Origin of the sequence: Parvibium lacunae (assembly GCF_003335215.1) — a bacterium.
Lineage (GTDB): Bacteria > Pseudomonadota > Gammaproteobacteria > Burkholderiales > Burkholderiaceae_D > Parvibium > Parvibium lacunae.
This window is the reverse complement of sequence record NZ_QPGB01000001.1, coordinates 804,707-862,377: the sequence shown is the minus strand read 5'-3', so window position 1 is coordinate 862,377 and position 57,671 is coordinate 804,707. Positions and strand designations below refer to the sequence as shown.

General features: G+C 51.7%; 48 protein-coding genes and 1 tRNA gene (2 of these 49 running past the window's edge). 34 read left to right on the top strand and 15 right to left on the bottom strand.

Annotated elements, in window-relative coordinates:
• The 3 genes in view from DU000_RS04015 to DU000_RS04005 are tightly spaced (at most 33 nt apart) and all read left to right on the top strand, a layout consistent with a single transcriptional unit that may run on beyond the window.
• Positions 1–1,203, top strand: the 3' portion of a protein-coding gene (locus DU000_RS04015; protein WP_114402015.1) for a PP2C family protein-serine/threonine phosphatase. 657 nt of this gene lie to the left of the window's left edge; 1,203 of the gene's 1,860 nt are visible here — the last part of the coding sequence; the start codon falls outside the window, past its left edge; it ends in the stop codon at positions 1,201–1,203.
• 33 nt (positions 1,204–1,236) lie between these two features.
• Entirely contained in the window at positions 1,237–2,490 is a 1,254-nt protein-coding gene (locus DU000_RS04010) for an EAL and HDOD domain-containing protein (protein WP_114402014.1), read from the top strand.
• 10 nt (positions 2,491–2,500) lie between these two features.
• Entirely contained in the window at positions 2,501–4,462 is a 1,962-nt protein-coding gene (locus DU000_RS04005; protein WP_158529623.1) for a diguanylate cyclase, read from the top strand.
• Between the two features lie 43 nt (positions 4,463–4,505).
• Here the strand turns inward: DU000_RS04005 and DU000_RS04000 are convergent, their stop codons facing one another.
• Positions 4,506–4,781, bottom strand: coding sequence for an oxidative damage protection protein (locus DU000_RS04000; protein WP_114402012.1), 276 nt, complete (start codon positions 4,779–4,781; stop codon positions 4,506–4,508).
• A 246-nt stretch (positions 4,782–5,027) separates the two neighbouring features.
• Between DU000_RS04000 and DU000_RS03995 the strand changes: the two genes are divergently transcribed.
• A complete protein-coding gene (locus DU000_RS03995) occupies positions 5,028–8,483 on the top strand; it encodes a pyruvate carboxylase (RefSeq protein ID WP_114402109.1) in 3,456 nt (1,151 codons plus the stop codon).
• Positions 8,484–8,583: 100 nt separating this feature from the next.
• Here DU000_RS03995 and DU000_RS03990 read toward each other — a convergent pair whose 3' ends face one another.
• Together DU000_RS03990 and DU000_RS03985 are read right to left on the bottom strand one after the other, a co-directional pair.
• Positions 8,584–9,177: a class I SAM-dependent methyltransferase gene (locus DU000_RS03990; protein WP_114402011.1), complete on the bottom strand. Its 594-nt coding sequence runs from the start codon at positions 9,175–9,177 to the stop codon at positions 8,584–8,586.
• Between the two features lie 90 nt (positions 9,178–9,267).
• Positions 9,268–10,194: a class I SAM-dependent methyltransferase gene (locus DU000_RS03985; RefSeq protein WP_114402108.1), complete on the bottom strand. Its 927-nt coding sequence runs from the start codon at positions 10,192–10,194 to the stop codon at positions 9,268–9,270.
• Between the two features lie 176 nt (positions 10,195–10,370).
• Between DU000_RS03985 and DU000_RS03980 the strand changes: the two genes are divergently transcribed.
• Positions 10,371–10,550: a hypothetical protein gene (locus tag DU000_RS03980; RefSeq protein WP_114402010.1), complete on the top strand. Its 180-nt coding sequence runs from the start codon at positions 10,371–10,373 to the stop codon at positions 10,548–10,550.
• Between the two features lie 39 nt (positions 10,551–10,589).
• On the opposite strand, the gene argA is transcribed toward DU000_RS03980, so the two are convergent.
• Positions 10,590–11,930: an amino-acid N-acetyltransferase gene (gene argA / locus DU000_RS03975; RefSeq protein WP_114402009.1), complete on the bottom strand. Its 1,341-nt coding sequence runs from the start codon at positions 11,928–11,930 to the stop codon at positions 10,590–10,592.
• 209 nt (positions 11,931–12,139) lie between these two features.
• On the opposite strand from argA, the gene hrpA reads away from it, so the two are divergent.
• Positions 12,140–15,994: an ATP-dependent RNA helicase HrpA gene (gene hrpA / locus DU000_RS03970; protein ID WP_240001794.1), complete on the top strand. Its 3,855-nt coding sequence runs from the start codon at positions 12,140–12,142 to the stop codon at positions 15,992–15,994.
• Positions 15,995–16,003: 9 nt separating this feature from the next.
• On the opposite strand, the gene DU000_RS03965 is transcribed toward hrpA, so the two are convergent.
• Entirely contained in the window at positions 16,004–17,086 is a 1,083-nt protein-coding gene (locus tag DU000_RS03965) for a GGDEF domain-containing protein (RefSeq protein WP_114402007.1), read from the bottom strand.
• Between the two features lie 237 nt (positions 17,087–17,323).
• On the opposite strand from DU000_RS03965, the gene DU000_RS03960 reads away from it, so the two are divergent.
• Positions 17,324–18,097, top strand: a complete 774-nt coding sequence (locus tag DU000_RS03960) for a competence/damage-inducible protein A (protein ID WP_114402006.1) — start codon at positions 17,324–17,326, stop codon at positions 18,095–18,097.
• 58 nt (positions 18,098–18,155) lie between these two features.
• Here DU000_RS03960 and phaP read toward each other — a convergent pair whose 3' ends face one another.
• Positions 18,156–18,725 (bottom strand): TIGR01841 family phasin, encoded by a 570-nt coding sequence (gene phaP / locus DU000_RS03955; protein ID WP_114402005.1) that lies wholly within the window; start codon positions 18,723–18,725, stop codon positions 18,156–18,158.
• Positions 18,726–19,079: 354 nt separating this feature from the next.
• Between phaP and DU000_RS03950 the strand changes: the two genes are divergently transcribed.
• Both DU000_RS03950 and pbpG read left to right on the top strand, forming a co-directional pair.
• Positions 19,080–20,036, top strand: coding sequence for a histone deacetylase family protein (locus DU000_RS03950; RefSeq protein WP_114402004.1), 957 nt, complete (start codon positions 19,080–19,082; stop codon positions 20,034–20,036).
• 94 nt (positions 20,037–20,130) lie between these two features.
• Positions 20,131–21,282, top strand: a complete 1,152-nt coding sequence (gene pbpG, locus DU000_RS03945; protein WP_240001781.1) for a D-alanyl-D-alanine endopeptidase — start codon at positions 20,131–20,133, stop codon at positions 21,280–21,282.
• Positions 21,283–21,309: 27 nt separating this feature from the next.
• Here the strand turns inward: pbpG and DU000_RS03940 are convergent, their stop codons facing one another.
• Positions 21,310–22,092: an IclR family transcriptional regulator gene (locus DU000_RS03940; protein ID WP_114402003.1), complete on the bottom strand. Its 783-nt coding sequence runs from the start codon at positions 22,090–22,092 to the stop codon at positions 21,310–21,312.
• A gap of 238 nt (positions 22,093–22,330) precedes the next feature.
• Here DU000_RS03940 and ndk point away from each other — a divergent pair, with 238 nt between their 5' ends.
• From ndk to DU000_RS03865, 15 genes are all read left to right on the top strand, one after another.
• On the top strand, positions 22,331–22,756 hold the full coding sequence (ndk, locus tag DU000_RS03935) for a nucleoside-diphosphate kinase (protein WP_114402002.1): 426 nt from the start codon (positions 22,331–22,333) through the stop codon (positions 22,754–22,756).
• Positions 22,757–22,902: 146 nt separating this feature from the next.
• Positions 22,903–24,090 (top strand): dual-specificity RNA methyltransferase RlmN, encoded by a 1,188-nt coding sequence (rlmN, locus tag DU000_RS03930; RefSeq protein WP_114402001.1) that lies wholly within the window; start codon positions 22,903–22,905, stop codon positions 24,088–24,090.
• Between the two features lie 36 nt (positions 24,091–24,126).
• The gene (pilW, locus tag DU000_RS03925) at positions 24,127–24,948 is read left to right on the top strand and encodes a type IV pilus biogenesis/stability protein PilW (protein ID WP_158529622.1); all 822 of its coding nucleotides are present in this window, start codon (positions 24,127–24,129) and stop codon (positions 24,946–24,948) included.
• Entirely contained in the window at positions 24,941–26,107 is a 1,167-nt protein-coding gene (locus DU000_RS03920) for a helix-turn-helix domain-containing protein (protein ID WP_205074005.1), read from the top strand. The genes pilW and DU000_RS03920 overlap by 8 nt, the downstream gene beginning before the upstream one ends.
• 22 nt (positions 26,108–26,129) lie before the next feature.
• Positions 26,130–27,401 carry a flavodoxin-dependent (E)-4-hydroxy-3-methylbut-2-enyl-diphosphate synthase gene (ispG, locus tag DU000_RS03915; RefSeq protein ID WP_114401998.1) on the top strand — a complete coding sequence of 424 codons (1,272 nt, stop codon included), beginning with the start codon at positions 26,130–26,132 and terminating at the stop codon, positions 27,399–27,401.
• 274 nt (positions 27,402–27,675) lie between these two features.
• Entirely contained in the window at positions 27,676–28,998 is a 1,323-nt protein-coding gene (gene hisS, locus DU000_RS03910) for a histidine--tRNA ligase (protein WP_114402106.1), read from the top strand.
• A 68-nt stretch (positions 28,999–29,066) separates the two neighbouring features.
• Positions 29,067–29,699, top strand: coding sequence for a YfgM family protein (locus DU000_RS03905; RefSeq protein WP_114401997.1), 633 nt, complete (start codon positions 29,067–29,069; stop codon positions 29,697–29,699).
• Positions 29,689–30,870, top strand: coding sequence for an outer membrane protein assembly factor BamB (bamB, locus tag DU000_RS03900; RefSeq protein ID WP_240001780.1), 1,182 nt, complete (start codon positions 29,689–29,691; stop codon positions 30,868–30,870). The genes DU000_RS03905 and bamB overlap by 11 nt, the downstream gene beginning before the upstream one ends.
• Positions 30,871–30,915: 45 nt before the next feature.
• A complete protein-coding gene (gene der, locus DU000_RS03895) occupies positions 30,916–32,325 on the top strand; it encodes a ribosome biogenesis GTPase Der (RefSeq protein ID WP_114401996.1) in 1,410 nt (469 codons plus the stop codon).
• Between the two features lie 204 nt (positions 32,326–32,529).
• Complete coding sequence (gene hfq / locus DU000_RS03890) at positions 32,530–32,775, top strand: RNA chaperone Hfq (RefSeq protein ID WP_114401995.1); 246 nt, start codon at positions 32,530–32,532, stop codon at positions 32,773–32,775.
• A gap of 111 nt (positions 32,776–32,886) precedes the next feature.
• Entirely contained in the window at positions 32,887–34,131 is a 1,245-nt protein-coding gene (gene hflX, locus DU000_RS03885; protein ID WP_114401994.1) for a GTPase HflX, read from the top strand.
• A gap of 103 nt (positions 34,132–34,234) precedes the next feature.
• Positions 34,235–35,578, top strand: a complete 1,344-nt coding sequence (gene hflK, locus DU000_RS03880) for an FtsH protease activity modulator HflK (RefSeq protein ID WP_240001779.1) — start codon at positions 34,235–34,237, stop codon at positions 35,576–35,578.
• 6 nt (positions 35,579–35,584) lie between these two features.
• Positions 35,585–36,463 carry a protease modulator HflC gene (hflC, locus tag DU000_RS03875; protein ID WP_114402104.1) on the top strand — a complete coding sequence of 293 codons (879 nt, stop codon included), beginning with the start codon at positions 35,585–35,587 and terminating at the stop codon, positions 36,461–36,463.
• Positions 36,464–36,500: 37 nt separating this feature from the next.
• Entirely contained in the window at positions 36,501–36,854 is a 354-nt protein-coding gene (locus DU000_RS03870; RefSeq protein WP_114401992.1) for a cupin domain-containing protein, read from the top strand.
• Positions 36,851–37,039: a DUF2065 domain-containing protein gene (locus DU000_RS03865; RefSeq protein ID WP_114401991.1), complete on the top strand. Its 189-nt coding sequence runs from the start codon at positions 36,851–36,853 to the stop codon at positions 37,037–37,039. Before DU000_RS03870 ends, DU000_RS03865 begins: the two co-directional genes overlap by 4 nt.
• Here the strand turns inward: DU000_RS03865 and xth are convergent.
• Entirely contained in the window at positions 37,032–37,808 is a 777-nt protein-coding gene (xth, locus tag DU000_RS03860; RefSeq protein ID WP_114401990.1) for an exodeoxyribonuclease III, read from the bottom strand. The genes DU000_RS03865 and xth overlap by 8 nt on opposite strands.
• A gap of 98 nt (positions 37,809–37,906) precedes the next feature.
• Here xth and DU000_RS03855 point away from each other — a divergent pair, with 98 nt between their 5' ends.
• The 3 genes from DU000_RS03855 (at position 37,907) to DU000_RS03845 (ending at position 41,830) form a co-directional block, all read left to right on the top strand.
• Entirely contained in the window at positions 37,907–39,838 is a 1,932-nt protein-coding gene (locus tag DU000_RS03855; RefSeq protein ID WP_114401989.1) for an ATP-binding cassette domain-containing protein, read from the top strand.
• A 92-nt stretch (positions 39,839–39,930) separates the two neighbouring features.
• On the top strand, positions 39,931–41,280 hold the full coding sequence (gene rimO, locus DU000_RS03850) for a 30S ribosomal protein S12 methylthiotransferase RimO (protein ID WP_338049453.1): 1,350 nt from the start codon (positions 39,931–39,933) through the stop codon (positions 41,278–41,280).
• A gap of 85 nt (positions 41,281–41,365) precedes the next feature.
• Positions 41,366–41,830: a hypothetical protein gene (locus DU000_RS03845; protein WP_114401987.1), complete on the top strand. Its 465-nt coding sequence runs from the start codon at positions 41,366–41,368 to the stop codon at positions 41,828–41,830.
• Positions 41,831–41,925: 95 nt separating this feature from the next.
• On the opposite strand, the gene DU000_RS03840 is transcribed toward DU000_RS03845, so the two are convergent.
• From DU000_RS03840 to DU000_RS03825, 4 genes are all read right to left on the bottom strand, one after another.
• Positions 41,926–43,239, bottom strand: coding sequence for a TRAP transporter large permease (locus DU000_RS03840; protein WP_192878424.1), 1,314 nt, complete (start codon positions 43,237–43,239; stop codon positions 41,926–41,928).
• A gap of 2 nt (positions 43,240–43,241) precedes the next feature.
• Positions 43,242–43,862 carry a TRAP transporter small permease gene (locus tag DU000_RS03835; protein ID WP_114401986.1) on the bottom strand — a complete coding sequence of 207 codons (621 nt, stop codon included), beginning with the start codon at positions 43,860–43,862 and terminating at the stop codon, positions 43,242–43,244.
• A gap of 115 nt (positions 43,863–43,977) precedes the next feature.
• Complete coding sequence (locus DU000_RS03830) at positions 43,978–44,967, bottom strand: TRAP transporter substrate-binding protein (RefSeq protein WP_114401985.1); 990 nt, start codon at positions 44,965–44,967, stop codon at positions 43,978–43,980.
• 52 nt (positions 44,968–45,019) lie between these two features.
• A complete protein-coding gene (locus DU000_RS03825) occupies positions 45,020–46,063 on the bottom strand; it encodes a TRAP transporter substrate-binding protein (protein ID WP_114401984.1) in 1,044 nt (347 codons plus the stop codon).
• Between the two features lie 197 nt (positions 46,064–46,260).
• Here DU000_RS03825 and DU000_RS03820 point away from each other — a divergent pair, with 197 nt between their 5' ends.
• From DU000_RS03820 to DU000_RS03810, 3 genes are read left to right on the top strand one after another with little or no spacing between them, the layout of a single operon-like run.
• Complete coding sequence (locus tag DU000_RS03820) at positions 46,261–46,809, top strand: winged helix DNA-binding protein (RefSeq protein WP_114402102.1); 549 nt, start codon at positions 46,261–46,263, stop codon at positions 46,807–46,809.
• A 16-nt stretch (positions 46,810–46,825) separates the two neighbouring features.
• Positions 46,826–50,440 (top strand): hydantoinase B/oxoprolinase family protein, encoded by a 3,615-nt coding sequence (locus DU000_RS03815; protein ID WP_114401983.1) that lies wholly within the window; start codon positions 46,826–46,828, stop codon positions 50,438–50,440.
• A 60-nt stretch (positions 50,441–50,500) separates the two neighbouring features.
• A complete protein-coding gene (locus DU000_RS03810; protein WP_114401982.1) occupies positions 50,501–52,198 on the top strand; it encodes a methyl-accepting chemotaxis protein in 1,698 nt (565 codons plus the stop codon).
• A gap of 49 nt (positions 52,199–52,247) precedes the next feature.
• Here the strand turns inward: DU000_RS03810 and DU000_RS03805 are convergent.
• The 3 genes from DU000_RS03805 to DU000_RS03795 all read right to left on the bottom strand — a co-directional run bounded on the left by DU000_RS03805 (position 52,248) and on the right by DU000_RS03795 (position 54,330).
• Positions 52,248–52,338 (bottom strand) — tRNA-Ser (locus DU000_RS03805).
• A 136-nt stretch (positions 52,339–52,474) separates the two neighbouring features.
• On the bottom strand, positions 52,475–53,386 hold the full coding sequence (locus tag DU000_RS03800; RefSeq protein ID WP_114401981.1) for a dienelactone hydrolase family protein: 912 nt from the start codon (positions 53,384–53,386) through the stop codon (positions 52,475–52,477).
• A gap of 122 nt (positions 53,387–53,508) precedes the next feature.
• Positions 53,509–54,330 (bottom strand): ferritin-like domain-containing protein, encoded by an 822-nt coding sequence (locus tag DU000_RS03795; protein ID WP_114401980.1) that lies wholly within the window; start codon positions 54,328–54,330, stop codon positions 53,509–53,511.
• Between the two features lie 110 nt (positions 54,331–54,440).
• Here DU000_RS03795 and aroC point away from each other — a divergent pair, with 110 nt between their 5' ends.
• The 4 genes from aroC to DU000_RS03775 all read left to right on the top strand — a co-directional run.
• On the top strand, positions 54,441–55,556 hold the full coding sequence (gene aroC, locus DU000_RS03790) for a chorismate synthase (RefSeq protein ID WP_114402101.1): 1,116 nt from the start codon (positions 54,441–54,443) through the stop codon (positions 55,554–55,556).
• A gap of 10 nt (positions 55,557–55,566) precedes the next feature.
• Positions 55,567–56,733 (top strand): MFS transporter, encoded by a 1,167-nt coding sequence (locus tag DU000_RS03785; RefSeq protein ID WP_114401979.1) that lies wholly within the window; start codon positions 55,567–55,569, stop codon positions 56,731–56,733.
• Positions 56,730–57,560 (top strand): M48 family metallopeptidase, encoded by an 831-nt coding sequence (locus DU000_RS03780; protein ID WP_114401978.1) that lies wholly within the window; start codon positions 56,730–56,732, stop codon positions 57,558–57,560. The genes DU000_RS03785 and DU000_RS03780 overlap by 4 nt, the downstream gene beginning before the upstream one ends.
• 96 nt (positions 57,561–57,656) lie before the next feature.
• A protein-coding gene (locus DU000_RS03775) for a LysR family transcriptional regulator (protein WP_114401977.1) crosses the window boundary here: on the top strand, positions 57,657–57,671 show its 5' end (the start). 906 nt of this gene lie beyond the right edge of the window; 15 of the gene's 921 nt are visible here — the first part of the coding sequence; it begins with the start codon at positions 57,657–57,659; the stop codon falls past the right edge of the window.

Below are 57,671 nucleotides of genomic sequence, written 5' to 3'. Positions count from 1 at the left end.
GCCGCGTTAACGGTGTTGCCACTGGTTCGCACCTTCAGAACAATGGCTCGCGCTGGTTATGGGGTACGTAGCATTGTGTATGAGTTGAATCGGGTGATCCGTGAAACCTTGCCTCATCATCGTTTTGTCGCGGTCAGCCTGTTACACATCGATCCACAACAACGAACCCTAGAATGCTGGAATGGGGGTAACCCCCCGGTCTTGGTCTATGACGAGTATGGTGAGGAAGTCTGGCGTTGCCGCAGCAGTCACTTACCGTTAGGTATCTTAGAGACCGAGCAAGTGGATTTGAGTACCGATGCCTACCTCTACCATAGTGAATTATATGCCTTCCTATGTTCAGATGGTTTGCCAGAGCTAACGGGCCAGAATAAACAGGCTTTGGGGATGAACGAGATAGAAATGCTTCTCAAACGTAGCGATCCTGAGGAGTGGATCTCGGCAATTCAATCATTAAGCACGGATCATCTCCAAGGCATGGCGGCGCATGATGATATTTCTGTGGCTGCAGTGCGCTGCCGCACAGTCGTTAATCAATCTGTACCTGAGGCCATCTCATCGCCTGTGCCAGTACAACACCTGAGAACGACAACAACCACCTTACCGGTTGCCACAGAAATCACGGCTGATGCCTTGGTCAGCCCCTTGCCCCGCGCTGATCTAGCGGGGTTGGATCGTGCTCAGGCCATTGAGCACATGGCTTTTGCGATTCGCATGCCGGTCGCGGATATTCTCGCGCGTGATTTACTACCCCTGGCGCGCCGAATTTTACGGCAGATTGGCCCTGTTTATGAGCACGACCCACTGCTGTTACAAGGGCTTCAAGTTTTATTTGGACAGGTTGCTGCAACCCTACAGACACTACAAATCGGAACCGATAATATAGCGACAGGACCAGCAGCAGATAAAAAGCTGGCATTACCGATTGCGGTCAACGTGAAACAGCACTTAATGGCTGGCCAGCAGTATGTGGGTATGGCAGCACAACAAGTTGGTCTAGGCGTCCGGATATTAAGTTGGGAAACGGCTAGTGCGGTTGAGATTGAGGTAACCCACACGGGTGCGGCATTTGCTGACAGTGTCGCGCTACGGGAAACGCTCTTGATGAGTGGCCTTGATCCTGAGCATTTGCTCCTAGATACAGCAGGAACACAAGCCGTTTTACTGATTCCCTTGCCGCAACAAGAAGCAACAGAGGAATGATCGTTAGTAACTGTATGGGGCAGCAAGCTATTTATGAGTAATGAGCAGCAGGACCTTTCTGTCATGCTGGCACGCCAACCGATTCTGGATGGGCAGGGCGCGTTAGCGGCATTTGAACTCTTATTCCGTCATCCTGATGGGCGTCCTTTTATTCCCAGCACTGAGCTTACTAATTTCGATGCCACTGCACGGGTGCTGGTAAATTTATTTGCAGAGTTAGGTTTGCAGGAAGTGTTAGGACAGTATCAAGGGTTTTTGAATGCCGATGCGCGCTTTTTGCTGAGCGATATCCCAGAGTTATTGCCAGCTGACAAAATCACCTTAGAAATATTAGAGACGGTCGAGATCACCCCTGATATTCTGGATCGTATCAAAGCCCTAAAAGAGCGCGGTATCCGTTTTGCGCTCGACGATTACACCGGCGCCGCCGAGCGCTACAAAGAGTTGATTCCTTTGATTGATATCGTCAAAGTCGAAGTACTCAATATGCCGCAAAAGCAGCTATTTGCAACGACGCGGGAGTTTGCGGGTAAAAAACTGTTGGCGGAAAAAGTCGAAGACAAAGCCATGGCGGAGAATTGTAAGTTACTGGGTTATCAGTTCTTTCAAGGATATTTCTTTGCCAAGCCAGAAATCGTGCCCGGTAAACGAACCAGCCCAGCCAAGCTGGCGTTGTTGAATATCTTGCGTTTAGCCATGGCCGATAGTGATACAAAATCAATGGAAGCCGAGTTCAAGCGGCATGGTGACTTAACCTACAACTTACTACGGTTGGTAAACTCGGCTGCCTACTCGTCTATCCAAAAAATCAGTTCAATTCAGCATGCCGTCACTATATTGGGCCGCCGCCAGCTCATCAGTTGGCTACAACTCTTGATTTATGCCGACGAGCGGACCGGCGTGAATGCCAACCCGCTATTACAAACCGCTGCAATGCGTGGTAAGACCATGGAGCTATTGGCACAGCGTCGCTATCCTGCTGACAAAGCACTACAAGAAATCGCGCTGATGACAGGGCTTTTCTCGCTGATTGACACCTTATTAGGAATGCCAAAAGCCGAGCTGCTCAAGCAGTTACGGCTTGATGAGCGGATTGAAAATGCCTTGCTCCATTATCAAGGCGACTTAGGGTTACTCCTGCGTCTCGTTGAGCACCTTGAAACAGGCGGAGATAACTTAACACTCTTACAACCAGACCTGGAAGCCTTGCAATTGAGCATTACTGACGTCACCACAGCTCAGTTAGATGCGTTGCGCTGGGCCAATCATCTGGGCGGTAAGAACTGATTTTATAGTTATGACTTATTCCCATACTTCTACCCCCAGTCGGGGCTCTTCAGAACGCTTGCAGACCTTGCGCGCCACCGGCCGTTTGCCGTCACCCAAAGGGGTTGCGCTTGAATTAGTGCGGATCTCGCAAAATGAAGAGACAACACCCAATCAAATAGCGCAGTTGGTCAAGTGTGATCCGGCCCTGGCGGGCCGTATTCTGAAAGCAGCCAATTCCCCGGTATTAGGCTCACGGCGTCCTGTCGTGTCGATTTCGGAAGCGGTGATGCTATTGGGCATGGCCGTCGTCCGTCAACTTGCGCTCAGTTTTTCGCTGGTAGAAGACTACAAAGTCGGTAAGTGTCCTGCGTTCCACTATGAGGAGTTTTGGCAAACGTCTCTCCTGACCGGCATTGCTGGGCAAATGATTGCCCAACGGATGCGTATCGTGATTCCTGAGGAGGCCTTTGTCTGTGGTCTGCTGGGCGAGGTGGGGCGATTAGCGCTGGCGACAATTTATCCTGACGAATATACCGATATTCTGGAACGATGCGAGCCGAATCAATGGGGCGCGCTCAAGCAACAAGAGCAAGCTGCCTTTGCGACAGATTTTATTGAACTAACGGCCATGATGCTGCAAGACTGGGGCTTGCCTTCACCCCTGATCATGGCGGTAAAAGCACACTTTGATCCTGTCGAGTCTAACCTCGACGAGGGGGGGCGCACTCGACAAATGGCCAATGCCTTGAGCCTGGCCCGGCAGCTCGCTACCATTGCCTTGCTAGAGCCAGTACAACGCCGCCCTTATCTGAATACGCTGTTGTTTCAGGCGGCCAAAGTTGGCATTGATGCCGAAAGCTTGGCGTTTCTGGCAGATGAAATCGTCAAGGGCTGGAAAGAGTGGGGTGCTGTGCTTGATATACCTACTACCGAGCCAGGGAAATTAATCGACCTAAGTCTGCCTGCCTATCCCGCCCCTGGTGCGACCAATACCCCTAACTCTGCCCCTTCAATACCCATAGGGGATGGCGGGAACGAGCAACCACGAGATGTATTGCGCGTCCTGATCGTAGATGATGATCCTTCTATCCTGCTGCTGCTTAAAAAAATGATGCAAAACGCAGGGCATGAAGTGATCACTGCGCAAGATGGCGAAGAGGCTCTCATGCGGGCGTTGGAATTTCGTCCGGAACTGGTGATCGCCGATTGGGTGATGCCGAAAATGGATGGTCTTCAATTGGTTCGGGCACTGCGGGAAACAGAGATGGGGCAGGGGATCTATATCCTGCTGTTAACCAGCTTTGGGCAAGATGAAAAACTGGTTGAAGCCTTCGATGCGGGTGTCGATGACTATGTAACCAAACCATTTGTGCCGCGAATTTTGGCTGCCCGTCTCCATGCGGGTGAGCGCTTTATTCACCAACAACGTGCGTTGTCCCACGATGTTGAAGAAATCCGTAAATTTGCGACTGAGCTTGCAGTGAATAACCGGAAATTACAGCAGGCAGTCATGACCGACCCGCTCACCGGTCTGCCGAATCGACGCTATGCGATGGACCGACTGGAACAAGAAGTGGCTGCTGCCCGCCGGCGTCAAGGGGGCGTGGCAATTATGATTGTCGATATCGACCATTTCAAAAAGGTGAATGACCAGTTTGGGCATGATGCCGGTGATGCCGTTTTACGCCATGTTTCTGGCTTGCTGCGGGCGAAAGCGCGTTTGCAAGATGCGATTTGTCGGCTTGGTGGTGAAGAGTTCTTGGTCGTGTGCCCAGATTCAGCGCTGCAAGATGTCCACCGCGCGGGCGAACGACTACGCGCCGTAGTTGAATCCAGTCCCTTCATGCTGGGTGATCGCAAGCTGTGGCTGACTATCAGCGTGGGGATCGCTTGCTTGGGTGATCAAATGCAGTCAGCCGAGCTGATTAAAGCAGCTGACATCGCCGTTTACCGCGCGAAAGAGCAAGGGCGTAATCGCGTTTGTGGCTAGCCAGGATGACGGTACTGGCTAGCTCATTAAGTCTAGCGCGTGTTTATGCCGCTGGGGGCGGCACATAGCCTTGGGCTTGGTCAGCGCCATCACCAAAAAAGTGCTTTTCTGCTTGTTTCATCAAATACTGACGGGCTCGCGCATCGGCTAAATTTAGGCGGTTTTCGTTCACCAACATGGTTTGGTGTTTCAACCATGCGGCCCAGGCTTCCTGCGACACATTTTCAAAAATCTTTTTACCCAATTCGTTGGGGTAGGGCGGGAAAACCATGCCCGGCGCTTCTTTACCTAATTTAATGCAATTCACAATACGGCTCATTGTCATTCTCCAAATGAATACCACCACATTGTAATCTTTCTTCTTAGGGTGTTTCCAGGAAGCAACCCCAGTGCGGCCGATAACCCTATTTGAAATCTGAGATATCAGGTAATTCCCTATTGCAGGCCCGATTGTTGCAGTGCATGATTTGCTGTAAGGCTCATTAAAGGCTATCGATTTAGGCTTTGAATGCGCTTATACCCCAGCTTAATGATTATTTCATTGTCACTTACAGAAAGCCTCGTCATGAAACATATCCGCAGCCTGCTCGTCGCTAACCGCAGTGAAATTGCCATCCGCGTCATGCGTGCCGCGAATGAAATGGGGATTCGCACCGTGGCGATTTACGCCAACGAAGACCGTTTCGCCCTGCATCGTTTCAAGGCCGATGAAAGTTATTTAGTAGGCGAGGGCAAAAAGCCCATTCAAGCCTATTTGGACATTGACGACATTATCCGCATTGCCAAACAAGCCAAGGTCGATGCGATTCACCCCGGCTATGGCTTTCTGTCTGAAAACCCCGAATTTGCAGAAGCTTGTGCCGCCAACGGCATTCTCTTTATTGGTCCTAAACCAGAAGTGATGCGTACGCTGGGTAACAAAGTTGCTGCTCGCAACGCCGCGATTGCCGCCGGTGTACCCGTGGTGCCCGCCACCAGCGCACTGCCACGTGAGTTGGAAGAAGCCAAAAAAATGGCAGCCCAGGTGGGCTACCCGCTCATGCTCAAAGCCAGTTGGGGTGGCGGTGGCCGTGGCATGCGCGTGATTGAAACCGAAGCCGATTTGCCGAGCCAGCTCGAAGTGGCGCGGCGCGAAGCCCTCGCCGCTTTTGGCAACGACGAAGTTTATTTAGAAAAACTCGTGCGCCGCGCTCGCCACGTAGAAGTGCAGATTTTGGGGGATACCCACGGCCAGGTAGTGCATTTATTCGAGCGCGATTGCTCGGTGCAACGCCGTAACCAAAAAGTGGTGGAGCGCGCCCCTGCACCTTACCTGAATGAAACTCAACGCCAAGCCCTCTGTGCCGCCGCCCTCAAGCTCGCGAATGCAGTGAACTACACCCACGCCGGCACGGTGGAATTTTTGATGGATGCGGATAGCGGTGAGTTTTACTTTATTGAAGTCAACCCGCGCATTCAGGTGGAGCATACCGTCACCGAACAGGTAACGGGCATTGATTTGATCAAAGCGCAAATTCGTGTCAGCGAAGGTGCTGCTATTGGCAAAGATGCCGGTGTGCCCCTGCAAACCGACATCAAGCTCAATGGCCATGCGCTGCAATGCCGCGTGACCACCGAAGACCCTGAAAACAACTTTACGCCCGACTATGGTCGTCTCATGACCTACCGCAGTGCCGCCGGTTTTGGTATTCGCCTGGATGCCGGGACTGCTTACGCCGGTGCCGTGATTACCCCTTACTACGATTCGCTGTTGGTGAAGGTAACGGCCTGGGCGCCGACCTCGGATGAAGCGATTCACCGTATGGATCGGGCGCTGCGCGAATTCCGCGTGCGCGGTGTTTCCACCAACCTCGCGTTCTTGGAAAACGTGATTAACCATGCCCAATTTAAATCGGGCGAATGTATTACCCGCTTTATTGACAGCACTCCAGAGCTATTCCATTTCTCTAAGCGCCGTGACCGCGCCTCCAAGCTGCTCAAATTCATGGGCGAAGTGGTGGTAAATGGCAACCCCGAAATGAAAGGCCGCAAAGTCCCTGAGGCTTGGAAAGAAGGCCATCTCGGCCCGGCGATTAAACCCAAGATTGATCTCAGTCAAGCGATTCCCGATGGCACCCGCCAGCGTTTCCAAGCGCTGGGCGCACAAAAGTTTGCTGAGTGGGTGAAAGCACAGCCACAAGTATTGCTCACCGATACCACGATGCGCGATGCGCACCAATCCCTCTTCGCCACGCGCATGCGTACCTACGATATGCGCGAGATTGCGCCGTACTACGCCCACATGCTACCCAACCTGTTTTCAATGGAATGCTGGGGCGGGGCGACGTTTGATGTGGCGATGCGCTTCTTGAAAGAAGACCCGTGGGAGCGCTTGGCGCAATTGCGTGAGCGTATCCCCAATGTGTTGTTCCAGATGTTGCTGCGGGGTTCCAATGCCGTGGGTTATACCAACTACGCCGATAACGTCGTGAAATTCTTCGTGCAGCAATCGGTGCAAGCGGGCATGGATGTGTTCCGCGTATTTGACTCGCTCAACTGGGTGGAAAACATGCGCGTTGCGATTGATGCGGTCAATGAAGCCGGTGGCCTGTGTGAAGGCACGATCTGCTACACCGCCGATTTGTTCGACCCCCAGCGCAGCAAATACAACCTGAAATATTACGTCGATATGGCCAAGCAGCTTGAAAAAGCCGGGGCGCATATCCTCGCCATTAAAGACATGGCCGGTGTTTGCAAGCCGCGCGCGGCGCGGGAGCTGGTGCAAGCGCTCAAGCAGGAAATCAGCCTACCCATCCACTTCCATACCCACGATACCAGTGGCATCAGTGCTGCCTCCGTACTGGCTGCCGCCGAAGCCGGGTGCGATATTGTCGATGGGGCGCTGGATGCCATGAGCGGCCTCACCTCGCAGCCCAATCTCGGCTCCATCGCCGCTGCATTGGCGGGTAGCGAGCGTGATCCACAAGTTAGTGTGGAAAACATGCAAAGCCTCAGCCACTACTGGGAAGGCGTGCGCAAGTTCTACGCCCCATTCGAGGCCGATATTCGCTCTGGCACGGCTGATGTTTATCAGCACGAAATGCCCGGCGGGCAATACACCAACCTGCGCGAGCAAGCCCGTGCGGTGGGCTTGGAGCATCGCTGGCCAGAGGTGTCTAAAGCCTATGCGCAAGTCAATTTACTGTTTGGCGATATCGTCAAAGTCACCCCGTCTTCCAAAGTGGTGGGCGACATGGCGCTCTTCATGGTGGCGAACGACCTCACCCCTGACGATGTGGTGAATCCCGAGAAAGAAATTGCGTTCCCTGAATCGGTTATTTCGCTCTTCAAAGGCGAGCTTGGCTTCCCGCCTGATGGCTGGCCCGTCGCGCTCTCGCGCAAAATTCTCAAGTCCGAGCCACCCAAACCCTATCGCCCTGGCGATAGCCTGCCCCCCGTCGATCTCGCTGCCACTCGAGCCGAGCTTGAAAAAGCCATTGGCCGCAAAGCCAGCGATACCGACTTGGCCGCCTACTTGATGTACCCCAAAGTATTCAAAGACTTTGCCGATCATCAAAAACACTATGGCGACACCAGTGTGCTGCCCACCACCGTGTTCTTCTATGGCCTGCAAGACCGCGAAGAAGTCACGCTGCATATCGACCAAGGTAAGTCGCTCATCGTCCGCCTGCAAGGCAAGGCCGAGCTGGATGAAGATGGCCAGTACAAACTCTTTTACGAGCTGAATGGTCAGCCGCGCCTTACTCGCATTGCCAAGGCTGGCATGGCCGCCAACGCCAATGCCCATCCGAAAGCCGTGGACGGTAATGCCGCCCATGTGGGCGCGCCGATGCCTGGTATGGTCGTGACGGTAGCGGTTAAGCCCGGCCAGAAAGTCGCGAAGGGCGATCCTTTAGTCTCCATTGAAGCCATGAAAATGGAAACCATGATCCGTGCTGAACAAGACGGCGAAATTAAAGCTGTGCATGTGAAGCCGGGTAAGAACGTTGCCGCTAAGGATTTGTTGGTGGAGTTGGTCTAGCTAAAGATAAAAAAGTGCTTGATTGGTAATTAGACCTTACTAATCAGGCACTTATTGATTATCAGTGGCTGTAAATCAAGTACGCAGATTGAAACTTAACTCAAGCTTTAGTGATTTCGCTGATGAGTTCGGCGTCGTAGTAATTGTTTTCGCCTTTATCCATATACGTAGCAATCACCCTAAACCCTGCCTTGTGAAGTAATTCACCGTACCCTTCTTGACCAAGAGAAATACATTCAAGTCCCGTATTTAAATCCTTCCATGTGCCAGTTTGAATGGGGGCCATGAATAGGAATCTACCTTTGGGTAGGAGCGTTTCTGCAATACGGGTAATTAAGTCTGCTTGTTCAGTTGCGGGGAGTAAAAAAAGCAGGCCTACTGCTATCGCTGCATCAAACTTGCGTCCAAAGAAGGTGCTATTTTGTACTTTTTCACATTGAATTGGAATATTTGGAAAACGGGACTTGAACTTAGCGACTAGGGTTGGTGAGCTATCGATAGCCCAAAGTTGCATGGCGGTCTCTGCGAGGGTACGTGTGATTGGATATCCACCACCACAGGCTAACTCGATAACCGAAGCTTTTTTTTCGAGGCTGTGGGCCCATTTTTCCACAATTTTTGAACCGATTTCTGATTGATCCCGCCCTTCCAAAAACGTCAGTGCGTTAAGTTCGTATGCTTCTGCTGAGTCCATGGTCGATTCTTTCTGGTTTGTTTGCCTAGAGCCTTTTAACTGATCTGATGATTATGTAAATGACATATCCATGCAAGATCTGATTCAGAGCTAGTTTAGTGTTGGGAGATAAAACCGCGCTGATAAACTGTCTTGCAAGCCCAAGGTGCTGAGCATCGCTTGTAGGCGCTCGGCCTGCTTGCGGTTAGGCTTGCCTTTCTTTTCTGCCGATTTTGTGGCGATAATCAGTTCATTCTTCATCGAGTGTTCCCAACCCACCAGTTCAGTCACCGTCACTTGGTAGCCATGCGCTTCGAGTTGTAAGCAACGTAGAACGTTGGTGAGGTGGCTGCCAAATTCACGGGTGTGTAGTGGCCGCCGCCAAATTTCTCCCAATGGGTTGTCGTCATCCACGCCGCCGACTTTTTCCGCTTTAAGCTGGCGCAGCAGGCTCGCCACTTCCGCTTGGCAGCAGGGGACGAGCACGATGCTTTGCGCTTGTTTTTCCAGCGCAAAACGAATCGCATCATCTGTGGCGGTGTTGCAGGCGTGCAGGGCGGTGACGATATCCACCGTGGCGGGCAGTTCATCTGAGGTGATCGAATCGGCCACCGAGAGCGGCAAAAAGCGCATGCCTTGCTGGGTACCTTTCGCAAAGCCTAGTTCGGTGGCGAGAGCACGTGATTTTTCCACGAGTTCGGTGCGGGTTTCAATCCCAATCACTTGGGCGTTGGGGGCGGCTTGTTTGAAAAACAGGTCGTACAAAATAAAGCCGAGGTAAGACTTACCCGCCCCGTGATCCACCAAACACATGTTATCGCCGTTGGGTTTTTTGTCGAGCAGGGCCTTAAGCAGTGGCTCGATGAATTGGTACAGGTGGTAAATCTGTTTGAGTTTGCGGCGGCTATCTTGGTTGAGTTGCCCATCGCGGGTGAGGATATGCAGCGCTTTGAGCAGGGCGATGGATTGCTCGGGCCGGATGTCGTTTTTCTCTGTTTTAGTGGTTTTTGACCGGGTTTTTTCTTTATTTTTTTGCATTTTCAAGTCTTTTCTGCGCTGCAATAGATTTGTTTCAATAAATGTAACTGTTTGAATCATTACGTTGAAAGTGTCGGGTTTACGCTTATATTGCAATGCAATAAAAGATATTTTTTGGTTAAAAATGACCAGTGAATATCAAGCTATTCCTTATCGTTAATGCAATGGAGTAAATCATGACACAGTTACTAGAAAATATTGCTCGGGTTATTTTGAGTGAACAAAATCGCGTCGATCATGCTTTGTGCGGTAGTGCCGCCGATATGCACGGACAGACTGATCGTTTGGCATTGGCCCAGTCAGCTCAAGTAAGGCAAGCTAAAGTCGCTTTAGCTACCATTCCCCAAACTGCTTAAGCGTTAACTTAGCCTAAGCCAGTATTGGCAGCCAACGCATCACAAGGTTTTAACCAGCACCAACGATTTTCGTTGGGGGTTGTAGGTACGCTGCCGCTCAGCGGGTAGGGCGCTTACATCCGCCTGCACAAAGCCACGTTTGAGAAACCAATGCATGGTGCGGGTGGTAAGCACAAAAATTTTCTCCAGCCCTTGGGCGCGGGCGCGTTGTTCGATGCGTTTCAGCAGCCGTTCGCCATCGCCCATGCCTTGTGAGCTGCCGTGTACCGTGAGACAGGCCATTTCACCAATTTTTTGCTGCGGGTAGGGATAGAGCGCAGCGCAGCCAAACAGCACGCCATCGTGCTCAATCACCGAGAAGTGTTCAATGTCCCGTTCAATGGCGCTGCGGCCACGCGGCACTAAGGTGCCATCGGCTTCTAGCGGTTCAATCAAACTCACAATCCCGCCCACATCATCTGCCGTGGCTTCCCGCAGCGATTCCAGCAGGGTGTGCGTGACCATGGTGCCCACGCCATCGTGGGTAAAGGTTTCGAGCAGAATACTGCCATCCAAGGTGTAAGGCAGGATGTGGCTGCGGTTAACCCCGGCCTTACAGGCTTCAATCGCGTGTTGTAGGGTGTAGGCGGTGTCAGCGGCTAGGGTGCCTTGGCGCAGAGCGGCTTGCGCTTGTTCTAGCGAGAGTTCGAGATGCAGCTTGCCCTGGGCATCACGCACGCCATCGGCATCCGTCACAAACAACAGCTTGTCGGCTTTGAGGGCGCTGGCCACGGCGGTGGCGACATCTTCCATGGATAAATTGAACGCTTCGCCGGTAGGGGAGAAACCCAAGGGCGAGAGCAGCACAATCGCATTGGTATCGAGTGCATGGGTGATGGAGTTCGCAGCAATTTTGCGCACAATGCCAGTGTGCTGGTAGTCCACGCCATCCACAATCCCGACCGGGCGGGCGGTGATGAAGTTGCCCGACAGCACGCGAATTTCAGCATGGGCCATCGGGGTATTCGGCAAGCCTTGAGAGAAGGCGGCTTCAATGTCCAAGCGTACTTCACCGGCGGCTTCTTTTACGCATTCCAGCGCAACGGTATCGGTAATGCGGATGCCATTGTGAAAACGGCTTGCGCTTTTGCGCAGTTGAATTTGTTCTTCTACCTGTGGCCGCGAGCCATGCACTACCACCACGCGCACGCCCATGGCGTGTAGCAGCGCCACATCTTGCACCAGCGCATTGAGCTTACCGGCTTGTACGGCTTCGCCACAAAACCCAATCACAAACGTTTTTTCATAATAGGCATGCACATAAGGCGCCACTCGGCGTAGAACCGCAACAAACTGGTTGGGTTCGACCGGGAGTACAGGAAATAAGTGGCTGGAGGGCATGGTGTGGCCTTTTATGCGGATAAAGCACGGCAAAGAGATGCTGCCGATTATAATCCCCGCTTATTCTTGTGGGCGCGGTCGTGGACTTTTTGTGGCCTTTGTTGCCCTGTTTTTGTCGCGTAACCCGCATTATCGTGTAACGCTTGTTGTGGATTGGTTGCAGTGTGACCTCAGCTGAGTCTTCTTTATCTTCTTCGCTTCCCGCTATTGTGGTGGATGAAAGCATTCAAACCGTCAGTGGCATTGCCGTGAGTTTTCCCCCTGACTTGCCTGTGTCTCAACATTGGCAGGAAATTGCCGAGGCGATTCGTACTAATCCGGTGGTGATTGTGTGTGGGGAAACCGGCTCGGGTAAAACGACCCAATTGCCCAAAATTTGTTTGGCCGCTGGGCGTGGTGTAAAAACGCCGCAATCGCAGGGCTTGATTGGTCATACCCAGCCGCGCCGCTTGGCTGCCAGCAGTACCGCTAAGCGCATTGCGCAGGAACTGGGGTCGGAGATTGGGCGTAAGGTCGGGTACAAGGTGCGCTTTACCGATAAGGTGGCGACAGAGACGCGCATCAAACTGATGACCGATGGCATTTTGCTGGCAGAAACGCAGGGCGATCCGCTGCTCAAGGCTTACGATACCTTGATTATTGACGAAGCCCATGAACGTAGCCTCAACATTGATTTCTTGTTGGGCTTCCTCAAACAGCTGTTACTGAAGCGGCCTGATTTGCGGGTGGTGATTACCTCGGCGACGATTGATGCTGACCGTTTTGCCCGCCATTTTGCGCAAGGCGATCGTCCGGCGCCGGTGTTTAATGTGTCGGGCCGTCTGTATCCGGTAGAAGTGCGCTATCAGGCGATACAGGCGGAAGCCAAGGATAAAGAGCGCGATTGGACCGATGCGCTGGTCGATGCGGTAGATGAACTTGCGCGTATCAGCACTGGTAGCGGCCCCCGCGATGTGTTGGTGTTTTTACCGGGTGAGCGGGAGATTCGCGAGGCGGCAGAGGTGCTTCGGAAGCACCATCCTGCACATACCGAAATTTTGCCTTTATATGCACGGCTCTCAGCGCAAGAGCAGGAGCGCGTGTTTGCGCCGCATAACGGCCGCCGCATTGTGCTAGCGACGAATGTGGCGGAAACCTCACTGACCGTGCCCGGTATTCGTTATGTGGTGGATACCGGCTTGGCGCGGGTGAAGCGCTACAACTATCGTAACAAGGTCGAGCAGTTACAGGTGGAAGCCATCTCGCAAGCGGCGGCGAACCAGCGCGCCGGGCGTTGCGGTCGGGTCGCATCAGGCGTATGTATTCGTTTGTACGACGAAGCGGATTACAAAGCGCGGACCGCGTTTACTGATCCGGAAATTCTGCGCTCCTCGTTGGCAGCGGTGATCTTGCGCATGAAAGCTTTACAGCTGGGCGCCATTGAGGATTTTCCGTTTATTGAGCCGCCGAATGGGCGGGCGATTGCCGATGGTTATCAACTGCTGCAAGAGTTAGGCGCGCTGGACGAACGTAATGTGCTGACACCCCTTGGGACTCAGCTGGTTAAGTTGCCACTCGATCCGCGTATAGGCCGCATGATTTTGGCCGCGCGCGAGCAGCATTGCTTGCGCGAAATGTTGATTATCGCCAGTGCGCTTTCGGCGCAAGACCCGCGTGAGCGCCCAACCGAGGCGCAGGAACAGGCCGATCAAGCTCATGCCAAGTTCGCCGATGAAAAATCAGAATTTATCAGCTACCTGAAATTGTGGGCGTGGTTTCACGAAAATGTGGCGCATAAGAAATCGAATCGCCAGTGGCAACAAACGTGTCGCCAACATTTCTTATCACCACTGCGGCTGCGCGAATGGCACGACGTGCATAGCCAGCTGCATACCTTGGTCGCTGAGCAGGGCTGGCGCCTGAATGAAGCGGATGCCACGTATGAACAATTGCACAGCGCACTTTTAACCGGACTGCTCGGCAATATCGGTTGCAAGGCCGATGACGAGGCGCATTACAACGGGGCACGCGGCATTCGTTTTTATATTTGGCCGGGTTCGCGCTTAGCGAAAAAGGCGGGGCGCTGGACGGTGGCGGCAGAATTGGTCGATACCAGTCGTCTCTTTGCGCGCTGTGTGGCGCGGGTAGAGCCGCAGTGGATTGAGCGAGTGGCCAGCCATCTCATTGCCAAGCAATATCTCAACCCGCATTGGGAAAAGCAGCGTGGCCAAGTGGTCGCCAGTGAGCGTGGGACGCTACACGGCTTGGTGCTGTATAACAACCGCCCGGTGAATTTTGGGCGGATTCAGCCCCAGGAAGCGCGTGAGATTTTTATTAAAGATGGCTTAGTACCGGGTGAGCTGGCCCCCATGCCGGCTTTTTTGCAGCACAACCGCCAGTTGATTCGCGAGATTGAGCAACTCGAACACAAAGCCCGTCGCCCGGATGTGTTGGTGGATGAGGCCTTGATTGCCGCTTTCTACGATCAGCATTTACCGGCTGAAGTGGTGAGCGTAAAAACGCTGGAAAAATGGCTGAAAGCGCAGCCGGATGCCGCCGAAAAGCTGCGCCTGAGTAAAGCCGAACTGATGCGCCACGAAGCAGCGGGGGTGACACTGGATGTCTTCCCCAAGACGCTCACGCTGCGTGGCCATGCGTACCCGCTCACCTATCACTTCGAGCCAGGTTCCCCCCGCGATGGCGTGACCTTGACCGTGCCTTTACATGCGCTGAATCAAATCGATGCGCTGCGTGCGGAGTGGTTAGTTCCCGGCATGTTGAAAGAAAAAGTGTTGCTGTTGCTGAAATCGCTGCCGCAAAAGCAGCGCCGCCACTGTGTGCCTTTGCCCGACTATGCGGCGGGGTTTGTTGAGCGGCAAGCGATTCCAGAACAAGGCGTGGGTTTGATTGAGGCTTTAATTGCCGATGTACGGGCGCAGAAACAGTTGCAATTGGTGGCGAGTGATTTCAAGCTGGAAACCTTGCCTACACACATGTTCATGAACTTTAAAGTGTTGGATGAACATGGGCGACAACTCGATATGGGCCGCAATTTGGCGCAGTTGCGTGCGGAGTTGGGCGGGCAAGCGCAGCGGCGTTTTCAAGAGATAGTCAAAGCGGAGGGCGCGGTCGCGCTTACCCCCTCCGACGCAGAGACGAGCATCCAAGCTAACGGGCAACTGGGTGTGAAAGCATCTGCCACGCAGCCAGCGCGTGAGCTGGATGAAAGCCTGCAAACCGAATGGCAAGTCGGGGAGCTGCCAGAGCTGCTAGAGATTAAGCGCGGCGGCAAAACCCTGATTGGCTTTCCCGCCTTGGTGGATAAAGGCGCGGGCGTGGTGCTGGAAGTATTTGATGAACCGGAACAGGCCCAGGCCGAGCATCAGCGCGGCATTCGTCGTTTGTTGTTGGGGGCGTTGAAGGAGCAAGTACGCTATCTGGAAAAAAACCTACCGAATTTGACCCAACTGGCGATGATCACCATGCAGTGGGGACAACAGTCGTTGAGTTTGGAAGAATTACGGGCGCAGATTATTGACTCGGCTTTGCTACGTGAAGGCTTGCAAACGCCGTTGCCGATGAACGAGGTGGATTTTCAGGCGCGGGTTGCGAGTTGCAAAGCCAAACTGAATTTGTTGGCGCAGGAAATGGTGCGGCAGGTGGGGGCGGTGCTCACCGAATATCAAGCGGTGCAGAAAAAGTTGCCGCAAGCGAAACCGCATGCCGACGCCTACGCCGATATGCAGCAGCAGTTAGGCGCGTTGGTCCACAAACAGTTTTTACTGCACACGCCGTATGCGCAACTTAGCCATTTACCGCGTTATTTAAAAGCGATACAGCTTCGGATTGATAAGCTGCGCAATGATCCCGCACGGGATGCGCGCTTACAGGCAGAACTTAAACCGTTACTGGTGAACTATCAACGCTTGGTGCAACAACGCAAGGGTCTGTTGGATGACGCGGCCGTGCAGTTTCGCTGGTTGCTGGAGGAGTTGCGCGTGGCGCTCTTTGCGCAGGAGTTGCGCACGCCGATGCCGGTGTCGGTGAAGCGGGCGCAGAAGGCTTGGGAAGCCTTGCTGCGTTAGGCATGTTGGCTAGACTGTCGCCCAGTTTTGTTTACTTTGCAGCAGACTGTCGACTGAAGCACCATCTTCTGGATAGAGTGAGATTTGTAAACCCGCTTCTACATTCAGGGCAAAAGCCCCAACTTCGTAACGCGTTTCAATCGATTCCTTGAGGCGGATGCACAATTCGGTTGCCAGGGTTTTGTCAATCACACGGTGAAAAACAACCGCTAGCTGGTCATGATTCAAGCGTGCGGCATAGTCGCCAGCACGAATCACCCCGCGGATTCGCTGCGCAACTTCAATCAACAAAGCATCTGTCATCCCTTGACCATGTTCATGGGCGATCTTTCTCAAATTCAGTAAATCGATACGGGCCACAGCAAGACTCTGCGCACCACCACCCTGTAGTTTTCGTTCCTCCGCACGTTGCAGCTGCAAATCCAACCGATTGGTCATGGCCTCTCGATTGAGTAGGCCGGTGAGTACATCGTAGTCAGAGCGTTTAGGGGCTTCTTTGATTTGCTCACATTGACTGCTGGTGACGTCACTTTCCAAGCTAATGTACCCCGCTAACCCTTGTGCATCCATGATTGGGGTTACACGTCGCTCGATAAGAATCGCTTTGCCATTGCTCCGTTTGGTGCTGTCTGTACCCCAATAAAGATGGCCTAGATTTAACTCACGCCACGCGTCTACCGGAAGATGGGCGGTTTCTGTTCCACGTTCGAGGAAAGGATTTTCGGTGCTTTCACAGACGTTTGCTGGGTAACCATACAAGCGAATGCACGCTAAATTCGCCATCGTCTGTTGCTGCCGTAAGTTGACCGCAACCATGGGCTGGTCAACGCTCTCTAGCGCTTGAGCCAAGAAGTTAGATTGTGAGAGCGCGTCATCTAGAGAGTGTTTAAGCTGCGCACTTTCTAGTTTGCTACGGTCGAGCGCTTGTCTGAAGCCGCTGCGCTCTTTTCGGTGCTGCTCAATCTTGGTTTTGAGCGCACGCACTTGTTCTTTAGCTTCCGTATATTGCTGCTTTTGTTGTCGCAGTCGCCACATGAGCCAACCGCACAGCGCACTTGCTATCAGCAAGCCTAAACCGAGTAACCACACCATAAATACTCCAACCCTTTATGCCCAATGTATTCTTGGATAACATGCGAAACTGCCTTACGAATGACATGTAGTCGTTTTATTATGAATTTGTTACACCCAATAGCTCCCAAAGATGCTACAAAATGCTGGCGCTGGCAAGGGTCATTAGGCCTGTATAGGTGATTCAGTCGTTGCGGTAGGGCCTTTGCTGGACGAAATGGTGTTTTTCTGCACTAAAAATGGGCAATGCGGGGCGATATGGAAATTGGTTTGATCATTATTGGGGACGAAATCTTGTCTGGTCGTCGTACCGACAAGCATTTCGCCAAGGTCCTGGAATTACTGCAAATACGCGGACTAGGCCTTAGCTGGGTGCGCTATTTGGGTGATGATCGAACCCAGATCGCAGCGGCATTACGGGATAGTATGAGCACGAATGCGGTGGTTTTTTGTTGCGGTGGAATTGGCGGCACACCGGATGACCATACGCGCCAAGCCGCAGCCTTGGCGCTTTCTCTGCCCTTGGTGTTACACCCGGAGGCAGCTGCGTTGATTGAGCAGCGCTGTCAAACCACCGGAGCACCTCTGACGCCAGCGCGTTTACGCATGGCTGAGTTCCCTGCTGGGGCAGCGCTGATTCCTAATCCCTATAACAATATTGCGGGCTTTGCCTGTGGACGGCACTATTTCGTACCCGGGTTTCCCGTGATGGCTTGGCCAATGATTGAGTGGGTCTTGGATCAATATTATGCCGATCACTTTCATGTCGCGACCGAGGCAAGCCAAAGTTTACGAATTTACGAGGTCATGGAAGCGACCTTAACGCCGCTGATGGAGCAAATTGAGCGAGAGTTTCCCGCAGTGAAGGTATTTAGTTTGCCGTCGATCGGGGAGGATGGTCAACGTCGCCATATCGAACTAGGGGTGAAAGGTGACCCTTCGGTTGTAGAGGCGGCTTTCCCGGTTTTACTGGCAGGCCTCGCCCCTTACAGCCAAAATATCGAGATATTGTCGCAACAAAAAACCGGCTGAAAAGCCGGTTTTTTGTTTGAACTACAGCGCTTTGTCGTCAGCGCTGTGTAGCTTACCGTTAGGCTGCTTTTTTACGTGTGGCACCGGTTGCTGCTGTCGCGGCAGAGGCTGCTTTAACGGCTGTATTGGTGGCAGCAGACACATTCGCTTCAGTCAACTCAACAACTTGTTTCGCGGCTTTGGTAACGGTTTCGTAAGCGCTGCTAGCTGCAGTAATCGCAGATTTAACCAGTGCTACGGCTGTTTCAGAGCCTGCTGGGGCATTTTTAGTTGCGCTATCAACCAAGGCGACTAATTGCTTGTTGCCTTCAGCCACTTTACCTTCAGCAAACTTGGCAAATTCGCTGCTTGTGCTGTTAGCGATGTCATACACTTGACGTGAGTAGGACAAGACTTTTTCGGTTGTGGGTTGTGCTAGCGCTGTGTTGAAAGCAACCAGTTCTTGTAGATCTTTAACTGAGAGCAGTTCTTTGACTTTGTCGGCGGATTCTTCAAGAATCGCTTTGCTGGCGGTCAAGTTCAGTTCCACCAGTTTTTCAACACCTGAAAACGCTTTTTCGCCCAGGGAGAAAAACGTTTCAAAAGTATTTTTTTGTGCTGCGAGAAGTTGTTCTGGGGTTGCGTACATGGTTTTCTCCTTAGAAAATTGAAACACAAATATCAAACACGAAATACAAACTACCGTACGGCTATCTCACTGGCATTGTGTAGGGTGACACTTTGTGTTTCTGGGTTCCCTAATTCCCGCCTGAGTTTTCCTCATTTGGGCCCTATGATGCGCCGCAACAATTCAATTTTATCTGAACTATATTCCCTGTCAAGCATTTTTTATTGCGATGCACAAATTAATTTTGTGCATATAAAATCAGCGGCTTTATTCAACCTAACGATGAAGAGCGCATATGCTCAGTGGCGCAAGGCTTTCTCAGGAATGTTAGCATCCAGAGAACATCATTAATCGGGTCGAACTAGCGGAAGCTGCATGCAAGCATACTACTGTGACCATTTTGTCTTGCCGTTGCCCGATGGCCATCGCTTTCCGATGGATAAATACCGTCTGTTGAGGCTCGCAGTGGGCAATCAACTGCCAGAGGTTAAGTTACTCGACCCCCCGGCTGCCTCCTTAGGGCAGCTCGCTCTAGCGCATGATCCCGCTTACATTGACCAGATTGTCACCGGCACAGTGAGCGCGGCGCAAATGCAGGCGATAGGATTTCCGTGGTCAACGGCCATGGTGACGCGCTCACGCCACTCCGTTGGCGCGACGATTGCCGCGATGCGGGCTGTGCTAGAACCCGCTTCAGTCAGCGCCCAACCTTGGATTGCCGCAAATTTAGCGGGAGGCACACATCATGCGAAGCGTAATCAGGGCGAGGGTTTTTGTGTATTCAATGATGTAGCGGTAGCGGCCAGGCTAGCCCAGGCTGAACGCCTCGCCCAAGAGGTCATCATTCTCGATCTGGATGTGCATCAAGGTAATGGTACTGCCGCTATCCTCGCAGCGGATGAGCGCATTTTGACGGTTTCTCTGCATGGGGCAAACAATTACCCGTTTGCCAAGGCGGCGAGTGATATTGATATTGCGCTGCCAGATGGCAGTGGTGACGATGTCTATCTTGCCGCGCTTGATGATGCCCTGCTACAAGTAACCGCTTGGTTGAATGGCATACGCCCCCGGGGCAGTGTTCTGCCTCCTCTGGTTTTATTCCTTGCTGGGGTAGATCCACATGAGCTGGATAGATTGGGAAAGCTACGTGTAACGACGGCGGGTCTGGCGACTCGCGAGCAGCGTGTCTTTGCGTGGGCTTGGGAGCAGGGCTGTCGCGTCGCATTGAGTATGGCGGGCGGCTACAGCCGGGAATTGAATCAAACAGTGGCCCTGCACTTGCAAACGATTAAACTCGCTGCGAGTTGGGCCGCCAAACCAGCAAAAAAGTAAAATAGATTCGAGTTTTGCATGAGAAATGCTAGCTAACTAATTGATCGTCCTGGCTTTTCTGCACTACAATCGAGGCATTGGCGAAGGAGAAGGAATGCATAAGCTTGCCTTTAAGGTTCAGGTTGTCGTGTTGATTGGCGGAGTAGCAAAAAGATTGACATGGCGCTATGCAACGTTAGTCGTTCTGTTGGCCGGCATGCTAGGGGGCTTTGTTGACAGCGCCGTTGCTGCTACTAGCGCGGGCGCAACGTCTAAGGTCACTAAGCAGCGCGCATCCTCCACGAAAAATGCTGGCGCAAACGTTTCCTCACGCAGTCAAGTGGGAATGCCGACACGCTATTCAAAAGTCGCCAGTTCTAACCGCGCTCGGCCAGCAGCCCTCGCTCGAACAAAAAGCCAGAAATCGCGATTGGGTTTGAAAAACGCCGGCCGGGCCCCCATGCAAATGGCGCGTCCTTCCCAAGGTATGAAGGCGGGGCTGCACCTTACTGAAGACCCGCTCGCGCTCAAAGCCAGCGTCGCCCTTGTTCAAGATTTGGCAACCTCCGATGTGGTCTTTGCCAAAAACTCTGACGCGGTATTGCCAATCGCCTCGATTACAAAGCTGATGACCGCCCTAGTCATTACCGATGCCATGTTACCCATGGATGAATGGCTTGAAATCAGTGATGAAGATGTTGATTATCAAAAGGGTTCGCATTCGCGCTTACCGGTTGGTACCCGTTTAACCCGCGCAGATACCTTGCATATTGCCCTCATGGCCTCTGAAAATCGGGCGGCCCACGCCTTAGGGCGTACTTATCCAGGGGGGCTGCAGCGTTTTGTTGCCGCGATGAACGCTAAGGCAGAGCTGCTTGGAATGCGCAATACCCGTTTTGTGGATCCGACTGGGTTGAACAGTGCAAATGTGTCGAGCGCAGGTGATTTGGCGCGGCTGGTGACCGCGGCGTACACTCAGCCACTTATTCGTCAGTACTCTACTGATACGGAGTATTGGATCGATACGGGAACAAAGTCGCTCCGTTATCGCAATACTAATGCGCTGGTTATGAACCCAGATTGGCAAATTTCCCTTTCAAAAACGGGCTACATTGCGGAAGCAGGGCGTTGTTTGGTGATGCATGCCAATATCCATGATCGTTCGTTTGTGATTGTATTGCTGGATTCACTGGGCAAATATACGCGCCTGGGTGATGCGGGTCGGATAAAACAGTGGCTAGAGGCAAGCCTCGCGCGCCTGCGCTGACTGGAGAGGCAAGGTCAAGCGTTGCGATCAAAGTGGGCTACTTTTTTTCCAGCCCAGTCCACTGGAAATAAGATCTGCCGTCTCGGCTAACGCGGCTAGCCATTCTTCTTGCATTCTTTCTGCCGGGGCAGAAATTGACAAGCCGGCGACGAGTTTGTTGTTGTCATCCCGAATAGGAGCGGCAATGCAGCATACGCCGAGTTCTAATTCTTCATTATCTTTGGCAAAGCCGTCGTGTAGTGCATTGCTTAATTCACGCTCTAATTGTGCGAATTGCGTAATGCTGTTTCGGGTATGGCCGGCGAGCCCCGTTCTGGTCGCGTAGGCGCGTACCTGTTTCGGATCATCGGCGGCTAAAAATAATTTTCCGGTCGACGTCAGGTGTAATGGTGCCCTCCCGCCGATTGCCCGAACGACCTGCATACCAGAACGTTCACTGTAAGCGCGCTCGATATAGACGATCTCGTCACCCTGGCGTACCGATAGGTTAATCGTTTGCCCGGTGGCACGATGCAAATTGCGCATCGGTTCTAGCGCTATATCGCGCACATTCATTCTGGCTTTGACTAAATTACCCAACTCCAGCAAACGCATGCCTAAGCGATAAGTGCCGGTATCTGCGCGATCGACAAAGCGACCAATCACCAAATCATTAAGGATGCGGTGGGCTGTGGACGGATGTAGTTGAGTTGCTTGGGAAAGGGTTTTCAAGCTCACCGCTTCACTGTGCTGGGCGAGTATATCCAGTAGGGCAAACGTGCGTTCCAGCACTTGAATAGCCGTGTTATTACTTGCGGGAGGCATTTCCATTTTTAAGGCACCAATTGGGGCAAGAAATCATTTTCTCATAGTATGAAAAAATGATGCGCTGCGCAAGGGCCTATTTCGATAGGGGCAAGGTTTTACACTGTGCAATACGGAATTGTCCCTATGTTACAATGTAGGGCTAATAAAGGTACGGATATCCACAGGATAACGGTCGCTCATTGAGGCTGTTTGAAAGTAAGAGTTGGCTACCGGGAACGAATTTATAACACGGAGTAAAAAAATGGCGATTGAACGCACCCTTTCTATTATTAAACCCGATGCTGTTGCAAAGAATGTCATTGGTCAAATTTATAGCCGCTTCGAGGGCGCTGGGCTGAAAATTGTGGCTGCCAAGTTAGCTCAGCTCTCACGTGCGGAAGCTGAAGGCTTTTATGCCGTTCACCGTGAGCGTCCTTTCTTCAAGGACTTGGTTGATTTTATGGTGTCAGGTCCCGTCATGATTCAGGTGCTGGAAGGCGAAAATGCGATTCAGCAAAATCGTGATTTGATGGGCGCAACCGACCCCAAAAAAGCCGCTCCGGGCACGATTCGGGCAGATTTCGCTGAAAGTATTGATGCCAATGCAGTTCATGGTTCTGACAGTGCTGAGAATGCAAAAATTGAAATTGCTTATTTCTTTGCTGAGTCAACAGTTCACTCGCGTTAATCAATGATGTTTGACGCCGCGCTCTGCGATAAGCTGGCGCTGCGTAACCTGTTGGAAGGCTAGCTGTTGTTTAACAGCCGGTCGCAGTAGGTTAGTTTCCGCCGCAGTTACGCTGCGGCGGTGCTATTTGTGGAGTAGGGTCTGAGATGGCTGATCTGGCTTGCCAAGATGTTAATTTGCTTGATTTTGATCCAGCGATGATGTTGGGTTATGTGACGCAATTAGGTGAAAAGCCTTTTCGCGGACGTCAACTCTTGCGCTGGATACATCAACATGGCGTGGCAGATTTTGCTGACATGACAGACCTCGCCAAAGCGTTTCGCCATAAGCTCGAGGCCCAAGCCAAAATTATTGCGCCTGCTGTGATTCAAGACCATACGTCAGCGGATGGAACGCGCAAGTGGTTGCTGGATGTTGGTAATGGCAATGCGATTGAGAGTGTGTTTATTCCAGAAGCCCGTCGCGGAACGCTCTGCATTTCTACGCAAGCGGGTTGTGCGGTCAATTGCCGTTTTTGCTCAACGGGCCACCAGGGCTTTAACCGTAATTTGTCTATCGCTGAAATTATTGGGCAGCTTTGGTGGGCAAATCGTGCTTTACGTACAAGTGCTGCGGCCAGCCAACCTCACGCAGGAGCCGACAGCACATCTGAAGATGAGTTTGAGCACGATGGGCGTTTGATCAGTAATGTCGTCTTGATGGGAATGGGCGAGCCCTTGCTCAACTATGAAAATAGCGTTGCAGCCATGCGCTTGATGCTAGATGACCATGCGTATGGTTTATCTAAACGCCGGGTGACACTTTCTACCTCAGGCGTGGTGCCGATGATGGATCGGCTAGGTCAAGATTGTCCGGTTGCCTTGGCAGTTTCTTTGCATGCCCCAAATGATGCTTTACGCGATGTCTTGGTGCCATTGAATAAAAAATATCCATTGCGTGAGTTGATGCAAGCATGCCAGCGTTATCTGGATTATGCCCCGCGCGATTTCATTACGTTTGAATATGTGATGCTAGATGGGGTTAATGATAGCGATCAGCATGCACGTGAACTGATTGCACTGACGCGAGAGGTCTCATGTAAATTTAATCTGATTCCTTTCAATCCTTTTCCTCAGTCTGGTCTGCGGCGGTCACCTAAAGAGCGAATCCGTCGGTTCAGTGAGATGCTGCAACAAGCTGGCTTGGTTACCACGACTCGTAAAACTCGAGGCGATGATATCGATGCGGCTTGTGGCCAGCTTGCAGGAGAGGTACAGGATCGTACTCGGCGGCAACAGCGTATGGCCGGTAGTTCTGGTGGTCAAGTCATTATTCCAATTCAAACCAAAACATAACGGGTGGAGCAAATGGCAGTGCAAAAAAGAAGAGGTATGGCAAGCAGCAGGCAACCCCTGAGCGCAGTTGCGATTGGTATGTTATTCCTGAGTCTGCTGGGGTGTGGCACTAACGTCCCCAAAGGCAATACAGATCCATCCAAAGGCGTGGTGGTGCCAACAGCGGAAACCCTGCAAGAAACAGACGCGCGCCGCCGGGCAAGGCTGCGGCTTGAACTGGGTACCAGTTACTACCAACAACGTCAATTTGCCGTTGCGCTGGAAGAAACAAAGCAAGCGCTACTGATGGATCCTTCCTATGCCGATTCTTATTCGGTGATGGGCTTGATCCTGATGGACTTAGGTGATCGACGCCAAGCAGAAGACTATTTCCAGCGTGGCTTGGCGCGTGATGCGCAGCACTCTGATTTGAATTTGAATTATGGTTGGTTTTTATGCCAAAACGGCCGTGAAAAAGAAGCCATTGAGCGTTTCTTGGTCGTGGCTCGGAATCCGTTGTATGCCGCACCGGTCAAGCCTTTACAAAATGCCGGTATTTGCGCCTTACGCATGGGTGACAGGCTGAATGCAGAGCGCTATTTTCTGGCCGGCTATGAAACTGATCCCAATAGTGCGGTAGTCCTCTACCAGTTGGCCAACTTAAATTACCTCCGGCAGGATCTAACCAAAGCCCGTTTCTATGTTAATCGCTTACATTCAATCTATGATCCCAATGCACAGACGTTGTGGCTGAATCTGAAAATTGAACGCTTGGCGGGAAACCGCGATGCCGAGAAAAGTATGGCTGACCAATTGCGTCAGCGTTTTCCAGTGAGTCGTGAAACGGAGTCTTTGAATAAAGGGGCATATGATGAATAAATCTCTGAATCAGGAGCATCAGCCCGCTTTTACCTCAAGTCCGTTACCTTCGATTTACGAAGGCTATCAGTTTGAAGTCGCCGCATCTGCTGCGTCTAATGTTGAAGCAGTCGCAGCGCCAATGGCAAGCGCCCTAACGCCTTGGCAGCGCTTGGCTCAAGCACGGCAAGCGGGTGGCTGGACGGTGAATACGCTGGCAGACCGACTTAAGCTGTCTCCCAAGCAAATTGCGGCACTCGAATCAGGCGCATGGGCCACGCTGCCCAAGGGCAGTCTATTAAAAGCAATGTTACGTAGCTATTGCCGTGCCATCAACATTGATCCTAATCCTTATTTGGTTGAGCTGCCGCTGGATTCAACAGATCTGCCTGTTCAGATTCAGCCTGTGAAGGCGATTGAGGCCCCATTTAAACGTGAATCTAGCCAGCATCACGCAAAAACACAAGCTTGGTGGTTGTGGTTACTGCTCGTCCTCTTGCTAGTTGCTGGGTGGATTGCCTATGCGATACAAAATCAATCTTTGCCTATGTGGATGGCATGGGGCGACAATCCCGAACAGGCCGCAATGAACGTGGCACCGGTAACAGAATCAACGACTGCGGGGGCCCCCACATTGCCGTCAACTGCCCCAGGGGAAACGGCTGAGGGGACTGCCAGTGTGAACCCTTCTGCAAGCCCCCCAAGCGCTGTGGATACCTCAGTGGCAAGTAGTGGTCCGCTAACTTCGACAGTAACGACTGCGTTGCCACCAGAGCGTAGTGCTCCAGTTACACCGGTAGCCTCTCCCCCGTCTGCGAATGTCGTCCCTGCTACGTCGACCGCGATCGCTGCGAGTCCTCGCCCAGCCAATCCTGATGGTCCAGTTAAAACAGAAGCTGCGTCTAGCGTAACCCCACCCCCGCCAAGTCCCGCGCCTAACAAAGCAGCCTCACTACAGCTTGTATTCAAGCAAGCCAGTTGGGTTGAAGTGAGACAAGCGAATGGCAAAGTGGTTTTTTCTGGGTTACGCAAAGCCGGTGAAAAAGAACAAGTAGAAGGGCTGGCTCCCTTGAATGTTGTGGTGGGTAATGCCGCCGGTGTGGAGCTGCGGTATCGTGGCCAGCGCGTCGAATTACCGGTCGAGAATGAAAAAAATGTGGCTCGCTTAACGCTTGAGTGATGATGTTGAGGAAGTGGTCAGTATGTCAGTGCAAACCCAGCAAGTAAATTCTGTAGCAACCGGGCCGTTGCCACGACGGCGCAGTCGGCAGGTCGCGATCCGGCATGGTGATCATGTGGTTAAGATGGGGGGCGATGCCCCTATCTTGGTGCAGTCCATGACCAACACGGACACTGCCGAAGTGGTTGAGACTGCGATTCAAATTAAAGCGCTGGCTCGCGCCGGGTCCGAGGTTGTCAGAATAACGGTGAATACGCCAGAGGCTGCCGCCGCGGTGCCAGCAATCCGTGAGCAGTTGGATCGTATGGATGTGATGGTGCCTTTGGTTGGTGATTTTCACTACAACGGCCATAAATTATTAACCGAATATCCTGAGTGTGCTCAGGCGCTCTCTAAATATCGTATCAATCCGGGCAACATTGGCCGGGGTGAGAAGCGGGATAGCCAATTTGCACAAATGATCGAAGTGGCTTGTCGCCATCAGAAACCCGTTCGCATTGGCGTGAACTGGGGTAGCTTAGATCAGGCCTTACTGGCGCGCATGATGGATGAAAATGCGGCACGTGCCGAGCCATGGTCGGGGCAGCAGGTCATGTATGAAGCGCTCATTACTTCCGCGCTCGATAATGCGCAACGTGCCGAGGAATTGGGTTTGCCGGGTAATCAAATTTGCCTCTCGGCAAAAGTCAGTGGCGTGCAGGATCTCATTACCGTTTATCGCCAGTTGGCAAGCCGCTGCGATTATCCTTTGCATCTCGGGTTAACCGAAGCCGGGATGGGGAGCAAAGGTATTGTTGCTTCGACGGCAGCTTTGGCGGTCTTGTTACAAGAGGGTATTGGCGACACGATTCGCGTTTCTTTGACGCCAGAACCGGGGGGGGATCGGACTCGGGAAGTCACGGTCGCGCAGGAGATTTTGCAAACGATGGGGTTGCGCGCGTTCACGCCAATGGTGATTGCCTGTCCTGGGTGTGGTCGCACGAGCAGCACGTTTTTCCAAGAATTAGCGGCGCAAATTCAAAGTTACTTGCGTGAACAAATGCCTTACTGGAAAACCCAATATCCCGGCGTGGAAGAGATGAATGTGGCTGTGATGGGTTGCATCGTCAATGGTCCGGGTGAAAGTAAGCATGCTGATATCGGTATCAGCTTACCCGGGACCGGTGAAACCCCTGTTGCCCCGGTGTTTATTGATGGGGAGCGTCGCTTGACCCTTAAAGGGGAACATATTGCCCAGGAGTTTCAGCAGATCGTCGCGGACTATGTGGTCAAGCGATACGGTCAGCCGCAATAATCTGCCAGTAGCAGCTTAGGCATGCTTTGATTGGTTGTGACGGCTAGGCCGAGGGGGGCTCTCGCTCGTCGACCTGGCCCGCGTAATCAGCCTAGATAAACGCAACAACCTCAAGGCATAACTGACTGGGCGTCGCTCAATCAAACTCAGCCAGCAAGTCAATGGCATATGAACAAACTAACGTGTAATGTAATCAGAATGACAGGAGATTGGCGTGTCAGTAACGACTGAAAAAGAGCCCAAGAAACCCAACCTATTAACTGGGGTCAAGGGCATGAATGATATTCTGCCTGTGCAGGCGGCGGCATGGGAGGGCTTGGAAGAAACCTTGAGAGTCTGGCTGCATAGTTATGGTTATCGCAATATGCGCACGCCTGTTTTAGAACATACGGCGCTATTTGCACGCGGAATCGGTGAAGTCACTGATATTGTTGAAAAAGAGATGTTCTGTTTTACTGATCGACTCAATGGTGACGAATTAACGCTACGACCTGAGTTCACAGCCGGAGTAGTGCGCGCCGTTGCCGAACATAACTTACTCGAGTTTCGGGGGGAGCAGTTCAGTCAGCCGCAACGGCTCTATAGTTATGGCCCTGTCTTTCGTCATGAGCGTCCACAAAAAGGCCGTTATCGACAGTTTCATCAGTTAAGTGTTGAAGCGATTGGCTTTGCAGGGCCGGATGTTGATGCTGAGATTATTGTCATGCTGGCGCGCTTATGGGAAGAGCTGGGGCTTTCGCAGATTCGGCTCGAATTAAATTGTCTGGGCGATCTCGCTGAACGGCAAGCTCATCGGGAAGCCCTGATTACCTATTTTACCGCGCATGCGGATCAGCTAGACGCCGATGCTCAGCGGCGCTTGCACAGTAATCCTTTACGCATTTTGGACAGCAAGAATCCTGCCTTGCAGTCGCTCTTGGAAGCAGCCCCTCGTCTCAGTGATTTTCTTGGGCCGGCGTCGCTCGCTCACTTTCAGACATTGCAGCGTTATCTCAAACAGGCTGGGATTGCCTATACCTTAAATCCCCGCTTGGTTCGTGGGCTGGACTATTATAATTTGACCGTATTTGAGTGGGTAACAGACCAGCTTGGTGCTCAAGGGACGGTATGTGGCGGCGGGCGTTATGACGGATTAATGGCGACCTTAGCCGGCAAACAGGCTCCCGCGATTGGGTTCGGGATCGGGATTGAACGGCTTTTGTTACTGCTTGAGTCTATTGGCGGGATTGAGCCATCAGCTGGGTGTGATCTCTATATCGTCCATCAGGCCAGCGACGCTTATCAGGCAGAGGTTGCATTACGCGCTTTCGCTGTGGCTGAAGAGCTGCGAGGACTGGGTTTTGCCGTGGTGTTGCACTGTGGTGGTGGGAATTTCAAGGCGCAAATGAAAAAAGCCGATGCCAGTGGCGCGCACTATGCCCTGATTATCGGCGATAATGAATGGTTATCAGAGACAGTGACTTTAAAATCCCTGCGTGCCGGTGGTAGCGCTGCCGATAACGGCGTGCAGTCAGATGGCCGTCCCGTGCAGCAGACGGTGGCACTGGCTGAATTGGCGCGGGTTTTGTCTGAGCAATTGTATGATCAACCAGATTAATCATTGATCTCAAGCCATTAGGCCCACATTTGTGGCGAATCAATGAATCGATAAAATGAGAGAGCAGTATGGCATATGATTTAGAAGAACAAGAGCAGCTTGCAAATTTAAAAGCGTTCTGGGCCAAATATGGCAACGCAATCACGGCTGTCATTACGATTCTGGCGCTGGTTTTCGCCGGTTATCGTGCCTGGGACTACTATCAGCAGCGACAAGCTGCACAGGCATCGGTTGTCTATGATGCCTTGCTGGATGGGGTAAAGAAGCAAGATATGGCTAAGGTGAAAGAGGCGACCAGCGAGTTGCTGGACAAATATAAGCGGACGACCTATGCCCAGATGGCGGCACTAGTCGCGGCTAAAGCTTATGTGACCGTAGCGGATACTCGCGCAGCCAAAGCACAGTTGGAGTGGTTGATTGGCCATGCTCAGGATGAGTCTTTTACTCACATTGCCCGGATTCGGCTGGCTGGCCTTTTATTAGATGAAAAGGCCTTTGAAGATGCGCTGAAGTTATTGCAGAAAGACCCGCCTGCTGCATTTATGGCTCAATACGCAGATCGTCGTGGTGACATTTATCTGGCCCAAAATAAGCTAGCGGAAGCCAAGGCCGAATTTAATAAGGCCTATGAAGCCTTGGATGCAGAGAGCCCACTGCGTAATGTGATCGAATTAAAACGGGATGCGATTCATGCCTCTTAAGCTGGTCCAACTTCCCCGAATCTCTCGGTTAGCTGGTTCTGGTCCACTGGCAGCGAGTGCGCGTTTATTGTTTGTCGGCCTCGCTTTAGTGCTGGGCGCATGCAGTTCGAAGCCGACTTACGAGAAAGCCGAGCTGCGGCCGATTCAAACAACGCTCGGGGTAAAACAAGCTTGGCGTGCCGAGTTGGGCAAGGCGCGTAGCGCTTTATTTCAGCCTGCTGTCGTGGGCGCCGCTGTGTTTAGCGCTGGCGATGGCCGTGTTTATCGTCTTAACCTTGAAAACGGCACGCGTGTCTGGCAAGCCGAAATCGGCAAAACGCTCAGTGCCGGTGTCGGTGCTGACTCTCAGATAGTGGTGGTCGCAACCAATAAAGGCGAAGTCATTGCGCTCGACAGCAGTACCGGTAAAGAGAAATGGCGAGCCCAAGCATCCAGTGAGGTTGTCCAGAGTCCTGTGGTGGGTTATGGGTTGGTCGTGGTGCGCAGTCAAGATAACCGTATCCATGCATTTGAAGCCCAATCGGGTAAGCGTCGATGGGCTTACCAACGACAAACTCCCAGCCTGATTTTGCGCGTGGCTTCGGGGCTGTTGCTGACAGAAACTGCGGTGTATGCCGGCATGCCTGGAGGCCGTTTAATTGCCCTTACCCTCAATAATGGCTCACCGCGCTGGGAAGTCGCGGTGGCTTTCCCGAAAGGCGCGACCGAACTCGAGCGCGTAGCGGATGTGGTTGGGATGCCTATGCTACAGGGCCGCGCGGTATGTGCGGTAACCTATCAGGGGCGCCTAGCCTGTTTCGATATGGCCACGGGCCAGCAAGACTGGGGGCGTGACTTTTCCAGCAATAACGGCCTGAGTGTGGATGCCCGCTTTGTCTTTGCCGCCGATGATCGTTCCATCCTGCATGCCTTTAGTCGTAATGGTGGCGCCAGTGTTTGGCGTAATGACAAGCTGGTTTACCGGGACTTAACCGCGCCGCTGTCTGTCGGGCGAGCTGTTGTTGTGGGGGATAGTGAGGGATTCGTCCACTGGTTAAGTCGCGAAGATGGCGCATTTATGGCGCGCAGCCGTGCCGATGATGCCCCGATTGTGGTCGCCCCGGTCGCCACCGAGCTTGGGGTACTGATCCAATCTCAGGATGGACGATTGGTCGCTTATATTTTTGAATAACGGGATGGGCAGGGGGGCGTGCGGCTCTGCCTGCCTAATGTAAACATGTTACCTGTCATTGCCTTGGTCGGCCGCCCCAATGTGGGCAAATCTACTCTTTTCAATCGCCTTACCAAGTCACGCGATGCCTTGGTTGCCGATTTTCCTGGTCTCACTCGGGACCGCCACTATGGTCATGGCAAAGTAGGACCTCGTCCCTATCTGGTTGTCGATACCGGTGGGTTTGAGCCGGTGGTCAAAGAGGGCATTCTGCATGCTATGGCAAAGCAGACCTTGCAGGCGATTGATGAGTCAGATCTGGTGATTTTTTTGACCGACGCACGGCAAGGTCTTACCCCACATGATCACGAAATAGCCGAGAAGTTGAGGAAAAGTGGTCGCCCGGTCATTCTGGCTGTCAATAAATCCGAGGGCATGCGCCTTAGTGGTGCAATCAGTGAGTTCTACGAACTTGGGTTAGGCGAGCCGATTGCCATTTCATCGGCGCATGGTGAAGGTGTTAAATCCTTGCTCGACTATGCCCTTGAAGAGGTGCTGCCAGATTATAACGCGGCCGAGGAAGGTGCCGATTTAGAGGATTCAGTGGCCACTGCCGAGGCAGTGGCCCTGCCGGCTAGTACCGAGCCTGGACCAAAGCCCGTGCCTTCAACGATTAAATTAGCAATCGTCGGGCGTCCTAATGTGGGTAAGTCAACGTTGGTAAACACCCTCCTCGGTGAAGAACGAGTGATTGCCTTTGATATGCCAGGCACAACCCGAGATAGCATCTATATTGACTTTGAGCGGGCTGGCAAGCAATACACCCTGATCGATACAGCGGGATTGCGCCGTCGCGGTAAAGTATTTGAAGCGATTGAAAAATTCTCCGTCGTGAAAACGCTGCAGGCGATTGCTGATGCGAATGTAGTCGTGCTGATGCTGGATGCAAGCCAGGACGTTTCCGAACAGGATGCGCATATTGCCGGCTTTGTCGTCGAGTCCGGTCGGGCCTTGGTAGTGGGGGTGAATAAGTGGGATGGTGTCGATGATTACACCCGCAGTCGTATCAAAACCGATATTCTGCGCAAAATGCAGTTTTTAGATTTTGCCAAGTTCCATTTCATTTCTGCGTTAAAGGGAGCTGGAGTTGCGCCACTTCTCAAATCGGTCGATGCCGCTCATGCCGCTGCCTTTGCCAAGCTCTCAACCCCCAAACTTACGCGCGTGATGCAAGCAGCTGTGGAACATCAAGCGCCGCCACGCAAAGGGATTTTCCGTCCCAAAATGCGTTATGCTCACCAAGGCGGGCAGAACCCGCCGATTGTTGTTATTCATGGTAACGCGTTGGATGCGATCAGCGACAGCTACAAACGTTATCTCGAAGGGCGATTCCGAGAGGCCTTTCAGCTGCAAGGGACCCCGCTGCGGATTGAGTTACGCAGTACGAAAAATCCCTATATTTCCGACAAAAAATAACGCAACACGCCGCCAATAATCTGTTTGGTATGTTGCCCATCCCCAGTCATTATTGAAAATTTTGCCCTCAGGCTGTTTTTACTATCGGTTTATGGCATGATGTGAGCATCAAGCGGTTGATGCAACTCGGTGAGTCAGTGTCAACGTTTGATTGCAGTGGCCACCAGATTGAATTAAAAAACCAAAAATATTTAGGAGTTTTCCATGAGCAATAAAGGGCAATTGTTACAAGACCCCTTCCTTAATGCTTTGCGTAAGGAACATGTACAGGTATCGATTTATCTCGTTAATGGGATCAAATTGCAGGGCCAGGTCGAGTCTTTCGATCAATATGTGGTCTTGCTCAGAAACACGGTCACCCAAATGGTATATAAACACGCCATTTCTACGATTGTTCCTGCTCGCCCTGTCAATTTCTCGTCTGATCAGGGTAGTACAGACGGCAACTGATCTGGGATGTCAGGCGATGCATGTGTTACCGCCTGACTCTAGCGAAGCTCCTCTTTCATGTAACCCGGGCCTATTCATCGTCCGGGATTTTGTCTTTTAGGTACAAATACTTTGCGTGTTGCTATTGTTGGTGTCGATTTCGGTCAAGGGTTGACAGGTAGTGCTTTCCAGTCGGCGATGGCCGAACTGGCTTTATTGGTCGAGTCGGCTGCAGCAGAGCCTGTGGTTGAAGTAACCTGCAAACGTCAGCGTCCCGATCCTGCACTGTTTATTGGAAAAGGCAAGGCGGATGAATTGCTGGCCTTAATTGCCGCCCAGTCACTCGAAGCGATTGTATTCAACCATGCGTTAGCGCCAGCACAACAGCGGAATCTTGAAGATCACCTCCAGTTGCCCGTCATTGATCGCACTAGTTTGATTTTGGATATTTTTGCCAAGAGAGCGCAAAGCCAAGCCGGTAAACTGCAAGTCGAGCTGGCCCAAATGGAGTTTATGGCGACTCGCTTGGTACGCCGCTGGACTCATTTGGAAAGGCAAAAAGGCGGGATTGGGATGCGTGGTGGCCCAGGCGAAACGCAAATTGAGCTAGACCGACGTATGATCGGTGAGCGCATCAAAAAACTTAAAGCCGATTTATTAAAGTTAGAAAAGCAGCGTGATTCGCAGCGCCGCCATCGGCAGCGCCGGGATGTCTTTACGGTGTCACTCGTTGGTTACACCAATGCCGGAAAATCAACGCTTTTCAATGCCCTGACTCACGCCGAGACTTATGCCGCGAATCAACTCTTTGCGACGCTCGATACCACCAGCCGTCGCGTTTTTTTAGGCGCGATGCCGGCAGAGGCAGAAAAAGCAGAATCGGTCGACCCTGCCCAAGTCCACCAGACCTATCAAGCAGGCGTCCAGCTCGTGCTGTCTGATACGGTCGGCTTCATCCGCGATTTACCTCACACCTTGGTCGCGGCTTTCCGCGCGACCTTGGAAGAAGCTATTCATGCCGATTTGATCTTGCATGTTGTGGATGGGGCTGCAGCGGAGCGTGATGAGCAAATTGCCGCAGTGAATGCCGTATTAAAAGAAATTCAAGCGGAACATCTGCCACAAATAATTGTCTGGAATAAGATTGATTTACTGGATATCGCCCCCAGAATAGAGCGAATTGAGCAGGCAGACAGTACAGCCCGATCCGCCGAGCAGGGGGATGCTGCTGATCGTGCCGGCATGGGCGCGGTATGGCTTAGTGCGCGTACCGGGCAGGGATTGGATTTGCTCAAACAGGTATTGAAAGACTATGCTTTGGCGGCTCGTCATGCGCGGGCAGCGCTTCCAGCAAGCAAAGAGTCTTGGGAAATATAACCGAGCGGTATGGCAGTGTAGAACTGGTAAGATTTATCGTAAATGTACCGTCAGTATCGACGCTGACAAACTTGATCAACAAATGTAACTAAATGAGGCATTTATGTTGCTTGGAACACTGGGAGCCTTAATGTCTCTCAATGACCCCCGCTGGGGTAATAGCGGTAAGGGCAGTGAGAGCGGAGAATCTTCTCCTGAAGAGAACGGGGCATCCCGCCCACAGCGGCCTGAGCGTCCTGAACCGCCTGAGTCACGTCGTCCGGGGGCGAACGATGGTCCCCCCGATCTGGATGAGTTATGGCGCGACTTTAATCGCAAACTCAACCAATGGCTCGGTAAGGGCCGCACCGGTCAGGGCAGCGGGGGTACGGGTGGCTTTGAACCCAGCATGAAGGGTGCGGGTATCGGTGCTGGCTTGGTTTTGGCCGTCGTTGCCTTGTTATGGCTAGGTAGCGGTTTTTTTATCGTTCAGGAAGGGCAAGTCGGCGTAATTACCACTTTTGGTAAATACAGCAGCACGACCAAGGCGGGTTTTCAGTGGCGCATGCCCTATCCGATCCAGGCGCATGAAGTAGTTAACATATCGCAAGTGCGTAAAGTTGAAATTGGCTATCAAGGCGATGTACGCACCAAGGTTGGGCGCGAGTCTCTGATGCTGACGGAAGATGAAAACATTATTGATATTCAGTTCGCAGTGCAGTATCGGTTAAAAGACGCGAAAGATTATCTATTTAATAATGTGAAGCCCGATGAGGCGGTCAAGCAGGCAGCAGAAACTGCGATGCGAGAAATCGTTGGCCGTAGCAAAATGGATTATGTGTTGTACGAAGGGCGTGAGCAAATTGCGATTCAAGCCGCGCAGAACGTACAAAAAATCCTAGATGGCTATAAGGCAGGTATTTTGGTGTCGAATATCACCGTTCAAAACGCCCAGCCACCAGAGCAAGTTCAGGCCGCTTTTGATGATGCAGTTAAGGCAGGGCAAGATCGTGAGCGTGCTAAAAATGAGGGGCAAGCTTATGCGAACGATGTTATTCCTAAAGCCCGCGGAACCGCAGCGCGTTTATTGGAAGAAGCTGAAGGGTACAAACAACGGGTGATTGCGCAGGCAGAGGGTGATGCTATTCGCTTTAAACAGGTTTTGGCGGAATATAGCAAAGCGCCAGGAGTGACCCGTGACCGCATGTATTTAGATACGATGCAGCAGATTTTTGCAAACACGACAAAAGTACTGGTTGATAGCAAAGGGAATAACAATCTGCTGTATTTGCCCCTGGATAAACTGATTCAGCAGGGAGCCCAAGCCGTCGTGCCATCGTCAAACAGTGGCGCACCGCTCAGCGATAAAACCGTACCTAGCAACCTGCAAAGTAATGAAATTCCAGCATCCAACGACGCCATGCGCGCCCGTGATGCCCAGCGTAGCCGAGATCGGGAGGGGCGTTAAATGAATCTGAATCGCATTATGCCGGCTTTAGTCATTGTTGGCCTTGTTTTATTGTTTGGCTCTTCTTGTATCTATGTGGTCAATCAACGTCAGTACGCCATTGTATTTGGCTTGGGGGAAATTAAAGAAGTGGTTAAAGAGCCAGGATTGTTCTGGAAATTACCGCCTCCATTTCAAAATGTGGTGTATCTGGAAAAACGGATCTTGACGATTGATACGCCAGATGCGGATCGCTTTATCACCGCAGAAAAGAAAAACCTTCTGGTTGATTCCTTCGTGAAATGGCGCATTGCTGATCCCAAACAATACTACATCAGTGTTTCCGGTGATGATCGGCGGGCGCAAGATCGTCTATCACAAATTATTAAATCAGCGCTTAACGAAGAAATTACCAAGCGCAGTGCGCGTGATGTTGTCTCTGGTGAGCGGACTAAAGTCATGGAGATTATCGCCAAGAAAATTGGCGATGATGCCAAGCAAATTGGAATCGATATTGTCGATGTACGCTTGAAACGCGTTGATTTATTGCCTGAAGTGAGCGAGTCCGTTTATAAACGGATGGAAGCGGAACGCAAGCGGGTCGCCAATGAATTGCGATCAACTGGGGCGGCAGAGTCAGAAAAAATCCGCGCGGATGCTGACCGGCAGCGTGAAGTGATTTTGGCAGAAGCATACCGTGATGCCCAAAAACTGAAAGGGGAAGGGGATGCGAAAGCCTCTGCCACGTATGCCCAGGCATTCGGTGCGAATCCTGAGTTCTATGCCTTTTATCGCAGCTTGGAGGCGTACCGAGCCAGCTTTAAGAGCAAGCAAGATGTGTTGGTTGTCGATCCGAGTTCTGAGTTTTTTAAGTTCATGAAACAAGCGGGTAAAACTGGAAAATAAACGTACGACAACATCATGATTGAGTGAAGGGTGATTGATGTCAGTTAATCCTGTTATTGGCCATAAAGCCAGCACTTTCACCGTCACTCGAGCAAGCAGTTTTGTCGGCGAACGCCCATGGGATGCGAGACAAATTGCTCGTTTTGCGGATACCGCTGTCCGTTTACATTGGACGGATCAGCCCTATCAGTGGCATGTGAATGATGGCCAAGAAGTATTTGTGGTTCTAGATGGATTAGTCGCCATGCATTACCGCGATGCTCAAGGTATTACGCAGGTGGTTGAACTGAAAGCGGGTGATATTTTCTATGCTGGTGAGGGACTGGAACATGTCGCGCACCCCTGCGGTGAGGCGCGAATTTTGGTGATTGAAAAGTTAGGTTCGATATGACGTCTTCCGTGTGGCTCCTGGCTTTGGGTATGCTGCTCGTTTTTGAAGGCATCTTGCCGTTGCTCATGCCGCAAGCTTGGCGAGAAACTTTTCTACGGCTCACGCAACTCCGCGATGGTCAACTACGCTTTTTTGGCTTGTTGTCGGTTGGGCTGGGTTTGCTGCTCGTTGCGGTATTTAGTTAATCTCAACGATCACCGGCGTGTGGTCAGACGGCTGTTCCAATTTGCGCGGCGTTTTATCAATCCAGCAGCGGCTAACATGAGGTAACAGCGCGTCACTCACTAAGATGTGATCGATACGCAGCCCGCGATTGCGGCGGAATGCCATTTGTCGATAATCCCACCAAGAATAATGTTTGTCACCCGCTTCTAGGTGACGAAAAGCATCATGGAGTGGCAAGGCCAATAAGTTTTTAAATGCGGTGCGCTCTTCTTCCGAGCAGTGGATTTGCCCCGCCCATTCGACCGGATCGTACACATCCCGGTCATCGGGGGCAATATTGAAGTCACCGACAAAAACCATTTTTGGATATTGGGTCAGCTCCGCTTGCAACCAGGTTTGCAAACCCGCTAGCCAAGCCATTTTATAAGCGAATTTTTCACTACCGACGGCTTGTCCATTTGGGAAGTAGGCGCAGATTACCCGCACGTCGCCATAAGTTGCTGCAATGACGCGTTTCTGCTCGTCTGCAAAAGTAGGTAGATTGATTTGTGTGGCAACTGCTGCCGGCGTACGGGCAATTCGCCGTAAAATAGCGACCCCGTTATAGGTTTTTTGACCAGCGAAAACGGCGTCATAACCAGCTTCTTGTAATGCAGCCAAGGGAAACTTTTCATCGACCATCTTGAGTTCTTGCAAACACAAGAAATCAACGGGATTTTCAGCTAACCAACCCAGTACGTGAGGTAGTCGAACATTCAAAGAATTTACATTCCAGGTGGCGATTTGCATGGTGTTGGCTGAACGTGCAGAGCAGAAAATAGAAACAATATTGTACTGGCTACTGTAACTCACAGTAGTCAACTTCCTAAATATAAGGTTAAGCATACGTGGCAACTCTCATTACCCTCAGCAATGCTCAGTTAGCGTTTGGTCATTGGGCCTTACTGGATCAGGTTGGTTTTTCCTTGGAGTCCAATGAGCGTGTCGGTTTAGTTGGGCGCAATGGTGCAGGTAAATCCAGTCTGCTTAAAGTCCTGGCGGGCGAGGTGGCCATGGATGACGGCCAGCTCGTTCGGCAGCAGGGCGTGCAGTTGGCTTATGTACCGCAAGAGCCTGAACTAGACGCTGATTTGATGATACTTGATTGTGTGGCAGCGGGTCTGGGCGAACGCTGGCAGTGGTTGCAAGAATGGGAGCTATTACATACCCAAGCCGAACTGGACGAGGCTCGCATCCATAAGGTACAGCATTGGCTGGATACCCATCAAGCCTGGCAAGTTCGTTCTGAAGTGGAGCGCGTGCTCAGCCGCTTACATCTCCCTGCGGAGGCGATTGTGGGAACATTATCCGGTGGCTTACGCAAGCGGGTAGCACTGGCAAGAGCGCTGGTCGCGGAGCCGGATGTGTTGATCTTAGATGAACCCACTAACCACCTGGATTTTGATTCGATTATCTGGCTTGAAGATTTGTTGCTGAGCTATGCCGGTGCCTTGGTCTTCGTTACCCATGATCGGCAGTTTTTAGATCGGGTTGCGACGCGGATTGTGGAATTGGATCGCGGCCAGTTGCGTAGCTACCCCGGTAATTTCACTGCCTGGCAGCAGCGTAAAGCGGATGAATTGCATGCGGAGGCGCTGGAAAATGCGCGGGCCGATAAATTATTGGCGCAAGAAGAAGTGTGGATTCGCAAAGGCGTTGAAGCCAGACGTACCCGCAGTGTGGGGCGGGTGGCGCGACTAGAAGAATTACGCAAACAGCGTCGTGAACGGCGTGAGCAAGTCGGTCAAGTGAAGCTGGAAATAGATCGTGGTCAGCGCTCGGGGAAAATCGTCGCGGAGTTACAGCACGTTTCCAAGCAGTTTGGTGATAAGTGTGTGGTGCGTGATTTTACGGCGACGATTCTGCGTGGCGATAAAGTCGGTTTGATTGGGCCAAATGGGATTGGTAAAACTACCTTGCTCAAATTGATTCTGGGTGAACTGGCGGCCGATGCAGGGCAGATCAAGCTCGGCACGCAACTGGAAGTCGCCTACTTTGACCAAATGCGGGCCGGGCTGGATTTAGATAAATCGCTGGAAGATACCATCAGCCCTGGCTCGGAATGGATTGAAATGAATGGCCAGCGCAAACATGTGATTGGCTATCTCGGCGACTTTTTATTCGCCCCTGAGCGCGCGCGTTCACCCGTGCGTACCCTGTCCGGTGGTGAGCGCAACCGCTTGTTGTTGGCCCGTCTTTTTGCCCGCCCTGCGAATGTCTTGGTATTGGATGAACCAACCAATGACCTGGATATTGATACGCTAGAACTGCTTGAAGAACTATTACAGAGCTATACCGGTACGGTGTTTTTAGTGAGCCATGATCGGCAATTTCTCGATAATGTGGTGACCTGCTCATTCGCCGCCGAAGCGCAAGACGCGGCGGGCAACTACAACGGCACTTGGCGTGAATACCCCGGTGGTTATAGTGATTGGCTGCAACAGAAATCCAATTTTGATGCCAAGGCGTCAGCTAAAGTCGCTGATGCGGCCGTGGCGGAGCAAACAGCCGCCTCTGCTATCCCTGTTATTCCCGCTACGGCGAAGAAAGCTTCACAAAAGCTAAGCTACAAAGAGCAGCGCGAGTTAGATGCCTTGCCGCAAGAATTAGAAAAGCTGGATGCCGAACAGCAAGCCCTGCAAGCGCAGTTAGCGGATGCCGATTTCTACACCCGACCTACAGTGGAAGTCCAGGCGGCAAGCGCTCGTTTAGCCGAATTAGATGAACTTATTCTCGACAAAATGACCCGCTGGGAAGAATTAGAAAGTCGCAAAGCTTAACGAATCGCCGACTTTCTCTACCCATGTTTTTTGGTTTCGGGTTTTTCCTCGCCCTCCTGTAAAATACGTTTTTTGCCTAATCAGGAATGGCTATGTCTGCGCCAAAAGTTGGTTTTGTCTCTTTGGGGTGCCCCAAAGCTTTAGTGGATTCGGAACAAATTCTCACGCAGTTACGGGCAGAGGGTTATACCACGTCGTCTTCCTACGAAGGCTCCGATTTGGTGATTGTGAATACCTGCGGCTTTATTGATGCGGCGGTACAAGAGTCGCTGGATGCGATTGGTGAAGCCCTGCACGAAAACGGTAAAGTGATTGTGACCGGCTGCCTGGGTGCCAAGCAAGGTAGTACGGGTGGTAATTTGATTACCGAGGTTCATCCCAAGGTATTGGCCGTAACGGGACCGCATGCATTAACCGAAGTAATGGAAGCGGTGCATACCCACTTGCCCAAACCGCATGATCCTTTTACCGATTTAGTGCCGCCACAAGGGATTAAGCTGACACCCAAGCACTTTGCCTATCTGAAGATATCGGAAGGCTGTAATCACCGTTGTACCTTCTGCATTATTCCGTCGATGCGGGGCGATTTAGATAGCCGCGATATCGGGGAAGTATTGCGTGAGGCAGAAAACCTCATGAAGGCTGGTGTAAAAGAAATTTTGGTCATTTCGCAAGACACCAGTGCGTATGGTGTCGATGTGAAATACCGGACGGGTTTCGTGAATGGTCGCCCGGTTAAAACCAAACTCTATGATTTATGTAAAGAGTTGGGCGACTTAGGCGATCAGTATGGCGTCTGGGTGCGCTTGCACTACGTCTATCCCTATCCGCATGTGGATGACATTCTGCCGTTGATGGCGGAGGGCAAGATTTTGCCTTACCTCGATATTCCTTTCCAACATGCCCATCCGCGTGTGCTCAAGGACATGAAACGCCCGGCGAGTGGTGAGAAAAATATTGAACGCATCCAGGCATGGCGCAAAGAGATTTCGGAGATGGTGATTCGCTCGACCTTTATTGCCGGCTTCCCTGGCGAAACCGAAGCCGAGTTTGAATATCTGCTGGACTTTTTACGTGAAGCCAAGCTAGACCGCGTAGGCTGCTTTGCTTATTCACCGGTAGAAGGCGCAGCCGCCAACGAATTGCCGGGTGCCTTGCCCGATGAGGTGCGTGAAGAACGGCAGGCGCGTTTTATGCAAGTGCAAGAAGAAATCAGCGCACAGCGGCAGGCTGAGCGGGCTGGGATGGTCATGCAAGTTTTGGTGGATGAAATTAACGCAGATGGGGCGATTGCACGTTGCTATGCCGATGCCCCCGAGATTGATGGAGTGGTGTATGTCGAGCCTCACCCTGATTTGAAGGTGGGTGAGTTTATTGATGTGCTGACCACGGGTTATGACGCCCATGATTTGTGGGGTGAGGTCTATCTTGAGGCGGAGTAAGGCCGCATATCAGAGAGGCCCAGAGCAACCGCAACCGAGTGCTTTAGAGCGTCGCACCGTATTAACTCGTTTATTCGCCTATCCAATGATGCTTGCGGGCCTTAGCGGCGCCGCTCGTCGCCTGGCAGCGCAGTCTGCCATGGTCGATATACGTCAAGAAGTCGCCGGGGTTTACCGTGGCAAGCTTGGCGATAACTTGATTCAGCTCTACTTGCAGCCCAAGCAAGATGCAGCGGACAGTTACCAAGGCCACTATTTTCGGTTTGGGACTGGCGTTACCGTTCAGATTGTGGCCGAGGTCGAGCTCGATAGTGTGCTCAGCCAGCAAGTGAATACGCCTGTCTTTGAATTTTGGGCTGAAGAGTCTATCGATGGGGTTACTGTGATTGGCGAATGGCAAGGGCGCTGGGTGCGATCTACGTCACAGCAAGCGGCGCAAATCCTGGCGCAATGGCAGGATGCGCAAGCAACTGGGCCAGCGATCAAACAGCCCGTTGTTCTTACTCGGGTTAATCGTGCCAGCCGCTCAGCCAGTGCAGGGCGTATCTAATTGATTTCCTCTTGTTCTGATTGACCACAGAGAAATAAAAAAGGCCACTCAGTTGAGTGGCCTTTGCTTAAGGGCGATGTTATAAGTACAGCGACTTAGCCGCCTGGTTTTGTCACGAGCAGGTCTGGCAGGATGGTCACAATCTCAGGGAAGATGGTAATCAACGCAATCGCAACCAAAAGCATGCAGAAGAAGGGAATCGATGCCTTTGCCACTTCCATGCTGTCTTTTCCTGTCATGGTTTGCAGCACGAAGAGGTTAAAGCCAACTGGTGGAGTTACTTCCGCGATTTCAATCAACAAAATCAGGAAAATACCAAACCAGATAAGATCAAAGCCTGCTGCTTGCACCATCGGGATCACGATAGCCGTCGTCAGCACAATCATGGAAATACCATCCAGTGCCGTTCCCAGCAGTAAATAAACAATGGTTAAGGCAGCGATCAATTGCCAGGGGCTGAGATTCAAGCTTGCAACCCATTCTGCCAAGGCTGTGGGCACCCCAGTAAAGGCCATGGCTTTAGTCAAGAAGCCTGCCCCAGCCAGAATCATGATGATCATGCAGGATAGACGTGTCGAATTCATCAGACTTTCTTTGAACGTTTGCCAGCTCAAGCCACCGCTCCACCAGGCAATCGCAAAAGATCCAACTACACCAAAGGCGGCGGCTTCAGTCGCGGTGGCATAGCCTGCAATCAAGACCCAGACAATAAAAACGATCAAGCCAGTGACAGGGATCAACTTTTTTGATTTAGACAGCCGCTGCATGAAGGGCATTGAGGGTTCAGCTGGCGGGCATTTGTCTGGGTTACGCAATGACCAGTAAATGATGTAGCCAGAAAACAAGGCCATCAACAAGGCACCGGGGAGGAAGCCAGCCAAGAAAATTTTGATAATCGAGGCATCTGCGGCGACCGCATAAACCACCATGGTAATCGATGGGGGAATCAAAATACCCAATGTTCCTGCGCCAGCCAGTGAGCCGAGGCAAACGTTAAAATCATAACCTCGCTTTTTCAACTCCGGTAAGGCTACTTTCGCAATCGTTGCACAGGTTGCGGCAGAAGAGCCAGAGACAGAGCCGAAAATCCCGCAGCCCAGAATATTGACGTGCATTAATCGCCCAGGTAGCCAATTGAGCCAGGGTGACAAGCCTTCGAACATCTCTTCAGAGAGCTTGGTACGAAACAGAATCTCTCCCATCCAAATAAAGAGGGGGAGGGCAGCGATTTCCCATGATGCCGCAGATTCCCAGAAAGCACTAAAGAGAATGCCTGCTGGTTGTGCATTGGTAAACGCAAAGATTCCAATCCACCCTGTAATTGCCAGGGCCAAGGATACCCAGACCCCAGTGGCCAAGAAGAACGACATCACAACCAGCAATACTAATCCCACCATAACGGTACTCATGTTTATGCTCCTTCACCAAATTCGCCACGTGCCAAACGCTCTTCGGCTTGGACAACATAAGTAGGACGATTGCCACGTAGAACCCAGATCAATTCATCCACAATGGCAATAAAAAATAGAAATACACCAGTGACAGCGGTCATTTGCGGAATCCAGATAGGAATAACGAGTAAGCCCTGGGTTGGTTCATTAGTGATATAGCTCTGATAAACATAGCTACAGATGGCATACAACATGTATCCGCAAGCTATTGTTGCGGTGGATAAAGTGAAGATCTCGATAGCATGTCGTTTAGCCGGATTAAGCTTCTCAATCCACAACCCGACACGAACCATCTCCCCATTCTTGAAGGTTGCGGCGATGGCCAGAAAAACGGCTGCTGCGCTAAACCAGGCGGTCAGGTCGTCTACCCCTGTGGTGGGTAAATTTAATTCTCTGCCGAGTGAGGAATAAATCATTAAGCAAAGAATCGTAAACATACAGGTGGCGGCCAAGACTTCCGCCGTTTTGTAAACATAGTCGAGGAAGCGGCGCATACCATGTACCTTCCGATTGGCCAGCTCATCATCCAACACATCATGGTGCGGCTTGAGTAGCTGGTTGAGATGATTGGGCTCAGCCATAGGATTCTCCAGCAAAATAAAAAAGGCAGCGGCTTAACAATGTACGAGGAGACATTGGGTGGACGACGAGCCGCTGCCTGTAAGCTACAAATTACAAATTAAGACGTCAATCAAATTATTTCTTGGCGTTGTATGTGTCAATAATTGCTTGACCATCAGCCCCTGTTTTTGCCAACCAATCTTTCAGTGAGCCAACCCCAAAGCGAATCATTTCTTGGGAGAACGACTGGCTTGGTGCCGCAACCTCAACACCATTTTTCTTCAACGTTTCAATGGTGTCATTGGTGTAGCCTTTCATGCGGTTCCAGCCCTTGACTTCAGTTTCTTTGGCGGTTTTCACGATGGCGGCTTGCGTTGCGGCATCCAATTGATTGAACGCTGATTTACTCACAATCACCATGTTTTTAGGCAACCAAGCATCGACAGTGTAAAAACGATTTACACCACCTTCCCAAACCTTCGAATCTACCCCGGTTGCGGCAGAGGTCATAAAGGCTTCAACCACACCGGTAGCCAGTGCTTGTGAGAGCTCTGAAGCCTGAATCGTGACAGGCTGAGCGCCATACTCTTTCGCGATCCGTTGTGTGGTTGGGTTGTAGGCGCGCCATTTGAGGCCCTTGAGGTCGGCGACTTCGTTGACCGGTTTTTTGGCGAACATCCCTTGGGGAGGCCAAGGCACGGCGTAGAGTAGTTTGATCCCTTGTGCATCGAGGATTTTTTCAACTGCAGGGCGCTGAGCATTCCATAAGCGTTCTGCTTGACCAAAGCTGCTTGCTAGGAATGGCACGGAGTCAAGACCAAAAATTGCATTCTCGTTTTCAAGAATACTCATAATGACTTCACCCATGGCAATCTGGCCGGAAACCATCGCCCGTTTGATTTCAGGTGCTTTAACCAGCGAGCCGTTAGGGTGTACGGTCACTTTTAATTTACCCGCTGTCGCTGTATCTAAATCCTTGGCGAACTGCTGCAGGGTCACGGTATGTGGATTGCTGATTGGGTAAGCGCTTGCCAGATCCCATTTGGTCTGCGCAAAAGCGAAGAGGGGGGCCATTAAACTAGCGAGTAAACTCGCTTTAACTGCACGACGTTTCAGGGTTTGCATCGTCTGTCTCCTATGCAAGGTTAAAAAAACCGCATTGTCAAAAGCCAAGTGCTTATGGCTTTTGACCCTTCGGTAGGTTAAAGCGCTCTACTTCGTACTGTAATAGGACAGTTAAACCGTCTTGTCCAGCCGTTTTGAGCCACTCTCGGGTCAAGGTTTCACCCAGACGCCGGAATTCTGAATACAGTATTGCACTTGGTTCGATAATCTTCTGGCCCTTAGCAGCCAGTTGTGCCTGGAATTCACGGTTTTTTTCTTCGCTTGCTCGCCAGCCACGCTCTTCTGCCGCTTGAGAAATTTTCATCACCAAGCTTCTTTCCTCAGGAGTGAGTTTGTTAAACGTTTCTCGATTAACAAAAACAACATTTTTTGGAATCCAGGCATTAACAGGATGGAAATATTTCACGGTTTCCCAGGCTTTAATATCCAAACCAGTAGCTGCCGAGGTAATTAGCGCATCGACCTGTTTTTCTTGTAAATATTTCTGGACATCGGCAGAGGCAACATTCACGCCCTGCGCTTTAACCAGCTCAGAAATGCGTTGGGTTGCATTGTTATAGGTTCTGATTTTGCTACCTTGCAAATCTTTAATGCTGCTGATGACTTTGGTTGAATACAAACCTTGTGGGGGCCAGGGTACACTAAATAATAAAACTACCCCTTCTTGCTCCATCGCTTTAACGATTTGAGCACGAGAGAGCTGCCACAAGCGTTTTGCATCTTCATAGCCAAACAGCAAGAAGGGAATGGAATCGACCCCAAATAATTGATTGATATTCGCTAAGCTTGAGAGAATTACCTCACCGCCTGCGGCTTTTCCCGCCTTAACGCCAGCGAAGATCTCTTTTTGTTTAATCAGGGTGCCATTAGGAAAAACCTCAACTTTGATTTTTCCATTGGTCGCGATTTCGAGCTCACGGGCGAATTGTTTGATATTCGCAGTGTGAAAGTTATCTTCTGGGTAAGACGTGCTGAATTGCCACTGGGTTACCTGCTGGGCGTGACTAGACTGCATCCCAACCAGCAACACTAATGACAAATTGAGTGCGGCTAATATCTGCAGCCGCTTGGTATAAAACCAGGACCTGTATTGCATGGGCGTCTCCGAACTACCGCTAAGTACAGATTTAAAAATTATTTTATTTTGTACTTGAAGTTTATATACTATGACAATAAAATGTCAACAAATTATTAACAACATGCAAAAATAATTTCGGTTAATCTCTCGGGTTTTGTTATTACCCATTTATGGAGATTGTTGAAATGCGCAAAGGAACAGGAAACGCGAACAAAATGCTGCAAAGCCAAACCACTGTCCCCCAAGTGGCTGATGATATTGATCTGAATTTGATCGTTTCGTCAGCACATTTGGTCTCACCGAAAAGCCGAGAGCTCTCCGAGTTTGAGTTTGGGATGATCATCGCTTCCAATGCCTTTAATCGTTGGGTGATGCGTTGCATGGCAGCGGCTGGGTTGCGTGATTTAACCACCATGGATGTGCTGGTTTTGCATCACGTTAATCACCGGGCGCGTTACAAAAAACTGGCAGACATTTGTTTCATATTGAATATGGAAGACACCCATGTTGTCAGTTATTCCCTTAAAAAATTAATCACACTCGGCGTCGTTGAGGCGGAAAAAAATGGCAAGGAAGTGACCTATGCCACCACCGAGTTAGGGCAGAAATTCGTTAATAAATATCGTGATATTCGTGAGAAATGTCTCATTACTGGCTTGGCGCCTGATGGTTCAGACAATCAGACCCTGGGTGAGTTGGCGCGCTTCTTACGAATGATGTCGGGTCTTTACGACCAGGCGGCACGAGCGGCTAGTTCACTATGATGAAAGGAAAGGCGTGATGAGACAAGACCAAACGCAGCAGGATAGATGGCAATTCTGGATTGACCGAGGCGGTACCTTTACCGATATCGTGGCCAAAAAACCAGACGGGTCTCTCATCACGCACAAATTACTCTCGGAAAACCCTGAACAGTACAAAGATGCTGCTGTTGCTGGGATTCGGCATTTATTAGGGCTAAAGGCGAATGAGCCGATTACCCCGGAATTAGTCGAAGCCGTAAAAATGGGCACGACCGTGGCGACCAATGCCTTGCTTGAGCGCAAGGGTGATCCCACCGTACTCTGTATCACTAAAGGTTTCCACGATGCCTTGCGCATTGCCTATCAAAACCGCCCACGTTTGTTTGACCAGAACATCCAGTTGCCTGAATTGCTGTATTCAGAAGTCGTGGAGGCGAATGAGCGGATTGGTGCCCAAGGTGAAGTGGTTGAAGCTTTAGATGAAGCTCAAGTGACGCGCGATTTGCAAGCCGCCTATGGTAAGGGACTGCGGGCCTTGGCGATTGTGTTTATGCACGGTTATCGTTTTACGCAGCACGAAAATCGCGTGGCCGAAATCGCGCGTAAAATCGGCTTTACCCAAGTATCAGTTTCTAACGAAGTTAGTCCCTTGATGAAGCTGGTCTCACGCGGCGATACCGCTGTGGTCGATGCTTATCTGTCACCCATTCTGCGTCGTTATGTGAATCAAGTCGCCAGTCAGATGGAAGGCGTGCGCCTGTTGTTCATGCAATCCAGTGGTGGCTTGACCGACGCGCATGCTTTTCAAGGTAAAGACTCCATTTTGTCTGGCCCAGCTGGCGGTATTGTCGGTATGGTGCGGACGGCGCAATTGGCTGGCTTTGACAAAGTGATTGGTTTTGATATGGGTGGTACTTCCACCGACGTATCGCACTTTGCCGGTGAGTTCGAGCGCGAATTTGAAACGCAAGTTGCCGGTGTGCGGATGCGTGCGCCGATGATGAGTATTCATACGGTTGCCGCCGGTGGTGGTTCTGTACTGAACTTCGATGGCAGTCGCTATCGTGTTGGTCCCGATTCAGCGGGTGCGAACCCCGGCCCTGCTAGCTATCGTCGTGGCGGTCCATTAGCGACGACTGACTGTAACGTGATGCTTGGCAAAATTCAGCCAGCCCACTTCCCCAAAGTGTTTGGTCCGAATGCGGATCAAGCGCTGGATCGCGACGTCGTAGTGCAGAAATTTAGCGAGCTGGCCGACAAGATTTACCAAAGCACCGGGATTCGTAAAACTCCTGAAGAAGTCGCTGAAGGCTTTATCGAGGTGGCGGTTGGTGCAATGGCCAATGCGGTGAAGAAAATTTCCGTGCAGCGTGGCCATGACGTCACGGAGTACACCTTGTCTACCTTTGGGGGAGCCGGTGGTCAGCATGCCTGTTTGGTCGCCGATGCATTGGGTATGACCCGTGTGTTTGCACACCCCTTTGCGGGCGTCTTGTCCGCGTATGGCATGGGCCTAGCCGACCAAGCAGCGCTGCGTGAAAAGAGCTTGGAAATCGAATTGGCACAAGGCAACTTGGCCAAGATTGAAGCCGAATTGAAAGCCCTGGCCGATGATGCCCGTGCCGCGATTCTGCGCCAAGGCGTGACGGAAGACCGTATTCGCGTACTACAACGCGTTCATGTCAAATACGAAGGTACCGATACCGCCTTGATGGTGAACTACGAGCGTTTGGACCAAATCATTGGTCACTTTGAAGCTGCTTATCGCCAGCGTTTTGCCTTCTTGATGCCCGACAAGCGTTTGATTGTGGAAGCGATTTCGGTTGAAGCGATTGGCGCTTCCGATGCACCGGATGAAACCGCAGAAAATCTGGCCCCCCGTGCTGGTCATGTGCAGCCTGCTGAAACTGTCAAAATGTATTCAGCCGGTGAATGGCATGACACCGGCCTGTACAAACGTGAAGATACTCGCCCAGGTGATGTCATCAACGGTCCCGCGATTATTGCGGAAAAAAATGCGACCACCATCGTCGAACCCGGTTGGCAAGCCGAGGTGACCGCGTTGAATCATTTGGTTCTGAACCGTGTGGTTGCCCGCAAGCAGAAAAAAGCCATGGGCACCGAAGCGGATCCCGTCATGTTGGAAGTGTTCAATAACCTGTTCATGAGTATTGCTGAACAGATGGGCTTCCGTCTAGCGAATACGGCTTACTCCGTCAACATTAAAGAGCGTTTAGACTTTTCGTGCGCGATTTTTGATGCAGCGGGTAACTTGATTGCCAACGCACCACACGTACCCGTTCACTTGGGTTCGATGGGTGAAAGTATTAAAACGGTGATTACCGAGAACGCCAGCAGCATGCAACCCGGTGATGTGTATGTGCTGAACGATCCTTACAACGGCGGCACCCATTTGCCGGATGTTACGGTGATTACCCCCGTCTTTGATCGTACAGGTAAAGAAGTCTTGTTCTATGTGGGGTCACGTGGCCACCATGCCGATATCGGCGGCATTACCCCCGGTTCGATGCCTGCGGATAGCAGCCATGTGGAAGAAGAGGGCGTCCTCATTGATAACTTCAAGCTGGTTGAAGCCGGTCGTTTCCGTGAGAAAGAAACCATTGAGCTGCTGACTTCTGGCAAGTATCCCGCCCGTAACGTGGAACAGAACCTGGCCGACTTACGCGCGCAAATTGCAGCTAACCAAAAAGGCGTGGATGAATTGCTGTCTATGGTTGATCACTTCAGCTTAGAAGTGGTGAAAGCCTACATGAAGCACGTGCAAGACAATGCGGAAGAAGCGGTGCGCCGTGTGATTACCGCACTGAAAGATGGCGAGTACAGCTATGCCTTCGATAATGGTGCCACCATTAAAGTGAAGGTCAGTGTGGATCAAGCAGCGCGTTCTGCAGTGATTGATTTCACCGGTACCGCTGAGCAACAACCGAATAACTTCAATGCCCCCAAAGCAATTACGATGGCTGCAGTACTGTATGTGTTCCGTACCCTCGTGAATGATGATATTCCGATGAACGCCGGTTGCTTGAAGCCCATTAAGGTGATCGTGCCGGAAGGTTGCATGCTGAATCCGCGTTACCCCGCTGCTGTGGTGTCGGGCAACGTTGAAACGTCGAGCGTGATTACCAATGCGCTGTACGGTGCATTAGGTGTTATGGCCTCGGCTCAAGCGACCATGAATAACTTCACCTTCGGTAACGAGAAGTACCAGTACTACGAAACCATTTCTGGTGGTTCGGGTGCCGGCCCAGGCTTTAATGGTACGGATGTGGTGCAAACCCACATGACCAACTCGCGTTTGACCGATCCCGAAGTGTTTGAGTGGCGCTATCCGGTCCGTTTGGAAAGCTACGCTATCCGTCATGGTTCTGGTGGGGCCGGGCAGTATCACGGTGGGAATGGCGGCGTACGCAAAGTACGTTTCCTGGAGCCTATGACTGCTTCGATCCTATCGAATAACCGTGTAGTTCAACCTTTTGGCATGGCTGGTGGGCAACCTGGGCAAGTCGGGAAGAACTATGTCGTTCGCGCCAATGGTCAAGTCGAGATTCTGGGTTCTACCGCCAGTATTGAAGTTGGGGTCAATGACACCTTTGTCATCGAAACCCCTGGCGGTGGTGGTTACGGTAAATAAACGATAACAAAAAAAGGGGGGGCATGACCCCCCTCTCTTTTTTCTTGACTGGGGACACGCATGCAAAAGTCACATTGGGACAAAATATTTTTTGTCCGCATCGCGCTATTGATACTACTACTCTCGATTTTCGTGTTGATGCAGCTTGATAGCGCGCACCTGGATTGGTATCTCTATGGCGTATTAGCGGTAGGTGTTGGATTAAATATCTACGATTTGCTGCGTCTGATCCAGCAGCAGCAGGCGCGACAACATTTAGCGGCGACATTAAATGCCATTGATGCAGACTATGGGAATGTTGCGGTTGAGTTGGATAGTCATTCTCATCCTGATTATCGACCCATTATTTCTGCGTTGAATGGGCTGCTAAAGCGTGTCGCGAGTTTTGTTGCAGATATTCGGAATAGCAGTATTCAAATCGCGATGAGCTCAGCCAAAATGCAGGAGAAGATTACGCTCACCAGCAAAGATGCGGAACAACAGCGGGTATTGATTGATCAGATGGTCGCGCTAAGCGCCCAAGCAAAAACTGCCATTTCAGATTCTAGTGACTACGCGAAAACGATTTCAACGTTGACAGATAATAATTTGCTCGCCGCCGAAAGTTCGGTGACAGATCTCATTCAAGTGCAAGAAAAAATTATCGAGAGCACACAAAGTGTCGATGATTTGATTCAGACCATTCAAAGCTTGAATGAAAGTTCAACAAAAATAAATCAGATTGTCGCCTTTATCCGTGATGTTTCACAGCAGACTAATTTACTTGCTTTAAATGCTGCTATCGAAGCGGCGCGTGCTGGCGAGGCAGGGCGCGGGTTTGCCGTTGTGGCTGATGAAGTCCGGGCATTGGCAGAAAAAGTTGCGACAGCAACAATTCAAATTGCTGAAAGTACGGGCCAAATCGTTGATGCGATTGAAGAAACCAGTCACGATGCCAATCAAATTCGGCTCAATACGCAATCCACACGAGGCATTGTAGACTCGGCTGTTGGAAAATTTCAAACGATGTTACATGATTTCAAATCGGTTGGGACAAATCTCCGAGGTATTGAGCATGGCGTGACCCGTTTGGTTGAAATGAATGAATATTTGTATACCTGCTCCGGCGAGATTCGGGGGGCAGCCGATTCGGTCTCTGCCAAAATGCAGGAATGTCAGCGTTATGCATTAGATCTTTCCGGTGCCACTGAAAGTGTGCAAGAGTTTAGCTCTCGTTTTACCCTAGAGGGCAGCAAGTTTGATCAAATTTGTGCCAAGTCTCGTGAGTTTCGCGACCGCATCAGCACTTGGTTGACGGCGCTCGCTGCTGAGCAAGTCAATGTTTTTGATCAACAATACATCCCATTGCCGAATACCAATCCGCAAAAATTTAAAACAAGTTATGACCAGCGCGTTGAGTCCCAGTTACAGGCTTGGTTTGATGCCATGCTAGAAGAGGTGAATGGGCTGACCTTTGCCGTTTGCTTTGATGTGAATGGATATATGCCTGCACATCATAAAAAGTTTTCACAAGCACCAACCGGCAACATGCAGCAAGACCTTTTATATTCCAGGCATAAACGCATCTTTAATGAGCCGAGTGCCGTACGAGGGGCGAAAAATCGTCGCCCTATGCTTCTCGAAACTTATGCGCGGGATACAGGTGAAATCATTAATGTGCTGTCTCTGCCGATTATGGTCAATCAGCAGCATTGGGGGGCCGTCAGAGTTGGCTTCGACCCGCAGATTTTATTAGAGACACAAGTAACCCAACATTGAAAACTATTTCAGATAACCTAGTGTCACTGCAACATAGAGATGAGGTACTTGGCGGAGAGGGGGGGATTCGAACCCCCGTTAGGCGATTAACCTAAACACGCTTTCCAGGCGTGCGACTTAAACCACTCATCCACCTCTCCGCGATCGATGAAGGCACTGAACAGTGCGGCGCGAATTATAACAGGGATACGCCCTCAAGTCATGAAGGCGCGACAGGATAAGACGATTCAGCCTAGATAAGGTAGGGTAGCGTCTTACCGCTGCCTACCAGCTTGTTTACAGGTATTTCTTGAACCATTGCGTCAAGGCTGCCCAGCCGGCTTGCGCAGCCTCGGCGCGGTAGCTGGGCCGGTAGTCTGCATGAAAAGCGTGGGGGGCATCAGCAAACACGCGGATGCGTGAACGCGCAGCATGGGGGTGGCCTTTTTCAGCTGCAGCATCGATTTTTTGTCGCATCCCCTCGACGCTCTCAAGGGGGATACCACTATCTTTCTCGCCATATAGCCCCAGCACAGGGGCATGCAGGCGACCTGCAACATCTTGCGGATGAGTGGGAGTAAGCGCACTCGTTGCACCTACTAAGCGACCATACCATGCCACTGCAGCACTGATTGTTGGGTTATGCGCAGCATACAACCAAGTAATTCGCCCGCCCCAACAAAAGCCTGTAATGCCAATCCGCTCTGCGTAACCGCCTTGGCTCACAACCCATTTCACACAGGCATCCAGGTCTTTCATCACTTGCTCATCAGGCACTTTGCTGATGACCTCGCGAATAATCGTTGTGTTATCTGTCATCTGGCTTGGGTCGCCCTGGCGCTTAAACAAATTGGGTGCCACCGCAAAATAGCCCTGCTTGGCGAGCCGGCGGCAGACATCTTGAATGTATTCATGCACCCCAAAAATTTCTGAAACCACCAACACCACTGGAAAGCGAATTGCCTCTTTGGCCGACTTCGGCGTGGCTGGGCGCGCAAAGTAAATCGGTAACTGGCCATCAAAGGTGGTGATATCGGCCATGCCTACTTGCAATCCTTGGCTATCGGTTTTAATCGTGCTGGCACTGACAGGCAGGGTCGCCAAGGCAAAGCCACTAACGCCAACATAACCTGCACTTTTCAATACCTGGCGACGTGTCGTATCAAGTGAGGTAACAGAATCTGTGGTGTCAAGATGGTCAGCGTGCATAGTGGTTTCCTTGTGGTTAGCGTTGGTCAGTCATTTGACATGGTTAGCGGTGCGCTAAGTATGACATGAAGCTCTGGCGAAAGAACGAGGCTTTCTGAGTGGCAACGGTGAGGTGTCTATTGTCAGCGACATTTTTCCAGGCTTGCCAGCTCGCTTGCAGTGAAACCCGCCGCCAAGCGGGCAGGGTGGTTAAAGGGGCCGCGTTGGCGGGGGGCTTGATACTGCGTTGCTAAATGAGCGGCATGTGCAATCGGGTCGAAACCCTGTTGCCTACAAAGCCAATTAAACCAGTGATTACCGATCTTAACGTGGCCAATTTCATCGCGCAAAATCACCTCTAAAATCGCTGCGCCGGCATCATCCCCTGCTTGCATGAGTTTGCTACGAATCCCGGGTGTCACATCCAGCCCCCGCGCTTCCAGCACCCGTGGCACCAAGGCCAAGCGAGCCAGCACATTATCGCGAGTCAAGGCTGCCATTTCCCACAAACCATTGTGGGCGGGGAAGTCGCCATACGCATATCCCAGGCTATGCAAATGCTGATTGAGCAAACAAAAATGATGCGCCTCTTCTTGCGCAACCCGCAGCCAATCCCTATAGAAATCCGCAGGTAAATCGGCAAATCGCCAAACGATATCCAGCGCCAGATTAATCGCATTAAACTCAATATGGGCCAGCGCATGAATCAACGCTGCGCGCCCGGTCGTGGTGTGCAAACTGCGTTTAGGTACCGCACTCGGCGCGACCAATTCAGGCTGCGCGGGGTGGCCAGGTTGTGCCATGTCTGTCGTTATTAACTGTGGTTGGCCGAACGTTAAATTTTGTTCCGGAGCAAAGGAAAACGCTTGAATCGCTGCACATTTTTCCTGTGGCTCGGTCAGTCGCCAGCAGTCATAGCTAAATTGTCGCCAGCCAAGTATCGAGATCGCGTCGATTGCATGCATGGTAAAGAGGGTAGAGGGATCAATTAACGCCGAATTTTACGTGGAGCCATGTCACCCCCACAAGCAAACACAGTAAAATGGTAGTCTTGAATTTTTTTGCTGCCTACATCATGTCTGGTAATACCCTCGGTCATTTATTTACAGTTACTACCTTTGGTGAGTCGCATGGCCCAGCGATTGGCTGCGTCGTGGATGGCTGCCCCCCCGGACTGGCGCTCACGACGGCTGATATTCAGGCCGAGCTAGATCGCCGCAAGCCCGGCACCTCGCGTCATGTCACGCAGCGGCAAGAATCCGATACTGTAGAAATTCTCTCGGGCGTGTTTGAAGGGCAAACCACCGGTGCGCCGATTGGCCTGCTAATTCGCAACGAAGACCAGCGCAGCAAAGACTACGGCAATATCGCCGATACCTTCCGACCCGGCCATGCCGACTACACCTACTGGCACAAATACGGTATTCGCGATCATCGTGGTGGTGGCCGCTCTTCCGCTCGCCTCACCGCGCCCGTGGTGGCGGCCGGCGCGATTGCCAAAAAATGGTTGCACGAAAAATTTGGCACGCAGATTCGCGGCTACATGGCGCAGTTGGGTGAGCTGCCTATTCCTTTTGTGAGTTGGGGTGAAGTGCCCAACAACGCCTTCTTCGCCCCCAATGCTGAGATTCTGCCCCAGTTAGAAGACTACATGGACGCCCTGCGTAAAGATGGCGATTCGTGCGGCGCACGCATCAACGTGGTGGCTGAGAATATCCCAGTTGGGCTGGGCGAACCCCTGTTCGACAAGTTGGATGCCGACATCGCCTACGCCATGATGGGCCTCAATGCGGTGAAAGGCGTGGAGATCGGCGCGGGCTTTGCCAGTGTTAGCCAAAAAGGTTCCGAACATGGTGACCCGCTTACCCCGCAAGGCTTTGTGGGTAATAACGCGGGTGGCGTCTTGGGTGGTATTTCAACCGGCCAACCGATTACGGTGTCGATTGCCATCAAACCCACCTCCAGCATTCGCACGCCACGCCCTTCGATTGACAAGCAGGGCAACCCGATTGAAGTACAAACCTTTGGCCGCCACGACCCTTGCGTGGGTATTCGCGCCACGCCCATTGCCGAATCACTGCTCGCGCTGGTGCTCATCGACCACGCCTTGCGTCACCGTGCTCAGTGCGCCGACGTGCGGGTGGAGACGCCGGTGATTCCGGGTGCAATTGCGGGATCGGTGAAGCCATAGTCGAGCTGGCGTGAAGCAGTTACTGCAACTCCCCGGTGCCACCGCTTTGGTGGCATTTTTTACTTTGTACTTCGCGTACATTGGGATGTTTGCGCCGTATTTTCCGTTGTATTTAGATGCCCGTGGTTTGAGTGCGGCGGAAATTGGTTTGATGCTCTCGGTGTTGCAAGGGGTGCGGATTGTAGGGCCGTGGCTGTGGGCTTGGGTGGCTGACCATACCGGTCAGCCAGCGCGCATCATGCAAGCGTCATTGGCCATCAGTTTGTTATTCTTTGTAGGTTTGTATGTCTTTGCGGGCTGGTGGCCGATGTTGTGCTTGCTGGTCGGCTTTACGCTGTTTAGTAGCGGGCAGGTACCGCTTTCTGAGGTGCTCACGCGCCAAGTGTTGGCTCAGCATTACGACCAATATGGGCGGCTGCGCTTGTTCGGCTCCATCGGTTTTATCGTCGCGGTGTGGGCGGTGGGCCCAGCGCTAGACTATTGGGGGATAGAGACTTTGCCGCACTGGATAGTGGCGTGCTTCCTAGTGCTGCTATGGGTAAATATGAAATTGCCACGCGCCATAGTCGATCATGCAGCATTGCCCACGGCTTCATTCTGGGCACAATTATGCCAGCCGGGGGTGGCATGGTTTATGTTGTCGGCCACGTTAATGGTGGCAGCACATTCTTGTTTGTATACGTATTTTTCGCTGTATTTAGATAGTTTGGGCTACCGTAAAAGCCTGATTGGCTTTCTCTGGGGGGTAGGGGTGGTGGCTGAGGTGATGTTGTTTTACGGGCAACATCATTTGCTGCAGCGTTATGCTGGTTCACTGTTACTCACCTTGTGTTTTGGCGCGTGCGTGCTACGCTGGCTGCTGGTGGCGTGGGCTGGAGAATGGCTAACGGTGTTGTTATTCGCTCAGGTTTTACATGCTTTAACTTTTGCATTACATCATACCCTTACCATGCGGCAATTGCAGCGTTGGTTTCATGGTCGCACGGCAGCGCGGGGGCAGGCTTTGTATGCCAGTCTCGCCTATGGCGTTGGCGCTACCTGTGGGGGCTTGTTGTGTACATACTGGTGGACAAGCTATTCACATTCCACCGTTTTCTTGATGAGTGCCATGGTCGCCCTTCTGGGGGCGCTCGCATTGTGGTTCAGTTTATTGACTCTATCTAAGGAAAGCAGATGAAACGTATTGGATTTTCTCGGTTTAATACGCTAAAACTTGCGATCTGTTTGGCGTTTCTTTCTGCCTGCAGCAGTGTGAATACCACTGATAGCGGCGCTGTCGGCATTGAACGTAAGCAATTGATGAGCCCCCTGGTGAGTGAAAAACAGATGGATGCAACAGCCTTGCAAGCTTATCGAGATATCTTGGCCAAAGAAGCTAAGCAAGGCGATTTGAATAGTGACCCAGTGCTGACCCGCCGCGTGCGTGCAGTGGCTGCACGCCTGATTCCGCATACTGCCGTTTTTCGGAAGGATGCACCTAGCTGGCAATGGGAGATTAATGTCATCAAATCAGATGAGTTAAATGCTTGGTGTATGCCCGGTGGCAAAATTGCCTTTTATTCCGGCATTATTCAAAAGTTGAATTTAACGGATGACGAGATTGCCGCTGTCATGGGCCACGAGATTTCCCATGCGCTGCGTGAGCATTCAAGAGAGCGTGCCTCAGAGCAAATGACGGCAGGACTCGGCCTTAATATCTTGGCAGCGGTTACTGGCGTAGGGCAGGGTGGAGCTGATTTAATGGGCGCGCTGTATAACGTGACGTTCAGCTTGCCCAATAGCCGTACCCACGAAACGGAGGCTGACCGTATGGGTGTGGAGCTAGCTGCACGCGCCGGTTACAACCCCCATGCGGCGGTCACCGTGTGGGAAAAAATGGGGAAGTTTAGTCAAGGCCAGCCCCCACAGTTTCTCAGTACTCACCCCTCGCATGAAACCCGCATCGCGGATTTAACCGAATACGCACGCAAAGTGCAGCCCCTCTACGAGCAGGTGCGGCGTTAATGATGCTAGCCTTCGCTAACTACGAAGGCTCGGTGTTACACTTAGTAATTCTCATTTGCTAAGGGATAGCCTACTATCCCTGCAGAATTGCTTGCGATGCGCTTTGACCTT

Bases quoted from the DNA above. Each gene is read 5' to 3' on its own strand.
- DU000_RS03845 (WP_114401987.1), top strand. From the start codon at position 41,366: ATGATGCTTGCGGGCCTTAGCGGCGCCGCTCGTCGCCTGGCAGCGCAG.
- ndk (WP_114402002.1), top strand. From the start codon at position 22,331: ATGGCGATTGAACGCACCCTTTCTATTATTAAACCCGATGCTGTTGCA.
- DU000_RS03865 (WP_114401991.1), top strand. From the start codon at position 36,851: ATGACGTCTTCCGTGTGGCTCCTGGCTTTGGGTATGCTGCTCGTTTTT.
- DU000_RS04005 (WP_158529623.1), top strand. From the start codon at position 2,501: ATGACTTATTCCCATACTTCTACCCCCAGTCGGGGCTCTTCAGAACGC.
- DU000_RS03795 (WP_114401980.1), bottom strand. From the start codon at position 54,330: ATGCATGCAATCGACGCGATCTCGATACTTGGCTGGCGACAATTTAGC.
- DU000_RS03995 (WP_114402109.1), top strand. From the start codon at position 5,028: ATGAAACATATCCGCAGCCTGCTCGTCGCTAACCGCAGTGAAATTGCC.
- DU000_RS03780 (WP_114401978.1), top strand. From the start codon at position 56,730: ATGAAACGTATTGGATTTTCTCGGTTTAATACGCTAAAACTTGCGATC.
- bamB (WP_240001780.1), top strand. From the start codon at position 29,689: ATGCCTCTTAAGCTGGTCCAACTTCCCCGAATCTCTCGGTTAGCTGGT.
- pbpG (WP_240001781.1), top strand. From the start codon at position 20,131: ATGCATAAGCTTGCCTTTAAGGTTCAGGTTGTCGTGTTGATTGGCGGA.
- argA (WP_114402009.1), bottom strand. From the start codon at position 11,930: ATGCCCTCCAGCCACTTATTTCCTGTACTCCCGGTCGAACCCAACCAG.
- DU000_RS03950 (WP_114402004.1), top strand. From the start codon at position 19,080: ATGCAAGCATACTACTGTGACCATTTTGTCTTGCCGTTGCCCGATGGC.
- xth (WP_114401990.1), bottom strand. From the start codon at position 37,808: ATGCAAATCGCCACCTGGAATGTAAATTCTTTGAATGTTCGACTACCT.
- hisS (WP_114402106.1), top strand. From the start codon at position 27,676: ATGAATGATATTCTGCCTGTGCAGGCGGCGGCATGGGAGGGCTTGGAA.
- DU000_RS04000 (WP_114402012.1), bottom strand. From the start codon at position 4,781: ATGAGCCGTATTGTGAATTGCATTAAATTAGGTAAAGAAGCGCCGGGC.
- DU000_RS03835 (WP_114401986.1), bottom strand. From the start codon at position 43,862: ATGGCTGAGCCCAATCATCTCAACCAGCTACTCAAGCCGCACCATGAT.
- DU000_RS03825 (WP_114401984.1), bottom strand. From the start codon at position 46,063: ATGCAATACAGGTCCTGGTTTTATACCAAGCGGCTGCAGATATTAGCC.
- pilW (WP_158529622.1), top strand. From the start codon at position 24,127: ATGGCAAGCAGCAGGCAACCCCTGAGCGCAGTTGCGATTGGTATGTTA.
- phaP (WP_114402005.1), bottom strand. From the start codon at position 18,725: ATGTACGCAACCCCAGAACAACTTCTCGCAGCACAAAAAAATACTTTT.
- DU000_RS03870 (WP_114401992.1), top strand. From the start codon at position 36,501: ATGTCAGTTAATCCTGTTATTGGCCATAAAGCCAGCACTTTCACCGTC.
- DU000_RS03920 (WP_205074005.1), top strand. From the start codon at position 24,941: ATGAATAAATCTCTGAATCAGGAGCATCAGCCCGCTTTTACCTCAAGT.
- DU000_RS03980 (WP_114402010.1), top strand. From the start codon at position 10,371: ATGACACAGTTACTAGAAAATATTGCTCGGGTTATTTTGAGTGAACAA.
- rlmN (WP_114402001.1), top strand. From the start codon at position 22,903: ATGGCTGATCTGGCTTGCCAAGATGTTAATTTGCTTGATTTTGATCCA.
- DU000_RS03965 (WP_114402007.1), bottom strand. From the start codon at position 17,086: ATGGTGTGGTTACTCGGTTTAGGCTTGCTGATAGCAAGTGCGCTGTGC.
- DU000_RS03940 (WP_114402003.1), bottom strand. From the start codon at position 22,092: ATGGAAATGCCTCCCGCAAGTAATAACACGGCTATTCAAGTGCTGGAA.
- DU000_RS03810 (WP_114401982.1), top strand. From the start codon at position 50,501: ATGCAAAAGTCACATTGGGACAAAATATTTTTTGTCCGCATCGCGCTA.
- der (WP_114401996.1), top strand. From the start codon at position 30,916: ATGTTACCTGTCATTGCCTTGGTCGGCCGCCCCAATGTGGGCAAATCT.
- DU000_RS04010 (WP_114402014.1), top strand. From the start codon at position 1,237: ATGAGTAATGAGCAGCAGGACCTTTCTGTCATGCTGGCACGCCAACCG.
- DU000_RS03990 (WP_114402011.1), bottom strand. From the start codon at position 9,177: ATGGACTCAGCAGAAGCATACGAACTTAACGCACTGACGTTTTTGGAA.
- hflK (WP_240001779.1), top strand. From the start codon at position 34,235: ATGTTGCTTGGAACACTGGGAGCCTTAATGTCTCTCAATGACCCCCGC.
- hfq (WP_114401995.1), top strand. From the start codon at position 32,530: ATGAGCAATAAAGGGCAATTGTTACAAGACCCCTTCCTTAATGCTTTG.
- DU000_RS03905 (WP_114401997.1), top strand. From the start codon at position 29,067: ATGGCATATGATTTAGAAGAACAAGAGCAGCTTGCAAATTTAAAAGCG.
- rimO (WP_338049453.1), top strand. From the start codon at position 39,931: ATGTCTGCGCCAAAAGTTGGTTTTGTCTCTTTGGGGTGCCCCAAAGCT.
- DU000_RS03960 (WP_114402006.1), top strand. From the start codon at position 17,324: ATGGAAATTGGTTTGATCATTATTGGGGACGAAATCTTGTCTGGTCGT.
- DU000_RS03820 (WP_114402102.1), top strand. From the start codon at position 46,261: ATGCTGCAAAGCCAAACCACTGTCCCCCAAGTGGCTGATGATATTGAT.
- DU000_RS03815 (WP_114401983.1), top strand. From the start codon at position 46,826: ATGAGACAAGACCAAACGCAGCAGGATAGATGGCAATTCTGGATTGAC.
- DU000_RS03800 (WP_114401981.1), bottom strand. From the start codon at position 53,386: ATGCACGCTGACCATCTTGACACCACAGATTCTGTTACCTCACTTGAT.
- aroC (WP_114402101.1), top strand. From the start codon at position 54,441: ATGTCTGGTAATACCCTCGGTCATTTATTTACAGTTACTACCTTTGGT.
- DU000_RS03840 (WP_192878424.1), bottom strand. From the start codon at position 43,239: ATGAGTACCGTTATGGTGGGATTAGTATTGCTGGTTGTGATGTCGTTC.
- DU000_RS03985 (WP_114402108.1), bottom strand. From the start codon at position 10,194: ATGCAAAAAAATAAAGAAAAAACCCGGTCAAAAACCACTAAAACAGAG.
- ispG (WP_114401998.1), top strand. From the start codon at position 26,130: ATGTCAGTGCAAACCCAGCAAGTAAATTCTGTAGCAACCGGGCCGTTG.
- DU000_RS03830 (WP_114401985.1), bottom strand. From the start codon at position 44,967: ATGCAAACCCTGAAACGTCGTGCAGTTAAAGCGAGTTTACTCGCTAGT.